Source organism: Streptomyces sp. MUM 2J, from assembly GCF_022414535.1.
GTDB lineage: Bacteria > Actinomycetota > Actinomycetes > Streptomycetales > Streptomycetaceae > Streptomyces.
On sequence record NZ_JADWYM010000008.1, the window covers coordinates 114,425 to 172,095 of the forward strand.

Here is a 57,671-nt window from a genome sequence, read left to right on the forward strand (position 1 = left end):
CCACTGCCGGAGATCCAGTTCGGCGACTACGCCGCCCTGCAGGCGAAGGAGTTCACCGACGAGCGGATCGCGACCGAACTCGCCTACTGGAAGCAGGCGCTGGACGGCGTGCCGACCCGGCTCGCGCTGCCGATCGACCGCCCCTACCCGGCCCGGCCGACCTTCGCGGGCGCCCAGTACCACATCGACCTCTCGCCCGAGCTGAGCGAGGACCTCAAGGTGTTCAGCGAACGCGAGAACGCCTCCCTGTTCATGGTGCTGCTCGCGACCTTCTCCGTGCTGCTCCACCGGTACTCCGGGCAGGACGACCTGGTGGTCGGGTCGGCCATCTCCGGGCGCAACCGGGTGGAGACCGAGCAGCTCATCGGCTGCTTCGCCAACCTGCTGCCGCTGCGGATGCGGCTCGCCGAGAAGCAGACGCTGCGCGAGCTGGTGCACGCCGCCCGGGACACCACCACCGCCGGCTACGACCACCAGGATCTGCCGTTCGAGCGGCTGCTGGAACAGCTGGGCATCGGCCGGGAGGCGGCGCAGACCCCGCTGATCCAGGTGATGATCAACGTACTGACCGCACCGGCGAGCACCCTGGAGGTGCCGGGCCTCACGATCACACCGGAGCCGATGGACATCGGCCCGGTCTCCATCGACCTGACGCTGTTCGCGATGCCGCGCGGCGACAAGGTGTCGCTCCAGTGGCAGTACAGCACCGAGCTGTTCGACACCGAGACGGTGGAGCTGCTGGCCTCGCAGTTCGTCAACGTGCTCCGGCAACTGGTGACGGCACCCGACACGGCGGTCGGCGACGTCGAGTTCATCGTCGCCCCCGCCACGGCGGCCGCCACTCCGGCTCCCGCCGCGGCGGCGGACCACGGCCCGGGCTTCGTCGAACTCTTCCAGCGGCGCGCGGCCCTCGCCCCGCACACCCCAGCGGTGGTCCACGGCGGGACCGCCCTCAGCTACGCGGAGCTGAACCGGAGTGCCAACAGGCTCGCGCACAGGCTGCGCGAGCGGGGCGTCGGCCAGGAGGTGCCCGTCGGCATCCTGCTCGACCGGTCGCCCCGGATGGCCGTAGCGATCCTCGCGGTGCTCAAGGCCGGCGGCTACTACGTGCCCCTCGACCCGTCCTACCCGGCGGAGCGCCTGGCGTTCATGCTGACGGACGCGGACGTGCGGGTGCTGATCACCGAGGAGGAGTCGGCCGCCGCACTCACCGCCGCGGGCGACCGGCCGCCGGGCGAGATCCTCCTCGTGGACGCGTCCCTCGACGGACCCGATCACGACCTGCCCACGCTGCCCCACCCCGCCTCGCCGGCGTACATGGTGTACACGTCGGGTTCGACCGGACGTCCCAAGGGCGCCCAGATCGAGCACCGCTCGCTGGTGACCTTCGCCCGTGAAGTCGTGGAACGTTTCGGGCTCGGCAGCGGGGACCGGTTTCTCCAGTTCGCCTCGCCGAGCTTCGACGTGCTCGTGGAAGAGCTGTTCCCGATCTGGCTGGCCGGTGGCGTGGTGGTCATCCCCGCCGAGCGGCTGCTCGGCGGCAGCGCCGACCTCGCGGAGCTGGTCGAGCGCGAGCGCATCACGGTGATGGAGCTGCCCACCGCCTACTGGCACGAGTGGACGCGCGCGCTGCGGCGCCAGGACCGTGCACTCGCGGAGTCGCTCCGCCTCGTGATCATCGGTGGCGAGCGGGTGCTCCCCGACCGCATCACGATGTGGGAGCCGCTCGGCGTGCCGCTGATGCACGTGTACGGCCTGACGGAGACGACGGTCAGCTCGACCTTCTTCCGGATCGACCCGGTCGACCAGAGCCGGGACTGGCCCAACCTGCCGATCGGCACCCCGCTGCCCTCGGCCGATCTGCGCATCCTCGACAGCCGGCTGCGGCCCGTCCCCGTGGGCAGCCTCGGCGACCTGTACATCGGCGGTGTCGGTCTGGCCCGCGGCTACCACGGCCGACCCGGTCTGACCGCGCAGCGGTTCGTCGCCGACCCCGACCCGGCGCACCCGGGCGGGCGACTGTACCGTACCGGCGACCTGGTACGCCAACGGCCGGACGGCAACCTGGAGTTCGTGTCCCGGGCCGACACCCAGATCAAGATCCGCGGTTTCCGGGTGGAGCCTGCGGAGATCGAGGCGACCCTCAGCCTGCACCCGGAGATCACCGAGTCGGTGGTCGTCGTGCACGAGCCCGAGCCCGGAGACAAACGGCTCGTGGCGTACGTCGTGCCGCGCACTTCCCCCGCGCCCGCCACCGGCGTACTGCGGGAGTTCCTGGAGAAGGAGCTCCCGCCGTACATGGTGCCCGCGGCGTTCGTCGAACTCGACGTGCTGCCGCTCACCCCGAACGGCAAGGTCGACCACGCGGCGCTGCCCGCGCCCACCGCGGAACGCCCCGCCGAGGCGACGGGGTTCGTCGCACCGCGGGATCCCGTCGAGCAGCAGCTCGCACAGATCGTCGCGTCGGTCATCGGTGTCGAGAGCATCGGCGCGCACGACAACTTCTTCGAGCTGGGCGGCGATTCGATCCTCGCGATCCAGGTTGTCGCGCAGGCGCAGGACATCGGCATCCGGATCTCCCCGCTCGACCTCTTCGAGCACCCCACGGTCGCCGCGCTCTCGGCGGTGACATCCGCCGCCCCGGTCATCGATGCCGAGCAGGGCGTGGTCAGCGGACCGTCGCCGCTGACCGCGAACCAGCGCTGGTTCTGCGGCTCGGACCTCGCCGACCCGCATCACTGGAACGTCTCCACGCTGCTCGAACTGCGCGAGTCGTATCCGCCGGACATGCTGCGCGAGGCGGTCGTCCAGCTCCTCGTCCACCATGACGGCCTGCGGCAGCGGTTCCAGCTCAACGGCGTCCAGACGCGCGTCCGGATCGCCCTGCCCGACTCCCGTACGCCTTTCACGGCGCACGACCTGTCCGGCCTGGACCCGCACGCGCAGGATCGCCGGGTCACGGAGGTGACCGCCGAGGCGGCGGCGGGTCTCAAGCCCTCCGTCGGCCCGCTGGTCCGGTTCGAGTTCTTCGGGCTCGGCGGGGGACGCCCCGACCGTCTGGCGGTGATCGCGCATCACCTGGTGGCCGACGTCACCTCCCTGCGCATCCTTGTCGAGGACCTGCGGACCGCGCTGCTCGCGCTGGGTGCGGGCCGGACGGTCGCGCTGCCGGCCAAGACGACGTCGTGGCAGTCCTGGGCCCGCCGCCTCGCCTCGTACGCCGGGACGCAGCCGGTGCAGTCGCAGCGGCCGTACTGGACGGACCTCGTCGGGGAGGCCTCCCACGCGCTGCCCTTCGACACGGCGGAGGACCCGGGGGCCGACACGGCCGCCGACGCCCGCGAGGTCGTCGCCCGGCTCGATGCCGAGGAGACCACCGAGTTGCTCCACACCGTGCCCGCCGCGCACAGCTGCCGGATCGACGACATCCTGCTCACGGCCCTGAGCCGCACGCTCGCCGACTGGACGGGCACGCCGCGGAACCTGGTCGACCTGCGGCGGCACTCCCGCGACCAAGTGTTCGGCGACATCAGCCTGGCACGCACCGTCGGCCGGCTGGACACCGTCCACCCGGTCGGCCTCGTCAGCGAGCCCGACAGCTCCCCCGAGACCACGCTGAAGTCGGTCAAGGAGGCCCTGCGGGCCGTCCCCGAGGGCGGACTCGGCTGGCAGTTGCTGTGCCAGGGCAACGACCCGCTGTCGCCGTCCCCGGCGAGGCTGGTCTTCGAGTACACCGGGCAGCTGGACGAGCCGTCGCCGGCCACGGACGGTTTCACCGTGATCGGTCCCGCCGGTCCGGCGGCGAGCCCGCTCGGCCGGCGTCCGTACCCGCTCGCGGTCCGCGCCGCGATCACCGGCGGCCGGCTCGCCGTCACCTGGGAGTACAGCCACCGGCTGCACAGCCGGGAGACCGTGGAACGGCTCGCGGAGCGTTTCGGTGCGGAACTGCGGGCCCTGACGGGTGACGGCGAGGCCATGCACACCCCGTCGGACTTCCCGCTCGCCCGGGTCGACCAGTCGCAGCTCGACGGACTGCTCGACCGCCTCCACACGGACCGGGAGGCCCCGTGAGCAAGGCCGACGTCGCGGACGTCTACGAACTGTCGCCGCTCCAGCAGGGGATGCTGCTGCACACCCTGTACGGGGGCGACGCGGACACGTACGTCGCGCAGCGCAGCTTCGAGATCGAGGGCGCGCTGGACGCCGACCTCCTGGAGCGGGCCTGGCGGCAGGTCGTGACGGCGCATCCCGCGCTGCGGACCTCCTTCCACTGGGAGGGACTGGACAAGCCGCTTCAGGTGGTGCACCGGAACCCGCCCGGCGCGCTGCGGCGGCACGACTGGTCGGACGCGGACGCCGACGAGCAGGAGGCCAGGTTCGAGCGGCTGCTCGCCGAGGACCGGGCGGTGGGATTCGACCCGGAGCGGCCGCCGCTGCAGCGGCTGCGCCTGATCCGGCTCGGCGACCGCCGCCACGGGTTCGTCTGGACCCACCACATGCTGCTGCTCGACGGCTGGTCGGTGCCGATCGTCCTCGGCGACCTCGTGCGGCGGTACCGCTGTCTCCTCGCGGGAGCTCCGGCACCGGCCGCGCCCGCCCCGTACCGGGACTACATCGCCTGGCTGCAACGCCAGGACATGGAGGCGGCCGAGAGCTGGTGGAGCGGGGCCCTGGCGGGTCCCGCCGGCAGCGGTCGCCTCGGGCCGCTGCTGCGACTCGACCCGCAACGCGGCGCCGGCGCGGTCGAGGAGGTCCGCAGGGACCTTCCGGCCGCACTCGCCGACCGGCTGCGCGCGGTCGCCGCCCGCAACCAGGTCACCCTCAGTACGGTGTTGCAGGCCGCCTGGGCCCTGGTCCTCAGCCGCTTCAGCGGGGACACAGAGGTCACCTACGGCTGCACCAGCTCGGGACGCCCCGCCGAGCTGCGGGGCGTCGACGAGATGGTCGGGTCGTTCATCAACACCCTGCCGATCCGGGTCACCGTGCCCGGGGACGGCGACCTGGCCGGGTGGTTGCGGGAGGTGCAGGCCGTGCACTCCACGGCCCGGCGGTACGAGTACACGCCGCTCGCCCAGATCCGGTCCTGGGCGAACCTGCCCGGGAACCAGCCGCTGTTCGAGAGTGTCGTCGTCCTGGACAACTACCCCCTCACCCTCGGCGGCGGGGAACTGGCCGAGCAGTTCTCGATCCGTTCGGTGAACGACTTCGAGAAGACCAGCGAGGCCCTGACCCTGATCGTGACGCCCGCGCCCGCCTCGGTCGTGCGGTTGGTCTTCCACCGCGACCGGTTCGAGCCGGGCGCGGTCGACGACATGATGGAGTACTTCTACCGCGTCCTGGAGGCTCTCACCGACGCCGGGACGGTCGCCGGCGTGCTCGCGGCCGCCGCCGGGCGCACGGAGAGCCGCCCGGCGGCGGCCGTGACCTACCCGGACGCGGAGCACACCCTCGCCGCACTGATCGAGCGGCAGGCAGCGGCGACCCCCGACGCGCTCGCCGTCCACGCGGACGACGGCACCCTCACCTATGCGCAGTTGCTCAAGCGCTCCCGGCGGGCGGCCGACGCGCTGGCCGCTGCCGGTGCGGGCACCGGCCAGGTCGTCGGAGTCTGCGCCGAACGCTGCCTGGACATGGTCACGGGTGTGCTCGGCGTGCTGCTCACGGGCGCCGCCTATCTGCCCCTGGAGCCCTCCCTGCCGTCCGCGCGTCTTGAGTTCATGGCGGGCGAGGCGGGCATGACCTTGGCCTTCGCCTCGCCGGACTGCGTGGAAACGGCCGTACGGGCCGGGGCGCGGCAGGTCCTGACCTCGGCGGACCGGGCGGAGGTGCCGCTGCCCTCGCACCCGGGCAGCCCCGACGACGCCGCCTACGTCCTGTTCACCTCCGGCTCCACCGGTCGTCCCAAGGGCGTGGTCGTCACCCACCGCGCGATCGTCAACCGGCTGCTGTGGATGCAGGAGACGTTCCCGCTCGGCGCCGCCGACCGGGTGCTGCAGAAGACCCCGCTGAGCTTCGACGTGTCGGTGTGGGAGCTGTTCTGGCCGCTGGTGACCGGGGCCACCATGGTCCTGGCCCGGCCCGGCGGACACCAGGACAGCGCCTATCTGGCCCACGTCCTGGCCGAACAGGACGTCACCGTCGCCCACTTCGTGCCGTCGATGCTCCAGCTCTTCCTCGACGAGCCCGCCGAGGCGCCTGCCCTGCGCCGGGTGATGTGCAGCGGGGAAGCGCTCCCGTACCCGCTGGTGGAACGCTTCCGGGCCGTTCTGCCACAGGTGGAACTGCACAATCTGTACGGACCGACCGAGGCCGCCGTCGACGTCACCTGGTGGGACTGCGCCCGCCCCGCGCCGGCCGGGGTGGTCCCGATCGGGGACGCCGTGGCGAACACCGGGACACACGTCCTGGACGATCGCCTAGCGCCCGTGCCCCTCGGCGTGCCCGGCGAACTCTTCCTGAGCGGCGTCCAGTTGGCGCGCGGCTATGTGAACCGCCCGGCGCTGACAGCCGAGCGGTTCGTCGCACACGACCTCGCGGGGCCCGGCGGGCGGCTGTACCGGACCGGCGACAGGGTGCGCAGGCTGAGGGACGGGTCACTGGAGTTCCTCGGGCGGATCGACCAGCAGGTGAAGATCCACGGCTACCGGATCGAGCTGGGCGAGGTGGAGCAGGTGCTGCTCGCCCAGCCGTCGGTCCGCGAAGCGGTGGTGACCGTCCGGGACGGGGCGCGCCTCGCCGCGTACGTCACCGGCGAACTCCCCGATCCGGACGTCCTGCGCGACGCCCTGCGGGCTGCTCTGCCGCGCTACATGGTTCCGGCCACCGTCACCGTCCTGCCCGCGATGCCGCTGACCCACAGCGGCAAGCTGGACCGGCGCTCCCTGCCCGACCCGGCGCCGGCGGTGGGCGCGGCGGCCGGTGAGGCGCCCCTGTCCGCACGGGAGGAGAGCATCGCCGAGGTCTTCCGGGACCTTCTGGACCTGCCCGCCGTGGACGTCGCCGCGAGCTTCTTCGACCTGGGCGGTGACTCCTTCGCCGCCGTCCGGGCCGTACGCCGGATCGAGGGCGCCACGGTGGGGCTGCTCGCCGCCCGGCCGAGCGCCCGCGAGCTGGCGGCGGCGCTCGAAGCGGCCGAGGAGCCCGGCCTGCTGCTCCGGCTGACCCCGGACGGCCGGACGGCCCCGCACACGCTGGTGTGCATACCGTTCGGCGGCGGCAGCACCGTCAGCTACCAGCCCCTCGCGGGACGCCTCGACCCCTCGCTCGCGCTGCTGGCCGTGGCGTTGCCGGGCCACGAGCTCGGGGGTGATCCGGAGCTGCGGCCACTCGGCGAGGTGGCACAGGACGTCGCCGACGAGATCCTGAAGACGGTGGACGGGCCGGTCTCGGTCTACGGGCACTGCGTCGGGGTGGCGCTCGCCGTCGAGGTGGTGCGCCGTCTGGAAGCGGCGGGACGGGCCGTCGAGCGTCTGTTCCTCGGGGCGTCGTACCCCTTCTACGAGAGCCGGATCCGGCGGCGTCGCCGCGAGGGCCCCGCCGCCGACCGGGCGGAGATGCGCTACCTGCAGTCGCTCGGTGGATTCACCGGGGTGGTCGAGGACGACGAACTCGCCTTCGTCATGAAGGCGTTCCGCCACGACGCAGCGGCCGCCCAGGCATACTTCTCCGAACACTGGCCGCGCCGTGGACGCACCGAGCCGCTGACGGCGCCGATCACCGTGGTCATCGGCACGGACGACCCGGAGACCCCGCGCCACGAGCGCAGGCACCGGGCGTGGGAGCGCTTCGGTTCCTCCCTCGAACTGGCGACCGTGCCCGGCGGAGGACACTACTTCCTGCAGCAGCATCCGGAGGTCCTCGCAGCGATCATCGCTGCGGCGTCCGGGGAGGGGGATCGCGGGCGGCGGACCCCTCGCGATCAGTGATCCGCACGTCGGTGTCGCGGGGGAGTGCGGGAACCGCGCGAGCGGACACGACGGCGCCGCGGTCGACCGATGTCGCACCGCGGCGCTTCGAGCGGAGTGGCTGGTGCGGTGACCGGAGGGGCTTGCCGGACGGCTCACGGCGTCCGGTGCGCCCTTCCGGTCACACCCCTAGTCCGGCAGGTCGCGCGGCTTGTCGCGCAGGGTCACCGAGGTCGGCAGGACGGCGAAGCCGCGCTGGTGCGGCGAGTGCACCCGGCGGGCGTACGTCATGTCGACGGCGTAGTCGGAGATCCGGGCCCCGATCTCCTCCAGGGCGATCTTGATCTCCAGCTTGGCGAGGGCGGCGCCCAGGCAGTAGTGCGGACCGTGCCCGAAGCTGATCAGCTGGCTGGTGTCACGGTCCAGGTCGAAGCGGTCCGGGTCGGGGAAGACGCGGCGGTCGCGGTTGCCGGAAGCGGGCAGGATGGCGACCCGGGCGCCGGCCGGCAGCAGGACGTCGTGCAGCACGGTGTCCTCGGTGACGGTCCGGGCGACCATCTGGCTGGCCGAGTCGTAGCGCAGGGTCTCCATCGTCCAGTCGTCGGGACGGTGGTCGAGGCCGGCCCGTTTCACCTCGGGGTGCAGCCAGCCGTGGTACCAGGCGTTGCCGATGACCTTGCCCGTCGACTCGTTCCCGGCGGTGATCAGCAGGAAGAGGAAGGCGACGATCTCCGAGTCGCTCAGCGCCCGGCCCTTCACCCGCACGTCCAGAAGGTGCGAGGTGAGGTCGTCGCCGGGGCTGCGCCGCAGTTCGGTGACGTGCGCGACGAAGTACGAGGCGAGACGCAGGGCGGCCTGGACGGAGCCGGCGGGGCGGTCCTCCTCGCCGTCGCCCCGCATGTTCAGCATGTCGGTGTCGGCGCGGATGAGGTCCCAGTCGGCGGCGGGGATGCCGACCATGTCGCACACGATGTCGTTCGGCAGGGCCGCCGCGTAGTCACCGGCGAAGTCGAACTCGCCCTCCTCCAGGAGCGGCAGCAGCCGCTCACGGGCCATCTTGCGGATGCGGGCCTCTTGACCGGTGACGTGCCGGGCGGTGAAGCCGCTGGACACCAGGGTGCGCAACTGTCCGTGCTCCGGAGGGTCCATGGCGAGGAAGAAGCTGGTCTTGTACGCCTCGGGTCCCCACAGCTCGGTCTCCAGAGAGATGCCGTTGCGGTTGGAGAACAGCCTGGGGCTGCGCAACGCGGAGAGCACGTCCCCGTGCCGGGAAAGGGCCCAGAAGTCGCGTTCCTCGTTGCGGTAGACCGGCTCGTTCTCCCGCATCCAGGCATAGACCGGGTAGGGGTCCTCGTGCAGTTCCCAGGAGAACGGGTCGTAGACGGGCCGGTCCGCCGCGTCGGTGCCGTTGTCCTGCCGGGCCTGGCTGTCGGTGTGCATCTATACAACTCCAGTGCCGGTACGAACAGGGTCCCCTGTGCCCCTGTCCCAGGAACGTACGACGCGTGCGGCGAACTGTCGTGTCACGCGAACCGGGGGCTACCTGACCGGTCCGTCACGACCTGTGCTGGGTGCTGCCGATCGTCAGGAAACCTCGCCGGCTGCGGCCTGCCTCACCTTCAGGAGCATGCATGACCTCCCTTGCCCTGCCCGCCACGGACGCCCTGCGCGCGCGTGCCCGCGCGTGCCTGGACCGCATCGGTGTGGTGGTGCCGGAGGGCGACGAGCTGTACGCCCGTACGCCCGTCACCGGCGAGGACCTGTTCGGCCTGAAGTGCAGTGGCACGGCGGAGACGGAGGAGGCCGTGGCCGCCGCCCACGAGGCATTCCTCACCTGGCGCTCCACCCCGGCTCCGCGCCGCGGCGAAGTCGTGCGCCGCTTCGGCGATCTGGTGCGCGAGCACCACGACGACCTGGCCGAGCTGATCACCCTGGAGGCGGGCAAGATCGGGGCCGAGGCGTACGGCGAGGTCCAGGAGATGATCGACATCGCGGACTACGCGGTCGGTCTCTCCCGCCAGCTGTACGGACGGGTCATCGCCTCCGAGCGGGCCGACCACCGCATGGTCGAGACCTGGCACCCGCTGGGTGTCGTCGGCGTCATCTCCGCGTTCAACTTCCCCGCAGCCGTGTGGTCCTGGAACACGGCGGTCGCACTCGTCTGTGGTGACACGGTCGTGTGGAAGCCGTCCGAGCAGACGCCGCTGATCTCGCTGGCCTGCGACCGGCTGCTGGCCAGGGCCGCCGAGGAGACGGGTGCCCCGGCCGGCATCCACCACCTGCTGATCGGCGGGCGGGAGACCGGCGAGACGCTCGTGGACGACCCGCGGGTGGCTCTGGTCAGCGCCACCGGTTCGACGCGGATGGGGTGCTCGGTCGGTCCCCGGGTGGCCGCCCGCTTCGGACGCTCGCTCCTGGAACTCGGCGGCAACAACGCGGCCATCGTCACCCCCAGCGCCGACCTCGAACTGACGCTGCCCGCGGTGGTCTTCGCCGTCGCGGGCACCGCAGGCCAGCGCTGCACCTCGCTGCGGCGGCTCATCGTGCACCGGGACGTCGTGGACGAGCTGCTGCCCCGGCTGACCGCCGCCTTCGAGCGGCTGCCCGTCGGCGACCCGTTCGACACGGACACGCTGGTCGGCCCGCTGATCTCCCCGGCTCCGCTCGCGACCATGCGGGACGCGATCGCCCGGGTCACGGACGACGGCGGAAAGCTGCTCGCCGGCGGCGACCGGGTCGAGACGGCCGCGGAGTCCGCCGCGTACGTACGGCCCGCGGTCGTGCGGATCGACGGACACACCCAGGTCGTACGGGAGGAGACGTTCGCGCCGCTGCTGTACGTGCTGACCTACGACACCCTCGAAGAGGCCATCGCCCTGCAGAACGACGTCCCGCAGGGCCTGTCCGCGAGCATCTTCACCCAGGACCACCGGGAGGCCGAGATCTTCATGTCCGCCGTCGGTGCGGACACCGGGATGGTGAACGTCAACCTGGGCACGTCGGGAGCGGAGATAGGCGGCGCCTTCGGCGGCGAGAAGGAGACCGGAGGGGGCCGGGCGTGCGGCTCGGACGCGTGGCACGCGTACATGCGCCGGACGACCAACGTCGTCAACTACTCGGGCGAGGTGGCCCTCGCCCAGAACATCAGCTTCTCCTGACCGGCGACGCCCTGTCCCCAACGCAAGGAATCCCCATGTCTCTTCCCCCCTCGGGCTCCATCGCCCCGGCCCAGGTTCACTCGGCCCTGTCCGCCCACCTGCTGGTCGACGGGTACCCTTTCGTGCTCGATCTGGAGCGCAGTCACGGCAGTTGGCTGGTCGACGAGCTCACCGGGCGTTCGTATCTCGATCTTTTCACCTTCTACGCGTCCAGCCCACTGGGCTTCAACGCGCCGGATGTGGCGGGGGACCCGGAGTTCGGAAAGCTCCTGGCCAAGGTCGGCGCCAACAAACCGTCGAACGCGGACGTGTACACCACGGAACTCGCCGAGTTCGTCTCCACGTTCGCCCGGGTGCTGGGTGACCCCGAACTGCCGCACCTGTTCTTCGTCGAAGGCGGGGCGCTTGCCGTGGAGAATGCGCTGAAGTGCGCTTTCGACTGGAAGAGCCGGCGGAACGAGGCGGCCGGCCGGCCCGCGTCGCTCGGCACGCAGGTGCTGCACCTGAAGGGCGCCTTCCACGGCCGCAGCGGATACACCCTGTCCCTGACCAACACCGAACCGGTCAAGACCGAGCGCTTCCCGGTCTTCGACTGGCCACGCATCGACACGCCCGCCATCCGGTTCCCGCTGACCGACCACCTCGCTCAGGTCGAGGAGGCCGAGCGTGCCGCGCTCGCCCAGGCCGAGGCGGCGTTCCGCGCGCACCCGCACGACATCGCGTGCTTCATCGCCGAGCCCGTCCTGAGCGAGGGCGGTGACAAGCACCTGCGGCCGGAGTTCTTCCAGGCGATGCAGCGGCTGTGCCACGAGCACGACGCGCTGTTCGTGCTCGACGAGGTGCAGACCGGTGTGGGCCTGACCGGGACGCCTTGGGCGTACCAGCAGTTGGGGATCGAACCGGACGTGGTGGCCTTCGGCAAGAAGGCCCAGGTCGGCGGCATCATGGCCGGCCGGCGGGTGGACCTGGTCCGGGACAACATCTTCCGGATCGGCGCCCGCGTGGGTTCGACCTGGGCCGGTGGCCTGGTCGACATGGTCCGTTCGCGGCGTCTGCTCGAAGTCATCGAGCGCGACCGGCTGATCGAGCGGGCCGTGACACTGGGGGACCAGCTGGTCGCGGGCTTCCGTTCGCTGGCCGAACGGTTCCCCGGCCTGGTCTCCAACGCGCGGGGGCGCGGTCTGATGTGCGCCTTCGACCTGCCGTCGACGGAGTTCCGCGACACGTTCGTCGAGGTGCTGCGGGAGGAGGGGGTCCTCGTGCTCCCCGGCGGCGCTTTCACGGTGCGGCTGCGGCCCGCGCTGTCGGTGAGCCCGGAGGAGTTGTCCCTCGCCCTCGACGCGTTCGACCGTGCGCTCAAGCGCTGCGCCGACGGCGCGTAGGAACGCGGTCGCGCTGCCTCTCCGTGGCCGGGGAGGCAGCGGCGTCCCGGGCCATGCGAATCGGAGTTGCGCGGTCAAAGGAAAGGATCCGGCCGATATGTGGCTTGTTCCCGCGTCACCCGAAACAGCTACGGGCCTCCTCATTCCCGACTGATAGCATTCGTGTTCGAATCAACAAGTGCGATCCGGAGCGCAATTCGCCCGGTGACAGGCGCTTGAGGCTTGCCCGGATCGGAAAAGGCGGCTGTGGCAACACAATTGCCGGTAGCCGTTGCTTTGCATCTGAACAAAACATGCAGTGCGACCACGGCTTCAAGACGGGGATGTCATGATCAGAATCGAAATCGTTACGACGTCTCCTATCTACCTGGCCGGGCTCATCCAGGTTCTGGAAGGTTCGGGAATCGATGTGACGGCTCGCTCGTCCCAGCCGAATTCGTCCGGGCACGTCGACGTTCTCCTCCTCGACGCCGAAGCACTGCCCGCCGGCTCCGTGCACCACATCACCGAACTCGCCACCCACACCCCGGTCCTCGTCGTCAACCACGACCCCGCACCCGACTACGACGCCTACCTCCTGGCAGGCGCCTCCGGCGTCGTCCACAAGCGCGGCTCGGCCGAATGCATCGTGCGGGCGGTCAGGGCGATCACCACCGGCTCCAAGCCCACTCCCTGCCGACGTGACGACGCCCAGTCCCCGTGCGGGTGTACCGGCTCCCCGGCCCCGCAGTGGACGGGGGCCTTCGACGGCAACCTCTCCGACCGCGAGACGCAGGTCCTGCGGCAGATATCCCGCGGTCTCACCCACGGCCAGATCGCGACCCGTCTCGGCATCAGCCCGCACACGGTCGACACGTACGTCAAACGCATCCGTGCCAAGCTGGGCGTCGGCAACAAGGCGGAACTCACCCGGGTCGCCTTGCTCGGGCAGCAGTCGGCCGCACACATGCCCGTACAGGCCGCCGGCACCACGCGCGGCAACGAGCGCCTGCTGGAACTCGGCCGTTCCCGCGGGCACCTGGCCCAGCAAGGAGCAGCGCGATGACCCCGCCGAAGGCGACTCTCACGCTCAGCAAGACCGAAGCCCGCCGGCTCGCCCTGACCCGGCAGCACCTGACCGGCTCCCGCCCGGACCCGACGCCGGACGGCCTGCGCACGGTACTGCGCTCGCTGCGCTACCTCCAGCTCGACCCGGTGAACGTCGTGGCACCCAGTCACGAACTGGTCGTCTGGAGCCGTCTGGGCGCCGAGGCCGCGCCACACCTGTCCACGGCGTGGTGGCAGGACCGCTGGCTCTTCGAGTACTGGGCGCACGCGGCGGCCATCGTCCTCACCGAGGACTACCCGCTGCACCGCGCGACGATGGAGGCCTACCCGCCGCCCAACCGGTCCTTCACACAGGTCTGGATGGACGCCAACGAGGTCCTGCTGAAGCACATCATGTCCCGGCTCGCCGCGGGTGCCCCACTGCCCACCGACGCCTTCGACGACTGTGCGGCCATGGACTGGCCGTCCTCCGGCTGGACCGCGGGCAGGAACGTCGAGCGGATGCTGACCTTCCTCTGGCTCCAGGGCAGGGTCATGGTGCAGGCCCGGGAGGCCGGACTGCGTCTGTGGGGCCTGCCGGACGCCTGCCTGCCGGCCGACGCCGACCGGCGTCCGATGTCGGCCGAGGAGAAGGTCACGACGGCCACCGAGCACACGCTGCGCGCACTCGGGGTCGCCCGGCCGCTGGACATCAAGCAGTACTTCCTGCGCGGCCAGTACGACGGCCTGCCCGGCGTGCTGCGCAGCCTCACCGACCGGGGCAGGGTCGTTCCGGTCCGGGTCGAAGGCGGCAAACCCTCCGAGACCTGGTACGTGCACGCGGACGCGGAGGCCGAGCTGACGGCGATCCGCTCGGGCGAGTGGCACGGACGCACCGTCCTGCTCTCCCCCTTCGACAACCTGGTCAGCGACCGGCGGCTGACCCAGCGGCTGTGGGACTTCGACTTCCGCAACGAGATGTACATCCCCAAGGCCAAGCGGGAGTACGGCTACTACCTGCTGCCGATCGTGCACGACGACCGGCTCGTCGGCCGGATCTCCCCGCGCGTGGAGCGCAAACGGGACAGCCTGGTGGTCGAGGGCATCCACCTGGAGCCCGGCGTCAAGCCCACGGCCGCGCTGCGCCGTGCGGTCGTCGGACAGCTGGAGGACCTCGCCGCCTTCCGGGGCGTGCGCGGCATCGAGTACGGGGAGAAGCTCCCGGACGGCTGGCGGACCTCACTCCTCACGTCCTGACCACCGGTCCCACCCCCAGGGGGTGAAAGCTGCTACAGGCGCCTGATCGTCCTCGACCCCGCCGAGACCGCCGACGACCTCGTACGGGACATCACCGAAGTCCTCACCACGATGTGCGCGCGCCTGTATGGGCACCGTGCTGCGAAGAACCGGGCCGCCCGCGCGGTGGCCGTGGCGACCGGCGGGGACGCCGGGTGAAGAAGTTCCAGCCGCAGCCCGGGGTCGTGGTGCAGGCGTTCCGGTTCGCTCTGGACCCGAACGCATCCCAGGAACGCGCGCTGCGTTCGCACTGCGGTGCCGCGCGTGCCGCGTACAACTGGGCACGAGCGGAGACGCTGGTTCGTGTCCTTCCAGGCCGAGGTCAAGCGCGACCTCGAACGCGTGGCGCGCCCGGACGTGGCGGTCGGTATCGACCTCGGGGTGAAGACCCTCGCGGTCATGGCCGACTCGACGGGCGAGATCCGCACCATCGCGAATCCTGGGCACCAGGACGCCGCGCGTAGGCAACTGCACCACACCTCCCGCCGCCGGCTCACCTGCAGGACCAGCCGGCGCCACGCCCCCCGCTCCCGCCGCAAGGCGGAGGCGGGGCGGGCAGGTGGCGCACCCCTGCCGCACCAGCGGCAGACGGAAACGAGAGACCGTACCCGAGCCGAGCCCCTGACGCTCTGGTGACGAGACGGACCCTCCGGGCTGAAATGCCCGGAAGGCCGAGACATGACTACGATCTCGGCAACGGCACGTCCCCTGAAGAGGGGGATGGCGGCTCCGGACGGGGTCCGGGAAGCTCTGTGCGACCAGCTCTTCCGGGGAGGACCGGCGTGCGACTCACTTCCAGGACCCTGGGGCGGACCGACTCGCCCATCGGGGCGACGTACGCGCTGCTCGACGAGCGCGAGGGTGGGGCGGGCGCCGCCCTGCTCGACCTCGCCCAGGCGGCGCCCGCGTACCCGGCGGCGCCGTCGGTCGTGGAACACGTCGTGTCCGTCGTCCGGGACGCCCACGGCGCCGACTACGTCGACCTGGCGGGGCTGCCGAAGCTGCGGACCGCCTTCGCCGACGAGCTGTCCAGGGACTACCGGGGTCGTGTCGGCGCGGAGAACGTCGTCGTCACCGCCGGCTGCAACCAGGCCTTCTGCCTGGTGACCTCGGCTCTCACCGAGCCGGGCGACGAGGTCATCCTGCCGTTGCCGTACTACTTCAACCACGACATGTGGCTGCGGCTCGACGGCGTCACCCCGGTCCATCTGGAGTCCGGCCCGGTGCCGAGCGCCGCGGCGGCCGAGGCCCTGATCACCCCGCGCACCCGGGCGATCGCCCTGGTCACGCCCGGCAACCCGACCGGGGCCACGGTCCCGCCGGAGGAGATCACCGCGTTCGCCCGACTGGCCGAGCGGCACGGCATCGCCCTGGTCCTCGACGAGACGTACCGCTCGTTCCGGGACACGGACGAGCCCGCGCACTCCCTCTTCTCCGACCCGGGCTGGCAGGAGACCGTCGTCAGCCTGCACAGCTTCTCCAAGGACCTCGCGATCCCCGGCTACCGGGTCGGCGCGATCGTCGCCTCGCCCGCCCTGAACAAGGAGATCATGAAGCTGCTCGACTGCGTCACGATCTGCCCACCGCGCGTCGGCCAGGAGGCCGCCTGGGCCGGACTCGTCGGGGCCGGTCGGTGGCGCCGGGACCGGGCGGCGGAAGTCGCCTCGAAGCGGGACGCGTTCGCCCGCGCCATGGCGGAGCGCCCCGGTGGGTTCGAGTTGCTGTCCGTCGGCGGGTTCTTCGGCTGGGTGCGCCACCCGTTCGCCGGACGACCGACCGAGGAGGTGGTACGCGAACTCCTCCTGAAGCACGACGTCCTGGTGCTCCCGGGCACGGCCTTCCACCCGGAGGACCACGGCACGCTGCGGGTCAGCGTCAGCAACGTGGACGAGGCCGCCCTGCACGACTTCGCCGGCCGCCTCGAGGCGGCCGGCGGGATCAGTAGATGACGCGGTCGTCGGCCGCGGGACGCCAGGCCCGGGAACCCCGCAGGTTCCGGGTGATGTTGAGCCGCTTCAGCCAGCGGTCCGACCCGTCGTAGCGGGCCTGGAACGACTTGCGGCCGTGCACCGCACGGAAGTTGTCGATGAAGACCAGGTCGCCGGGCCGCAGCGCGACGTCCCGCATCCCCTTCTCGATCTCCTCGCACAACTGCTCGAACGCCTGCCGGCTGCGGTCCGTCCAGCCCGAGGGGTCCATGTGGTACGGGTCGAGCGCCATGTACGGGTCGCTCCGGTCGCCGTAGAGCAGGGGCCGCTTCCGCGGGTTCTCGTTCCACTCCTGGATGAGCTTGAAGCTCCGCTCGCGCAGGCCGTCGACGCGGGGGTCGCCGGACGACGCCAGCCCCTGCTGCGGCTGGTGCGAGTTGTCGGGCATGACGGTGAACTCGGGTTCGAACAAGGCGTCCACGTCGATGTTCGACCAGTCCATGTCCGGCACCGCCGACACGACCGTCTCCACGGCGTCCGGGTTCTTCAGGCACATCAGCGCCACGTAGTCGCCCCTGCACGGGTGGAAGGCGTCCTCGGTGTGCCAGGAGAGGTGCTGAAGGCTGTTGGAGCCGATCTCGTAGTTCTCGTGCCCCTTGATCGGCAGGACGTCGTGCATGATGCGCCCGTCCTGCTGGGTCGCCCACCCGAAGACGTCGCCGACGGCGGTGGCGCACAGCAGGAAGAAGATCTCCTGCCGGAAGGCGGGCGAGTCGAACTGGCTGTCACGCCAGTGCTCGGGCGTCGGACCGAGCTCGGCCTCGTCCACGTCCAGACCGGAGACCCTGCAGACCGCCGAGGGCTCCTCGAAGCGGAACTGTTCCAGGAACGACAGGAGATGGGTGGGCAGCGCCCTGGCGAGCACGGGAGCCCGGCGGATCAGCTCGGGGTTCTCGATCGTGTCGTACGCGGCGGCGAGCTCGGCGAGCATCGGGGTCAGCACCGCGTTGTCCTCGGATGTGAGCGCCAGGTGGTGCATGGCTTCGTCCTCCCCCTCTCTGCCGCGGGTGATCCCCACCTGCGGTTCGACGTGAACGGACCGGAGTCTAAGCGCGGACCGGAATGGCCCGCGGTCCCCGTTAGATGGGACAGGCGCGGAGGGCCCGTTGCTACCTATATTTTCGGCAACGTGACAGTTTCTGCGGAGCCAATCGCACTTTAGTGACGCCCACATCGGCTCAGTAGCACGGCGAGCAGAAGGCATCCGGGGACTTATTGAAGGGCTGAGGATGACCGAAGTTGTCAATCTGACGACAATGGAAGTTGACGCGCTGGTGGATGCCGACGGTGGGCTCAACCTCACCGATGGACACGCCCGGCTCGTTCTCACACCACAGCAGTCGGACATTGTCGCCCGCATTCCGGAAATGTTCGTCGAGGCCACCCGCCGGCCCTTCCCGGAAATCGAGCTCGCGGCACACAAGGCGTTCTTCGGCGCCGTCGGCCAGCACACCGCGCCGGTCGGCACCGGCCGGATCCTCAGCTGCTACTCGTCGACGCTCGCCACCGACATCGTGGCCCGCGCGCTGCCCGCGGGGGCGACGGTCGCGGTGCTGCACCCGACGTTCGACAACATCGCCGACCTGCTCAGGACCCGCGGTCTGCAGCTCGTCCCGATGTCCGAGGAAGAGCTCCTGGCCAGGGAGTGGCCGGGCGCCCCGGTCGACGCGATCGTGGTGACCCTGCCGAACAACCCGACCGGGCTCATCACCCCCGAGGGGCACCTCAAGTCGCTGGCGGAGCACGCCGCGCGACACCACCAGATCGTCATCATCGACGCCAGCTTCCGCGGTCAGGTCCGCGAGGCCCAGTACGACACCTACGCGGTGCTCGACGCCGCCGGCTGCGCCTGGATCACCATCGAGGACACCGGCAAGCTGTGGCCGACGCACGAGCTGAAGATCGGTCTGCTCGCCTACAGCGAGCGCACCAACCTCCCGATCGAGTACGCCTTCTCCGAGTCGCTGCTCGCGGCCTCCCCGGTCGTCCTGCAGCTCGTCACGGATCTGGCCGGCGACTGGGTCGACGGCGGCTACGAGCGGGCGAGTGAACTCGTCGAGCGCAACCGTGCCGTGGTCAAGGAGACCATCACCCAGGTCGGCCTGAGGCTCGCCGACCCGGACTCGCAGATCAGCGTGGCCCGCATCGAACTCCCCGAGGACGGCCCCGACTCGGCCGTCCTGCACAAGGAGATGCTGGCGCGCGGCGTCCACGTGCTGCCCTGCGCGCCGTTCCACTGGGCGGACCCGGACGGCGGCCTGCGTTTCATCCGCGTCTCGCTGGCCCGGCCGTTCGAGACGGTCCAGAAGGCCGTGCAGACGATGGCCGAGGCGTACCGGGACCTCACTCCCGACCGGTGAAACCCGCTGGCGTGAGGACGTCGGCGACGGGAAGGCGGCACCACCCCTCCACGGGGTGGTGCCGCCTTCGCCTTGCCCCACGCGACCACGCCCGGCGGCACGAAGGCGGTCCGGTCGGCACGTGGTCGTGTCGGCCGGACCGCCTCAGCCGGTTCAGTACTCGAAGGTCCGTACGACGAAGGTCTGCCCCGCGACCGACGGCCAGCCCGCCCAGCTCTGGTCGGCGGCGAGCGTGGGCGCGCCCACCCCGTCGGGAAGGCCGACGCTGCTCGTGACCACCCGCAGGGACAGCGGGCCCTCGCCCCGAGCACGGACGACGACGTCGAGGCCGTCGGCGGGCGGTGCCGCGTAGGTGAACCCCCAGCCCCACCTGCCCCGGCCGTTGTTGCGGCCACCGGTGAGCTCGGCGCCTTCGGCAGAGGCGCCGAGGATCTCGTGGTCGCCGGTGTCGGCGTACACGGCGAGGCTGTAGACGTCGGCGGGGACCTTGAGGCGCAGGCGGACCGTCCGCACACCGCCGTTCGCGGTCGCCGAGGCGTCCTCGGTGCGCGGCACCTCCAACCGGGCTGCCCCGGCCTTGCCGCTGGGCAACGCGACGCCGCCCAGCGGCGGGACCCGGTCGTCGTAGCGGACCGGGTGCCCGGTGAGCAGCCTGTCGATCGTGGGGTCGGAGGCACTGCCGAGGCTGACCCACGTCGCGTCGCCCGCATCGGACTCCAGGACGTACCCGAGGCTGACCGCCTCGGGCTCGTCGGCGCTGTATCCGTCCAGGGCGGCGCCCACGCCGAGCGTGGCCGCACCCGACACCGCCACCGTCACCATCACCGCGGTGGCCACCCGGCTCCGTGGCAACGGCTCCACGACGCACAGGGCCGTGGCCACCACGAACGCGGCGAGGAGCAGCGGGACGGCGACGGCCGACAGGCCCAGTGCGGGCAGCAGCAGGAGTGCGACCGGCAGCACCAGGGCCACGGCCGCCATGGCAGCCACCGCTCCGGCCACGGCCCGCCAGGGAGAGCTTTCGGCCGTGTACCGCAGGATCACGGCGAGGGCGGCGAGGCCGAGCAGGGCGGGCCAGGTGAAGAGGTAGGCGGCCCCGGGCAGCAGCACGGCGCACACCACGGCGAGGAACGCGAACCAGCCGAGCACGGCCACCAGGACGTCGAGCGGCGACGCGTTGCGGCGGGCCCACCGGTACCAGGTGGCGAGCAGCACCACCAGCAGCAGCGCCTCCCCCACCGCGTACCGGCCGAGGTGGTGGACGCTACCGGCGGTGAGCACGAAGTCCGGCCGGAACCAGGCCAGCACCCACCAGGCGGCCAGACCGGTCGCCGCCGCACCGAGCAGCGTCAGGGGGAACGTCGCGGCGGCCCGTCCGACCCCGCGCGGGGCGAGTCCCCGGCGCCGGCCGGACACGAGGAGCACCGGGACGGTCAGGAGCGCCACCGCGGCCAGCGGCAGCACCAGCCACGCCGGGTACGACGCGACCGTGCCGAACAGCGAGAAGTACGTGGCGTCCGAGCCGCCCCGGGCAAGGTCGTCGCCGCCCAGCCGGCGGACCGCACCGAGCGCGCTGTCACCCATGTCCTGCACGGACGACGGGTCGAGCCGCGCGATGTCGTCGTGGGCGGTGTGGTAGTGGGCGGCGCCCTCCATGAAGGCGAAGTTGAGCCCTCGCATGCCGGCCTCGTCGAAGACCGTCAGGTCCGTGTCGTGGGGCAGCAGCCCGTAGACCTCGTCGGCGAGTGACGTGGTGAGCGCCCCCGCCGCCCGTACGGCGGGGGTGAGACCGGTGCCCGCCATCTGGAACATCACGGCCGGCCCGGAGACGCCCCTGGCCTCCAGGTTGATCACGACGGTGCGGTCGGGGGCGGCGGCCCCCTCCGTGCCGTGCTCCGCGTCCACGAAGGCCTGCGCGCCGAGCAGTCCGGGCTCCTCGCCGTCGGTGAGGAGGAGCTCGACGTCGTTCCGGAGCCGAGGTCCGGCCTTGAGCGCACGGGCGATCTCCAGGACCGTCGCGACGTTCGCCCCGTCGTCGGCGGCGCCCGGGCCGATCGGCACCGAGTCGTAGTGGGCGACGAGGAGGACCCGGCCGGTGGGCCGCTCGCCCGGAATCACGGCGTGGACGTCGGAGACCGTACCGACGCCCACCGGAGCGTCGCCGGAGGGTCGGGCGGCGACCCGGGTCAGCACCTCCGGCTCCAGCCCCGCCGCCCGCAACTCGTCCTGGAGGTACCTCCGTACGTCCGCCTGCGCGGCCGAGCCCGTCGGGTGCGGGACCTTCGCGATGTGCTCCAGCCTGTCGACCGCGCGGGTCGCCGAGAAGTCCCTCGCTGCGGCCGAGACCGGCCGAGGGTCGGGGGTGAGGAGCGGCAGGGTGGCCGCGGCGGCGGTGAGGATCAGGAGCAGGAATGCGGCCAGGGCCGGTATCCGTCTCCGCAGAGTGGTCATGACCTGCACGGTTGTACCTCGCGACGGGGATGGGACGGATCAGGTGGCCGACGGCCGGCGGGGCGTCGCGTTGACGGCCACGATCCGCAGTTCGGCGGTGTACCGCTCACCGGCGCGGTCACGCAGCCAGAGCCGGTCGGTGTCGGGGAGCATCTCGGAGAGCGTGAAACCGCCTCCGCCGGTCTCGGCGGTCCGGCGCACCGATTTGGCCAGCAGGTTCACCAGCGCCAGGCTGCGGAAGTCCACGGCCATCGGTTTGCGTTCGACCGGCACCCGGTAGAAGCCGCGCTCGGGCAGGCCGTGCCGGGCCCGCCAGGCGCGCGCGGCCGCGTACCGCCGCCGCTCGTCCTTGACGAACGCCCAGTCGCAGTCCGCCGCCCGGAAGGACCATGCCTCGCGGCTGACGACGAGCCGGTCGATGCCGACCCGGGGGCGGTGACCGGCGCCGCCGAACGGGCTGAAGGCGTTGGCGACGAGGAGCGACAGCGGTTCGCCGATCGCCTCCAGGAACGGGTACTCCCGTTGGTCGGTCCGGTGGCGCACGCGTAGTCCGTCGTCGCCCTGTCGCTCCACCACCAGGTCCGTGACCGAGAGGGTGGTCGCCCCGGGGGGTGCGTCGAAGGAGTCGGAGCCGATCGACAGATAGGTGTACGACGGCAGCCTCAGCTCGGCCGCCCGGGCCATCCGGGACGTGGTCAGGGCGGCGTCCATCCGGGGGATGATGGTCATCCGGCGGTCCATGCCGGAGGCGGCCGCGCCGTCCCGGAGGCGGTCGGGGTCGGGGTGCTGGGAGACGAAGAGCTGGCTCTCCAGGGTGTTGATGGAGCAGTGCATCTCGCCCAGGACGAAGTCCACCTCGCCCCGTTCGGCGGCCTCCGCGCTCCCGGTCATCAGCATGACGTCGGGCGAGTTCCAGCGCGCGGAGCTCCACAGCGGTGCCCCCGTCGCGAACTCCCGGGCCACCCGGTCGGCGATCTGCGCGGCGCTGACCTGGTGGTGGCGCGTGTCGGTGAAGTCCTCCAGGGACAGGCCGAGGACGCGGCGCCAGCGCTCGCGAAACTCGGAGACCACCTCGTCCACCAGCTCCGACTGCAGGTTGTCGGTGGACAGTTGGGCGACCTCCGGCAGGAGCGCGGTGAGCATCTGCAGCAACGGCATCGCCTCGGCCCCACTCCGCTCCAGCTCGCGGTCGAGGATCTGGCGAGCCCGTGCGAGGTAGCGTCCGCCGATGGTGTTGGCCAGCCAGAGCGCGCTGTCGAGAAGCAGCCCGAGGGGCGCGGCGAGCCGGTCGGTCACCTTGCGCCCGATGTGTATGTCGATGTCGCGGACGGTGTCCTCGTAGACCAGTGTCCGCCCGGCGTAGGTGCCGCCCGCACGGCGGGTGGACGAGGACGTGGTGAGGCGTTCGAACTCGGCCGCGAGGTGCCGGCTGGCCGACAGCAGGCGGTCCGGGTCCCCGGCCGAGGCTGCCACCTCGTTCCGGGCGGCGACGAGTTCGTCGAGCGGCTGCAGGGCGCGCTCGCGTACGGCCGGGTCACCGATGCGGGCGATCCGCTCCGCGAGTTCCCGCTCCGGCGCGGCGACGAGCCCGCCCGCGAGGTCGATGCGGATGACCTCGAGATCGCGCAGCCGCAGCAGGGCGGTCACCGTCTCCAGGTCGAACGGGGTGCCCGCGATGTCGCCGACGGTGTGCCGGCCGTCGCACCGTCCGAGTACCCGGACCTCCTGCGCGGTCAGCGTCACCGGCTTGCGGAAGGGCAGCTGGACCGTCCAGCCGGTGAGGGACGCGGAGGGGACGACCCGCGGTGTCAGCCACGGCAGTACCTCACGGCGGGCGCCGACCGTCCGGGCGATTGCCTCGACGGCCCAGCCCTCGAAGTAGGTGGTGCGGCGGTTCACCAGAGCGGGACCGGGCGTGGCGGACAGGCCGGTCTCGTCCTGGCCGAGCCGGGCCCAGCCGACCGGGCCGAAGAAGCCGACCGTGTCGTTCTTCAGGCAGTAGCGCTGGAGGTAGGTGACGATGGTCAGCTCGTGGTACCGGCCGCGCACGTTCCGGGGCTCGCCGGCGGCTGCCTTGTCCAGGCAGTTGTGGACGAGCGCCGGATTCTGCCAGGTGACCGCCTCACGGATGCGCGGGTCGGCGGCGGTGCGGCGGACGACCGCGCTGAGCCGTTCGGTGGCGGCCTCGAACACCTTCGCGTAGTGCTCGCCGGAGTCCGCCTCCCGTTCGTCGAACCGGTCGGCCGCGGAGGCGAGTTCGGCGTCACACAGATCGGTGATCCGCTCGGCGGGGAATCCCGCGCTGCGCAGCGCGGCATCTCCCCACAGGTCCCAGCCCGAGGTACCCAGCGGTGTGCGCCACGGGTGGTCGGCGCTGGCCGGGCCGGTGTGCTTCGTCCTGCTCATCCGCGGTGTCCTCAGCTCCTTCTCGCTGCCGGTCATCGATCGGAGACCGGCTGGGGCGCGGGTTCCGCCGACTCCCGGTCCGTGTCCGTGCCCGCGTCCGTGCCTCCGGACGCGTCCCCGGCCAGGTCATGCGCCGGCTCCTCGCCGGAGTCCTCCGCGGCGGGCTTCGGCGCCCTGTCCGAGAGCCCGCGCAGCGCCGGCGTCAGGTAGCCCGCGACCGCCGTCGCCAGTACCAGCAGCCCGAGCAGCCCGAGCAGCAGGGCCATGCCGCGTCCGGGGCCGGTCCCCAGGACCTCACCGACGCTCCCCGCGAGCGGGCCCTTCTCCGCGAGCAGGGGCTCGAAGACGCGGTCGGCGACCGGTCCGGCGAGGAGGTAGCTGCTGCACAGGACGGTGTTGGTCACCATGTTGAACGTGGCGAACGCCCGGCCCTGCAGGTCGGGTTCCACCTCGGTGCCGATGATGCTCCGCGACGTGCCGTCGATGATCATCGAGCAGAACATGAAGCCGAACGCGGCGGTCGCCACCAGCGCGACGCTGGGACGCAGCGATCCGAGGCAGAGGAACAGGCCGAGCGGGACGGCGAATCCGGCGGTCCCGTGGACACGGCGCCGGGGGCCGCCCCAGGACGCCATGGTGACGCTGCCGAGGACCAGGCCGATACCGCCGATCGTCAGGACCAGGCCCAGGGCGGAGACGGACGCGAAGCTGATCACCATCGGGGTGATGAGGATGTCGACGAAGCCGACGCTGAGGTCGAGCGCCGCGTAGAAGAGGGCGAGGGCGACCAGTGCGCGCTTGCCCGCGAGGGCCCGCCAGCCCTGCCCGATCTCGGCGCGCAGGGACCCCTTGCCCGCGGCTCCCGCCTTCGACGCCTGCGGGGCGGGAATGCGCGTCACGAAGAGCACGACGACGTTGACGAGGAAGGTCGCGCAGTCGATGAACAGGACCCCGTCGAGCCCGACGCCGACCATGAGCGCACCGCCGAGCGCCGGTGCCACGGTCTGGCTGACCGCGTTCGCGACCCCCATCAGGCCGTTGGCCCGGCCGATCTGCTCCCTGGGCGCGAGCAGGACGACGATCGAGTTGAGCGCCGGCACCTGCATGGCCCGCAGCGACGACCGGATCAGGGTGGTGGTGAAGATGTGCCACGGCTCCAGGTGACCGGCCATGTAGAGCAGACCCAGGGTCAGGGTGGTGCCGATGCCCACCGCGTCACTGACGAGCAGGATCACCCGGCGGTCCCAGCGGTCCACGAGCGCGCCGGCCAGCGGTGAGAACAGGATGCCGGGCAGGAAGGCGAGTACGAAGGTCAGGGCGAGCTGGGTGGTCGAGCCCGTTTCGAGATAGACCCACACCCCGAGCGCGAATCCGGTGAGTGCCGTCCCCGTCATCGTCACCAGGCTGCTCGCCCAGATTGCTGTGAACTTGCGCATGCGCGACTGCCCCATCCACGGTTTGTGTCAAGTCGGGAATGGAATCACGTCGCTCAGGACGCAATGCCTTTCCATGTCGGAGGCGTACGGCGCCCAATGGACCGTGCACACAGCCATGTTCACGGATCGGGCCGCATCGAGTGCATCCCCCCTTTATGGGACGCCCGCCCTCTCCGACAGGCGATTACCTTCCTTGGCATGGTGTGGGCTGCCGCCCATATTGCGCCTCGTCGGACAGCGGGCGGGATGTCGCACCGGCCCGGCGCAGGCGACGAACTACTTGACCTCAGGTCCCCGGCAGAGGCGGCGTCGCAAGCCGTGTCCCGCAGCGCACGGGGGCCGTACCCGGCCTGCCCGGAATCCCCGGTCGGGCCGTCGGAACAGCATGCTCGGGAGGGCCCCCTGATGATCGACCGCGCGAACCTTCTGGTCGACATACTCCACTCCCGGGCCGACCGGGAACCGGACGCCACCGCCTACGAGCTCGTCGGCAGGGACGGGCCGACCACCGTGCTGAGCTACGGCTCGCTCGCCGGCCGGGCCTCTGCCCTCGCCCGGCAGCTGGCCGGCTGCGGTGACGGTCCGGTGCTGCTGCTCTATCCGGCCGGCCTGGAGTACGTGGTCGCGGTCTTCGCGGGGTTCCTGGCCGGCCGGCCGGTCATTCCCGCCTACCCGCCGGACCAGTCGTCCCTCCCGGACCGCAGGCGGCTGTCGGGCATCGTCGAGGACGCCCGCCCCTCGGTCGTCCTCGCCCCCGGGCGCCACCCCGGATTCCCGGCGGCGGCCTTCCTGTCCGTCCCCGGCCCGGAGGCCGACGGCACGTCCTGGTACCGCCCGGCGGGCGCCGAGGACCAGCGGGTCGCCATCATCCAGTACACCTCCGGCAGCACCGGGCGCCCCCGCGGTGTCCTGGTTCGCCACGACAGCGTCGCGGCGAACACGGCCGCCATCGCGGAGGCGTTCGGCCTGACCGCCGCCTCGCGCGGCATGACGTGGCTGCCGCCGTACCACGACATGGGTCTCGTCGGCGGGCTGCTCGCGCCGATGTCCGCGGGCATTCCGGTACGGGTCATGCCGCCGGAGGACTTCCTCAAGGCGCCGCTGTCCTGGCTGCGGCAGATCACCGAACACGGCATCACGGTCAGCGGCGGCCCCGACTTCGCGTACCAGTTGTGTGTGCGCCGCGCGCACAACGACGCCGCTCTGGAAGGGCTCGACCTGTCGGGCTGGAGCGTCGCCTTCAGCGGCGGCGAGACGGTCAAACAGCAGACCATGGCCGCGTTCGCGGAGCGCTTCGGGCCGGTCGGTTTCGCCCCCGAGGCGTTCGTGCCCTGCTACGGACTGGCGGAGGCGACGCTGATCGTCAGCGCGGGCCACTGGTCGGGGCCGACGGCCGACGGCACGGTCAGCTGCGGCACTCCGGTGACCGGCCAGCGCGTCACCGTCGTGGACCCGGACACGGGCGCACCGCGCCAGGAGGGCCAGGAGGGCGAGATCTGGATCGCCGGGGAGCACGTCACCGCCGGCTACCACTCCGCGGACTCCACCGGCCTCTTCGGTGAGCTGGACGGCGGGACGTTCCTGCGCACCGGTGACCTCGGTCGCCTGCGGGCGGGCGAGCTGACCGTCACCGGGCGGGCCAAGGACGTCATCGTGTTCCGGGGCGCCAACCACCACGCGTCGGACGTCGAGGCGCCCGCCCTGGAGGTACTCGGCCGCAGGGCCGGCACGGCGGCCGCGTTCCTGGTCGACGGCCCGTCCCCGTGCCCGGTCCTGGTCGCGGAGGTCCGCGGCGAGCGGACCGCGGAACTCGCCTCGCAGGTGCGCGCCGCCGTGCTCGCGGCCACCCGGCTGCCCCTGGGGCTGGTGGTTCTGGTGCAGCCACGTACCGTGCCGCGCACGTCGAGCGGGAAGGTCCGGCGGTCCCGGTGCCGGGAGGAGTTCCTGGCAGGGGTGTACGGCGACGCGGTCGTCGACGATCCGGGCAGGCTCGGCGAACTGTCCTGCGGTCAGCCCTCGTCGGCCGCGGCGGACGAACTGACCACGCTGGTCTGCGGGATCGTCGCCGGAGTCCGGAACATCCCGGAGTGCCGGCCGACGGACGGCCTGGTCGATCTGGGCCTCGACTCGGTGCTGGCCGCCGAGGCGGCGGCGGTCCTGGAGGACGCGCTGGAGCTGCCCGTGCCACTGGCGACGGTGCTCTCGGCGGCGACCCCGCAGGACGTGGCGAACGGGCTGGTGAAGGAATGGCTCGCCGAAGGGCGGGCGGAGGGCGCGGTACTCGACCGCGTCATCTCGGTGCTCAAGGGCGAGGCGGTGGCGTGATGGACCTGACGACTGGACGAAGCCTGGTGGCACGCTGGCGCGAGGCCAGGAGCGCGAGCGGGCCCGCCTCGCTCAGCCCCGCCCAGCAGGGCATCTGGCTGTTCGAGGGGCTCCACCCGCACACCCCGGTGTTCAACCTCGCCTTCGCGGCCCGGCACGCGGGACCACTCGACCACGACAGGTTCGACGCGGCGGTCACCGCCCTGATCGGCCGCCACCCGGCCCTGCGCAGCACCTTCCACGCGGGGTCCGAGGGCCCTGTCCGGACGGTGCACACGGAACCGGCCGGACCGGCGACGGTCTGGACCGACCTGCGCGACGACCCCGGTGCCGCCGATGCCGCCGAGAAGCTCGCCGCGGAGGCCGCCGCCGAGCCGTTCGACCTGGGCCGGGCGCCGCTCGTGCGCGTCCACGGCATCCGGCTCGCCGACGAGGAACACCTCCTGGTCTTCGTCACCCACCACCTGGTGTGCGACGGCGGCTCGCTGCGCGTCCTCTTCGGTGAGCTCGAACACCTCTACGGCGGCGGCACGCTGCCGCTCCCGGCGGCGGACGTCCCCACCCCGGTGGCCGACCCCGACCACCTCTCCTACTGGACGGAACGGCTGGCCGGGCTGCCCGTCCTCGACCTGCCCACCGACCGGCCGCGCACAGCGGACTCCGGCTTCCGCGCCGGTTCGGTCCCGGTGGACCTCCCCGGCGAGCTGGTGGCCGCCGCCGAACGGCTCGCGAAGGAGGAGGGCACCACCCTCTTCACGGTCCTCCTCGCCGCCTACCAGCTGCTCCTCGGCCGCCACACCGGGCAGAGCGACTTCGCCGTGGGTACGGCCGAGGCGGGACGCGCCCGCCCCGGCACCCACGGCATCGTCGGGCTGCTCACCAACCCGCTGGTCCTGCGCGCCGACCTCTCGGGCCGCCCCACCTTCCGCCAGCTGGTACGCCGCGCCGAAGAGACCGGCCTCGCCGCCCTCGCCCACCGCGACGCCCCCTTCGAGGAGGTCGTCGCCGCGCTCGCGACCGGCCGCAGCATGGACCGCTCACCCCTGTTCCGCACCCACTTCGTCTTCCACGGCGAGTTCGGCACCCCCCGGCTCGGCGGCACTGCGCTGCGCCCGGTCCGGCTGCCGCGCCAGGCCACCCAGCACGACGTCGAACTCCACCTGTGGCGCGACGGCGAGCGGCTGTGGGGGACCTGGGACTACAACGCGGACCTCTTCGACGCACCGACCGCGAGCCGTACCGCCGAGCGACTGCACGTGCTGCTCGCCGACGCCCTCGCCGACCCCGACCGACTCGCCGCGCACCTCGACCCGCACACCGACGAGGATCGCGCGTTCCTCGCCCGGTGGGGCACCGGCCCCCGGCCCGGCACCGAGCCCGCCCGCCTCACCGACCTGTTCGCCGAGCAGGTCGCGCGTGTGCCGGACGGGCTCGCCGTCACCGACGCCCGGCAGCGACTCACCTACCGCCAGCTGGACGAGCGCTCCAACCAGCTCGCCCATCTGCTGCGGGCCGGCGGTACGGTGGCCGAGGACGTCGTCGGCATCCAGCTGCGGCGCACCGCCGACCTCGCCGTGGCGATGATCGGCATCCTCAAGGCCGGCGCCGCCTATCTGCCGCTCGATCCGGCCTACCCGGCCGAGCGCATCGAGTTCATGCGCCGGGACAGCGGCGCCCGCACGATCCTCGCCGAGCTGGACCACGAGGCCCTCGACCAGCAGCCGGTGACGCCGGTCGACGACATCGGCACACGACCGGACTCGCTCGCGTACGTCCTCTACACATCGGGCTCGACCGGCAACCCGAAGGCGGTCATGCTCACCCACGCCGGCACCGTCGAGATGGTGCGCTGGGGGCTGCGCGAGTACACCGCCGACCAGCTGTCGCGGGTGCTCGCGTCCACGTCGATCTGTTTCGACGTGTCGGTCTTCGAGTTCTTCGGCCCGCTCAGCGCGGGCGGCACGGTCGTCGTCGTGGACGACCCGCTCGCCCTGCTGGCACCCGACGCCCCCGAGGTCACCCTGATCTGCACGGTGCCCTCCGCCGCACGGGAGCTGGTCGCCGGCGGTGGCCTGCGGGGCGCTCCCAAGGTGATCGGCCTCGGCGGCGAGGCCCTGCCCGGCGCCCTGGTGGAGGACCTGTACGCCACGGGTCACGTCGAGGCCGTGTACAACCTCTACGGCCCGAGCGAGGACACCACCTACTCGACCTGCTCCCGCGTCGCCCGCGGCGAGCAGCAGCCGGCGATCGGGCTGCCGGTCCCGCACGAGCACGCGTACGTCCTGGACACCGAACTGCGCCCGGTGCCGGTGGGTGCCGTCGGCGAGCTGTACCTCAGCGGCGCGGGCCTGGCCCGCGGCTATCTGAACCGCGCCGCCCTGACCGCCTCCCGCTTCGTCCCCGACCCGTTCGCCCCCGGCCGGCGCATGTACCGGACCGGTGACCTGGTCCGTTACCGTCCGGACGGCGAGCTGGTCTACCTCGGGCGCCAGGACTTCCAGGTCAAGGTGCGCGGGCAGCGCATCGAGCTGGGCGAGATCGAGGCGGCCCTGCGCCGCCTCCCCGAGGTGGCCGACGCTGTCGCCACGATGCACGGCGACCGACTGGTCGGATACGTGACCGCCACCACGCCCGGCGCCGTCGACCACGGCGAGCTGCGCGACCATCTGCGGCGGACCCTGACCGATGCGATGGTGCCGTCCGCCTTCGTGGTGCTCGACGCCGTTCCTCGCACCCCCAACGGCAAGGTCGACCGGCGTGCCCTGCCCGCGCCCGTGCAGACGGGCAGCCGGGGCGAGCCACCCCGGGGCGCGGCCGAGGAACTCGTCGCCGAGATCTGGCACGAGGTCCTCGGCGTGGAGACCGTGGGGCGCGACGACGACTTCTTCGATCTGGGCGGGCACTCGCTGCTCGCCGGGCAGGTTCTCAGCCGGCTGCGCGAGCGCGCCGGGGTGGACGCCTCCGTACGCCTGCTCTTCGAGCGGTCGGTGCTGTCCGAGCTGGCGGCGGCGCTGCAGGACTCCGGCACCCGGCCGGTACCGGTCGCCGCGCCGCGCCGGCCCGGCCCGGACGGCACCCAGGTGGCCCCGGTGACCACCGGGCAGCAGCAGCTGTGGTTCCTGTGCCGGATGGACCCCGCCGCCCACCGGGCCTGGCTGATGCAGGGATCGCTGCGGATCAGCGGTGCGGTCCGCCCCGACCTGCTGGACCAGGCGCTGCGCACGGTGGTGCGCCGCCACGAGGCGCTGCGCACCACCTTCCGCGAGGTGGACGGAGAGCTGGAGCAGGTCATCCACCCCGAGCCGCTCGCCGGGCTGGAACGCGCGCGGCTGAGCACGCAGTCGGAGCTGACGGAGCTCGCCGAGGAGGCGGCCGCCGGGCTGGACCCGGGCGCGGGCCCGTTGCTGAGGGTCCACCTGGCCGAGTTCGGCGAGGAGGACCACGTCCTGCTGCTCACCGTGCACCACCTCGTCGCCGACGGCTGGTCCCTCGCCGTCCTGGGCGAGGAGCTCGGCCGGGCGTACGCGGCGCAGCTGGAGGAGCGTGACCCCGGCCTGCCGGAGCTTCCCGTCCAGTACGCCGACTACGCCGCCTGGCAGCGGCAGGCACTGGACAGCGGCGCCCTCGCGCCTCACATCGCCTACTGGCGGGAGCAGTTGGACGGCGTGGCCCCGCTGGAGCTCCGTACCGACCGCCTTCGCCCGGCCCGTCCCAGCTACCGCGGCGCGCTGGTCCGCCGCCGGGTCCCCGCCGACGTCGCACGACGGCTGCGCGCGCACGGGGCGGAGCAGTCGGCCAGCCCGTACATGGTGCTGCTCTCGGCGTTCCTGGTGCTCCTCCACCGGCACAGCGAGCAGACGGACATCGCGGTCGGTTCGCCCGTCGCGGGCCGCAGCCACAGCGACTTCGAGCGCCTCATCGGGTTCTTCCTGCACACCGTCGTGCTGCGCGCCGAAGTCCGCGACGACGCCTCCTTCACCGGGCTGCTCCAGCAGGTCCGCCGGACGGTGCTCGACGCCCTCGACCACCAGGACGCGCCGTTCGAGGCGATCCTGGAGGAGCTCGACCTGCCCGCCCGGGGTCCGAGCCGCACCCCGCTGTTCGATGTGATGTTCAACTACCTGAACCAGCCCGGCTCCGGGTTCACCGCCCCGGGCCTGACCGCCGAGCAGGTCGCGGCGGAGCGGCTGCCCGCCAAGTACGACCTGGAGCTGTACGTGGAGGACCTGCCCGACGGCACGGTCGATCTGCTGCTCAGCTACAGCGTCGACCTGTTCGGCCCTGACACCGCGGAGGCCATGCTCAGCCGGTACGTCACGCTGCTCACCCGGGTCGCGGCCGACCCGCTGAGCCCCGTGGGCGACCTGCGCCTCACCGAGGGCGCCGGCATCCCCCTCACCCCGTCCATCGCCCCGGAGGGCGGCACCGTCGCCGACGGGTTCCTGGAGCGGGTGGCGCTCCACCCCGACCGGCTCGCGCTGTGGACCCCGGACGTCTCCGTCAGCTATGCCGAAGCCGACCACCGCGCACGGGTGCTCGGCGGCGCCCTGCGCGCGCGGGTGGCGGCCGACCGCGGACGGGTCGGGATCCTCTGCGGGCAGGGGGTCGAGGTGCCCCTGGCGATGCTCGGCATCATGGCGAGCGGCCACGCCTACATGCCGCTGGACACCAACGCCCCCGAGGGCCGGCTGTCGCAGCTCGTCGAACTCACCGACGCCGACGCCATCGTCACCGACCGCGCCAACCGGGCACTCGCCGAGCAGATCGCGGGGGGCCGGCCCGTGCTCGACGTGGACGACACCACCGCGCGTCCGCTGGACGCCTGGACCCCGCTCGACCCGGACGCCGTCGCGTACGTCCTGTTCACCTCCGGCTCCACCGGACAGCCCAAGGCGGTCGTGCAGAGCCACCACAACGTGGCACGGCACGTGTACGCCTACGCCGACGTGCTCGGCGTCCGGGAGACCGACCGGCTCACCATGGTCTGCTCCTACACCGCCGACGGCGCCGGTCAGGACCTCTACTCGGCGCTCGTCCACGGGGCCACCGCCTGCCCCATGGACCTGCGCCGGGACGGAGCCGAAGCGGTCCGCGAGACCCTGGCCCGCTCCGGGGCGACCATCTACCACTCCACCCCGACCGCGTTCCGTGAACTCGCCACCGCCGTCGGCGCCGCCGACTGGCCCGACACCCTGCACACCACCGCGTACGGCGGTGAGAAGCTGACCCGCGACGACGTCGTCTTCGTGCAGCGCAAGCTGCCCGACTGCAAGATCGTCAACGTCTACGGGCTCACCGAGTGCAGCGTCGCCCTGATGCACGTCATCGAACCCGGCGAGGCGCTCCCCCGCGCCTCGGTGTCGATCGGCCGCCCGATTCCCGGCGTCGACGTACACCTCCGGGGCACTGACGGCCGCCCCGCCGAACTCTTCGGCGAGATCATCTGCTCGGGGCCGTCCCTGGCACTGGGCTACCTCGACCCCGACCAGACGGCAGCCGCCTTCCACGACGGCCCCGACGGCCGCAGCTACCGCACCGGCGACCTCGCCTGGCTGCTCCCCGACGGTTCCCTGGAGCTCGTCGGCCGCCGCGACGGCCAGGTCAAACTCTGGGGCCACCGGGTCGAGACCGGCGAGGTCGAGGCCCGGTTGCGCGCCCTGCCCGGGGTCACCGACGCGGCGGTGGTCCCCGTCACCGACCCGGCCGGGCGGATCCAGCTCGCCGGATACTTCACCGGAACGGCCGAACAGAGCGCATTGCGGGCCCAGTTGTACGCGATCCTGCCGCACTACATGGTGCCCAGGGTGCTCGTCCCGATGGCGGGCCTGCCGTACACCCGGACCGCGAAGATCAGTCGCACCGAACTGCCCGCACCCGACTGGGACGCACCCGCCCCGTCCGCCCCGCCCCGCACCCCCACCGAACGGGCCGTCGCCGAGGTCATCAGCGAGGTCCTGGAGGTCTCCGCGGTCGGCCGGCAGGACAACTTCTTCGACCTGGGCGGCCAGTCGCTGCAGGCGTCGAAGGTGGTCGGCAGGCTGCGCGAGACCCTCGGCGTCGAGGTGTCCGTCCGCCAGGTCTTCGAACTGGGCACGGTCGAGCGCATCGCCGCCGCCCTGGTACCCGGCCGCCCGGGTGTCGAGCCGCGCCCGGCAGGAGCCGAGGCGGTGCTCTCCTACGACCAGCGGCGGCTGTGGCTGGAGGACCAGCTGCGCTCCTCCGTCGCGTACAACGTGCACGGACGGCAGCGGCTGCTCGGCGATCTCGACGTCGCGGCACTGGAGCGCAGCATCCGGGCCATCATCGCCCGGCACGAGACGCTGCGCACGACCTTCCCCGTGGTGGACGGCCGCACCGTCCAGTCGGTGGCGGAACCCGACGGCACCTGGCGCCTTCCCACCGAGGACCTGAGCGACTTCGCCGGCGACCGCGAGAGCGCCGCGCTGAAGCTCGCGGACGAGCAGGCCACCACCGCCTTCGACCTGGCGGGCGGCCCCCTCTTCAACTGCCTGCTCGTCAAGCTCGCCGACGGCGAGCACCTGCTGAGCATCACGATCCACCACATCGTCTCGGACGCCTGGTCGATCAGGCTGTTCCTCGGGGAGCTGTCGCGGCTGTACGAGGCGGGCGGTGACGTGGACGCCGCCGGGCTCAGGCCGCTCACCGTCCAGTACCGCGACTACGCGGCATGGCAGCGGGAGTGGCTGACCCCGGAGAAGCTCCAAGCGCAGGTCGGCTACTGGCGCCGGCACCTCCAGGGCGCCCCGGCCGCTCTCGACCTGCCGGTCGCACGCCGCCGCTCGCCCGCCCAGGGCGCCGAGGGCGGCCGGGTGTGGGCGGAACTCTCGGCGGAGGAGGCGGCCGCCCTGCACGAGCTGTGCCGGGACCACGGCGTCACCCCGTTCATGCTGCTCCTGACCCTGCTGGCCACGGTGCTGCGCCGCTGGTCCGGCCAGGAAGACCTCGTCATCGGGGCGCCGGTCACCACACGGAACGACGCGGCGACGACGGACCTGATCGGTTTCTTCGTCAACACGCTTCCGCTGCGCATCGACCTCTCCGGCGCCCCGGCTTTCGACACACTGCTCGGGCGGGTGCGCAAGGTCGCCCTCGACGGGTACGCGCACAACGAGGACACACCGTTCGACGTGCTCGTGAACGAGCTGCAGATACCGCGTGACCCCAACCACACCCCGCTGTTCCAGGTCATCCTGAACATGGTGGAGAGCACCTCGGAGGACTGGGAGCTGGCCGGTGTCTCGGTACGTAACGTGGAGCCGCCCGCCCTGCCCAGCAAGTTCGACCTCGCGCTGACCGCCCACATGTCCGACAGCACGGTCAAGTTCGAGCTGGTGCACCACCGGGACCGGTACGACGCCGCGATGATGCGCGCCCTGCTCGAACAGGTGCGTACCCTGCTGGCCGGCGCCGCGGCCGACCCGGCACGCGGCATACTCGACTACCCCCTCCAGACGCCCGCGGAGGACGCCGCGGGCGCCCCGGCTCCCGCGGCGGTCCCCCTCCCGGTGCAGCCCGCACCCGACGCGACCGCGCTGGTGGACAGCACCGGATCATGGACGTACGCGCAGCTGTACGCGGCAGCCGAGCGGGTCGCCCGGAGCGTGACGGAGCGCGGTGAGGGGGACGTGGCCGTGATCAAGCGGCGTACGGCGGGCTTCGCCGTGGCGGCACTCGGCTGCGCCCTGGCGGGCGTTCCCTTCTCGGCCGTCGCGGCCGACCCCGGTCTGGCCCACCACCCGTTCATCACCACGGTCCTCGACCCGGCTCCGGCCGGGGACACCCCCGAGGGGGCGATCGACGTACGGGCCTTGCTGGGGGACACGGTCGACGGAGCCGGGGCGGCGGGGGAAGGGCCCGTGCCCGTCGAGGCGGACTGGACGCTCGGGCGGTACGACCTGGGCCGGCAGGACCGGTTCGCCGTGCTCTCCGGCGGCTCCGGCGCTCTGATGTCCGCGTTCAACGCCTCCCGGGCCGTCGGCGCCGCCCTGGTGATGCCGGACGAGGCGACCGCCGGGGACCCCGGGGCCCTGTGCGACTGGCTGCGGGACACCCCGGTGACCGTCCTCCACCTGACTCCGCCGCAGCTGCGGGACCTCGCGGCGCACGGGGCGCGCCTGCCCTCGCTGCGCCATGTGTTCCTCGACAACGACGGCCGGCTGACGTCCCACGACGTCGAGCTCGCGCGTCGTGTGTCACCGTCCTGCCGGGTCGTCGCCCTGTACCGGGTGGGGGCCACGGGCCGCCCTCTGGCCGCCTTCGACGTGCCGGACGGCTGGTCGCCGGAGACGGCTCCGCTGCGGGTTCCCCTGGGCACGGAGGTCGACGGCTCCCGTGCCGAACTGCTGGGCGCGGGAGGACAGCCGGTCGTGCCCGGCGAGATCGGCGAGATCCGGTCCGGGACCCGGCGTACCGGAGACCTCGGGCGCCGGCTCCCCGACGGAACGCTGGAGTTCGCCGCCGCGGCGGGCACCCGGACCGATCTGGTGGAGGCGGTCGCGGCGCTGCGGGACCTCCCCGCCGTCCGGGACGCCCTGGTGACCGAACTCGCCGGATCCGACGGCCGGGTGAACCTGGTCGCCTTCGTCGCCGCCGAAGAGGGCTCGGTCAGCGCGTCCGAGCTGCGCCGGCACCTCGCCCTCCGGCTCCCCGAGACCCTGATGCCCCAGCAGTTGCTGACGCTCGAACGGCTTCCGCTCACCGCCGACGGCGACTACGACCTGGCCGGCCTGCCCGACCCCACCGGGGACGACGCCGCCGACGGCTACGTCGCACCGCGCACACCGGTGGAACGCCAACTGGTCGAGGTCTTCGAAGAACTGCTCGACGTCAAGGGCGTGGGTGTCCACAACACCTTCTTCGAACTGAACGGCTTCTCGTTGCTCGCGACCCAGTTGGTCTCCCGGATCAGGGAGACGTTCCGGATCGAGCTGGCGCTGCGAGAGGTCTTCGAGTCGCCGACGGTCGAGAGCCTGGCGCAGCTGATCGTCCGTGCACAGGCCGAGCAGGCCGACGCGGCCGTCCTGGAGGCACTGCTCAGCGAACTGGAGTAGTACCGCCGGCCCGAGGGGTGTCGAGTACGCCCCGGCGGATCCGTATCCGCCGGGCGTACTCGGGATCCCGGGCCATCAGCATCCGGTGCGTACGGCGCAGGGCGTGGTGGGGGATGCCGGGCCACAGGTGGTGGACGGTGTGATAGCCGTCGGCGTGCGGGTGGACGAGCACGCGCTGCAGCAGCCCGACGTTGGAGATGGTGGCTTCGAAGACGGTCTCGCAGTCGGAGTAGATGTGCTCGTCCGCCTCGGCGACGAGCCGCAGCACCGGAAGCGCCACGAAGACCGAGACGATCCAGAGCCCTTCGGCGGCGACGGCGCCGGGGGGCCCCGCTACCAGTGCGGCGGGCAGGGCCACGAGCACTGCGCTCCACAGCAGCGTGGCGGCGGTCACCGGCAGGTCCGACCTGACCTCCCGCAGCCAGCCGATCTGGTACCGCGCGACCCGGGTGAGCACGGACGCGGCGAAGGCCACGACCGACGAGCGCCGCATCCCTTCCAGGTCGAGTTCGACGTATCGCCGCAGGTCGGGATCATCGGCGGTGCCGAACCTGCCGTGGTGCCGCAGATGGCTCTCCCGGTAGGCGGCCAGGCGCCCGCCGGTCGGCAGTCCGGCGAGCAGGAATCCCAGGACGTCGTTCCAGCGGCGGTGACGACGCGCCCAGTTGTGGTGCGACGCCTCGTGCGTGAGGTTCTCCAGCGCCCGCAGTTGCCGGGCGACGAGGACGCATCCGGCCAGGGCGAGGGGCAGAGCCACCCCCGGGCTCGCAGAGACCAGGGCCCATCCGCAGGCCACGGCCACGAGGACCGCGACCAGCACGTCGAAGGCCGCGTACGACGTCGTGAGCACGGGACGGGTCCGATGCGCGGCGGCGATCTCGGCGCGCAGCGCCGGAACCGTTCGGTAGCCCTTCCGGTACGGCTTCTCTTCCTCCGGTCGGGCACCAGGGCGTGTCTGGCGCGTCTTCATCGGTTCCCCCCGGCAGGCAATGGAACAACGTCCGTCTATTGCTGGGGGGGAGCACACGAATGCATCACAACGCCGTCGGCGTACTTGCCGTGAATGCGGAGCGTCGGACACGTTCATTCACCGCAACGGGAACTCGGTGGAGCCCCACCGAAGGCGCTGTCGACATTCGCCATCACGGCGATCAGTACCGTCTGTCAGCTCGCCAATTTCTCGCCTCAGCCAGCCCCTTGCGCATTCGCGACGACAATGCCGCGAAGACCCCGCAGCGCTTCCCTATCGCGAGTGATGCTATAGACCGGTGCCATTCACTTCCTGTCCCCTTAACCGGGGACCGCGATCACGCCTTCGGTATGTCCTCTCAGGTCCGGCCGAAAGCCGTGCACACACAGACCCGGTTGCCGTCGGGATCGGCGAGGACGGTGTACGACGGGGCGTGACTGTCCTCGAACACCGTGCCCCCGGCGGCGAGCGCGGCCGCGATGCGGCCGTCCGCTGCTTCCGGTGCCAACCAGAGGTCGACGTGCCAGCGCTGACGGGGCGCCGGCTGGATCTCGGTGCGCTGGAACCACGTGCTGGGGACCCGGTTCGTCGGATCGAAGATCGTGTCCAGCACGGGGGTGTTGCCGGGGTCCCCGGTGAGCAGCGCGGCCCAGAACGGCCCCGATGCCGCCACCGAGGGTGCGTCGAGGACCAGCTCGATCTGGGTGACCTCGCCGGGAACAGCGCGCAGACCGTACTCCTTCGCGAGTGCGCTGATGGCGCGTGCCCGGTCCAGTTCCTCATCCGTCACCTGCCGCCGCCCGCTCTCGGCGTGCACGGTGTAGAGGGTCACGTCGACGCACCCGGGCCCCAGCCGGATGTCCGGTATCTCGTACCGGAAAGCAGCCGCTTCGCGTGTGACGGCGGCCGCGAACTCCGCGGCGCTGACGGCGTCCGCGCTCCGAAAGCGAGCCACAAGGGGCTGGGCGAGCTTCCGCCAGTCGGAAAGCCCGCTCTCGATGGCCGCGAGGACGTCCTGAACTCCCAGTGCAGACATGCCCGCCATGATGCCCGAGCCGGGCCCTCCCTTCGCACCGCGTGAGGCGGAGAGCCTGCCGCCGGGCGGCCCGTTGGTCCCCGCACGGTGCCGCCGACCGGCTCCTGCTCCGGCGCCGCCGTCGCCCCCTGGCTGATCCGTCTGGATCAGACGCCGTCGGGCGGGGGCGCGGGCCGTCCGGTCACCGGCAGGAGAGCGCCTCCTCGACCGCCATCCCGACCTCGGTCGGGGCCCGTACCGCTACTGTTCATACGCGCGCACGCAGTGGGAGGCGCCTCCCCGCCGCCGTGATCACCGCCCCTGCCCTGTCGTCCACCACCCTCCTCGCCCCTCACCCACCCCCAAGGAGCCGGGCCACACACCTGTCGAGCACCGCACCACCGGCACCGTCCGTCCCACCGCGGGTGGCCCGCGTGCCGACCTGCCTGCCGCACGCCAGTAGGGCGACCAGCTCGTCTGCCGCTGGAAGCCACCCCCTCCCTCCGTAGGAAACCCACCTCCCATGACCGTCTTCCGCATCGCCCCCGCCGTCGCCGACGCCTTCCCCGGCACTCTCATCGCCCTGGTCACCGCCACCGGCCTGCGCGGCCACGAGCCCTGGCCCGCCACCGCCCACGCGCTGGAGGACCTGGAGCGGCAGCTCGCCGACGGCTCCTGGAGTCCCGCCGACGAGAGCGATCCCCGCATCGAGGCATGGCACACCGCGTACCGTTCCTTCGGCACCAACCCCCGTCGCGTCCGCCCCAGCGTCGACGCGCTCGGCCGCCGTATGGCCAAGAAGGGCACCTTGCCCCGCATCAACCCGGCCGTCGACTCCTACAACAGCGTCTCCGTCCGTCACGGACTGCCCGCCGGCGCCTTCGACTTGGACCAGGTCAAAGGCGACGTGGACATCCGGTACGCGGACGGCGGCGAGGAGTTCACCCCGCTCGGCGAACCGGACACCGTGGAGAACCCCAAGCCCGGCGAGGTCGTCTACGCCGACACCGCCAGCATCCTGACCCGGCACTGGAACCACCGCGACGCCCACCGCACCCGCGTCACCGAGGACTCCACCCACGTCGCCTTCATCCTCGAGACCCTGCAGGAGCCCAGCCACGGGCATCTGCTCAGGACGGCGGCGAAGGAGCTGCAGAGTCTGCTCGCCCCGCACGCGGAACAGACCGCGGTGCACTACCTCACCCCGGCCGGGCCCGGGGTCGCCGCATGAGACCTCACCACTCGTACCCGCGGCGCTCGCGGTGCCCACTCGGAAGAGCGGCCGCCTGACCCTGGGACCAGGCGTCCTTGACCCCGTCCGGCCGCTCGCCGCACACGTCCGCGGCGATGCCCACCGGTCGACGGGGGTGTCCGCGTGCCGAAGGAGGAGCGGGGACGTGGCCCGCGCGAGTCGACGGGGCATGCCCCCGTCCTCGCGCACCGGCCCCCGCCCCGCCCCCGCGCCACGGACAGGCGCGCGTACACGGCGGAGGGGTGGCTCTGGCCTGCTCGGGCATGCGGATGCGGGCGGCCGGCACCGTCGTGTTCCCGGCCGGCGGACGCCGGAGAAGAGGGTGGGGGTGGTGCGGGGCCGCGACGCGGGCGGCCCGTGGGGTGTCGGCCGCCGGTCCGCGGCCACGGCACAGCGCCCGGCCGGTCCGTGGGACCGGCCGGGCGGGCGGGGTGCCGCTGTGCCGGCCCTCAGCCCTTCTGCGGCTCGACCCGGCCGGAGGGATCGCCCTCCTGGCCGGCGGCCGGGGCCTTGGCGCCGGGGCTCTCCTTGAAGTCGACCTTGCCCATGTGCTTGTTCATGGACTTCATCAGCCCCCACACCGCCAGGGCCATCACCGCGAAGACGATGAAGCCGAGGACGCCGGGGGTGACCTTGTTCTCGTCGACCTCCTTGGCGAGGGGGACGAGGTGCGTCACTGCCAGGCTCACGCTTGCGCTCATGTCAGGCATTGTCGCGGATGCCCGCAAAGAGGTCGTCCTCGGGGAGGGAAGTGTCCACGAGCGACTTCGCGAGCTCATACTCCTCCGTCGGCCAGACCTCCTTCTGGATCTCCATCGGCACGTGGAACCAGCCCCCGTCGGGGTCGATCTGGGTGGCGTGCGCGATCAGGGCCTTGTCCCGGATCTCGTAGAAGTCGGCACACGGGACGTGGGTGGTCAGCGTCCGCTCGGGGCGGTCGGAGTCGTCCCAGCGCTTGAGCCAGTCGCCGTAGGGGGACTCCATGCCGCGCTCCAGCAGGGCCCGGTGCAGAGCCTCGGTGCGTGGACGGTTGAAGCCCTGGTTGTAGTAGAGCTTCTGCGGCTGGAACGCCGGCCCGAACTCGTCCTCGGGGTACTTCCCGGCGTCCGCCGCGCCCTCGAACGCCACCATCGAGATCTTGTGGGTCATGATGTGGTCGGGGTGCGGGTAGCCGCCGTTCTCGTCGTAGGTGGTGACCACGTGCGGACGGAAGGAGCGGATCTGCCGCACCAGCTCGCCGGCGGCCACGTCGACGTCCTCCAGCGCGAAGCAGCCCTCCGGCAGGGGCGGCAGCGGGTCCCCCTCGGGCAGGCCGGAGTCGACGAAGCCGAGCCACTCCTGCCTCACGCCGAGGATCTCGCGGGCCTCGTCCATCTCCTTGCGGCGGACCTCGTGGATGTGCTCCTCGATATAGCTGTCACCCTGGAGCTTGGGATTGAGGATGGAGCCGCGCTCCCCACCCGTGCAGGTCACCACCAGCACGTCCACCCCCTCGGACACGTACTTCGCCATGGTGGCCGCGCCCTTGCTCGACTCGTCGTCGGGGTGGGCGTGGACGGCCATCAGTCGCAGCTGGTCAGTCAAGACTCAATCCTCATCAAGTCGGCGCCCCGGTGTCGGCTGGGGCGATCGGCGGCTTCTATAGTGACCGAATCGGGCGGCGATTAATTCCGGGCTCCCGGCCCGGGCGCCCGCTTTCGGACCTTTGCCCGCCCCTGTGAGGGCCCCTCCGAGAGGACGATCATGAGTACGGTGAGCACGCGCGTGCCGGAGGGCCGCTACGGCCGCTCCTCGGACGAGCGCTCCGACCGCACGCTCAGGGTCGTCGGCGTGGGCCTGGGCGCCGTGTTGATCGCGGTGGTCGGCTGGTTCGGCTACCACTACGTCGCCGGCACCTCCATCAGCGCCCAGGTGATCACTTTCCAGGCCACCTCGGACAAGGCGGTCCGGGTGCACCTGGAGGTCCACAAGGACGCCGGGGCGAGCGGCTACTGCACGGTGCGGTCCCAGTCCGCGGACGGTGCGGAGGTGGGCCGGGCCGACTTCCGCTTCTCCGGTGCGGACACACGGATCGACAAGGTCGTCACGCTGCGTACGACGGCCCGGGGCACCACGGCGGAGCTGCTGGGCTGTCACGGCGACTGATCGGGGTACGTCGTACGCCGGGGGGTCCGGGGGTCCGGTGCACGCAGTGGTCCACCGCCGCACGGGGCACCACGCGGTCCGCAATACGTACGTGCTGACCTGCACCGACGTAATTCTTAGGGCTTATGTCCTCCCCCTTCGGCCCCTGAATTGTTAGGCTCGTGGTTTCGCCCACCCGAGAGGGAACATTCTTCTGGGTAGGGCGATGCTTTGTATTCCCAGTACCGACGAGGAGCACCTGTGACCCAGACCAGCGAGAACGTCACCTGGCTGACTCAGGAGGCGTACAACAAGCTCAGGAACGAGCTTGAGTACCTTACTGGTCCCGCGCGCTCGGAGATCGCCGCCAAGATCGCGGCCGCGCGCGAGGAGGGCGACCTGCGCGAGAACGGTGGGTACCACGCCGCCAAGGAGGAGCAGGGCAAGCAGGAGCTCCGTGTGCGCCAGCTCACCCAGCTCCTGGAGAACGCCCAGGTCGGCGAGGCTCCCACGTCCACGGACGGTGCGGTCGCGCCCGGCATGGTCGTGACGATCGCCTTCGACGGCGACGAGGACGACACGCTGACCTTCCTGCTCGCCTCCCGCGAGTACGCCAGTGCCGATATCGAGACGTACTCACCGCAGTCCCCGCTGGGCGCCGGCGTGATCGGCCACAAGGTCGGCGAGGACGCGGAGTACGAGCTGCCGAACGGCAGGAAGGCCTCGGTGAAGATCCTCCAGGCCGATCCGTACAACGGCTGACCCGCTGAGGGACCCGTCAGGTCCCCGGGCCAGGACCCGACGAAGCCCCCGGAACCGGGGGCTTCGTCATGGGCTGGTCAGCCGGTGGCGGAGCGGTACTTGCGGACCGCCAGCGTCCGGAACACCACGATGATCAGCAGGGACCACAGCACGGACGCCCACACCGCGTGCTGCATGGGCCAGGCGTCCGGCACCGGATAGCCCGGCGGGAGGTTGCCGAACAGCTCGCGGCAGGCCTGCACGGTGGCGCTGAACGGGTTCCAGTTGGCGATGGTCTGGAGGAACGTGGGCATGTTCTCCGACGGCACGAACGCGTTCGAGATGAACGTCAGCGGGAACAGCCAGATCAGCCCTCCGGAGGTGGCCGCCTCCGGGGTGCGCACGGAGAGGCCGATGAGCGCGCCGATCCAGGAGAACGCGTAGCCCAGCAGGAGCAGCAGACCGAATCCGGCGAGCACCTCGCCGACGTTCTCGTGCGTACGCCAGCCGACGAGGACGGCGACGGCGGCGAGGACCACCAGGGTCAGGGTCGTCTGCACCAGGTCGGCGAGGGTGCGGCCGGTGAGGACCGCGCCTCGTGCCATGGGCAGCGAGCGGAACCGGTCGATGAGGCCCTTGTGCATGTCGTCGGCGATGCCTGCGCCCGCTCCGGCGGTGGCGAACGTGACGGTCTGCGCGAAGATGCCCGCCATCAGGAACTCGCGGTACCCCGAGGGGCTGAGCCCCGCACCGGGGACGTTGATCGAGCCGCCGAAGACGTAGCTGAACAGCACCACGAACATGATGGGCTGGACCAGCCCGAAGACGACCACTTCGGGGATCCGGGTCATGCGGATCAGGTTCCGCTTGGCGATCACCAGGGCGTCGCGGACGGACTGCACGACCGGGTTGCCGGGCGAGGCGGTCGGTACGGTGTCGGTGACGGCGCTCACTTGGCGGCCTCCTTGGTGTGTTGCTCGACGGCGTCGCCGGCGGTCTCCTGGCCGGCCTCCGCGCCGTCCGCCTCGGCGACATGTCCCGTCAGGGACAGGAAGACGTCGTCGAGGGTGGGCCGGCGCAACCCGATGTCGTCGATCTCGATGCCGCGGGAGTCGAGCTCCCGGATGACCTCGGCCAGCAGCTTGGCGCCGCCCGTGACGGGCACGACCAGCTTGCGCATGTGTTCCTCGACGGTGGTCTCGCCCTTGCCGAAGCCGGTCAGCACCTCGGAGGCGGCCGGGATGTCCTCGCGTTCGTGGACGACCACCTCGACCCGCTCGCCGCCCGTGCGGGCCTTGAGCTCGTCGGAGGTTCCGCGGGCGATGACGCGGCCGTGGTCGACGACGGCGATCTCGTGCGCCAGGTGGTCGGCCTCCTCGAGGTACTGGGTGGTGAGCAGCAGAGTGGTGCCGCCGGAGACGAGCTGCTTGATGACCTCCCACAGCAGCTGCCGGTTGCGCGGGTCGAGGCCGGTCGTCGGTTCGTCCATGAACATCACGGGCGGGGAGACGACCAGTGCCGCCGCGAGGTCCAGGCGGCGCCGCATGCCGCCGGAGTAGGTCTTCGCCGGCCGGTCCGCGGCGTCCGCGAGGTCGAACTGCTCCAGCAGGTCGGTGGCCCGGGCCTTCGCGGCCCTGGCCCGCATCTGGTAGAGCTCGCCGACCATCTGGAGGTTCTCCCGGCCGGTCAGGTACTCGTCGACCGCGGCGAACTGGCCGGACAGGCCGATCGAGCGCCGCACCTCGTTGGGATGCTTGAGGACGTCCAGGCCCGCGACGACCGCCCGGCCCCGGTCGGGGCGCAGCAGGGTGGTCAGGCAGCGGACCGTGGTGGTCTTGCCCGCGCCGTTGGGCCCGAGCAGGCCCAGGACGGTGCCCTCGGGCACGTCGAGGTCGACGCCGTCCAGAGCCCTGACGTCGCCGAAGGTCTTGACCAGGCCTTCGGCGTAGATGGCGCCTGGCATATGTGTCTCCACGTCGTCGGAGGATGCTTCGGAAAGCCTAGATTCGGGCGGTTCGGTCCGCCCGGCGGTCCGGCGGACGGTCCTGGTGGCGGTCCGGCGGTCGGCCTGTGGGGTGGTCCGGGGGAAGGCATGGCGGACAGGACCGGACGCCTTCTCGTGACCCAGACCATAACGCGATGTATCGCGTCTCTCAACGGATTTTCCCGATCGGTGACGCGCTCCTTCGCGCCTCTGTGCCGCCCGGCGTCCCGGCGCCTCAGACGATGACCGTGTACCCCGCCTCGCGCAGGGCCTGGCCGACCTCGGCGCAGTGCTCCGGGCCCTTGGTCTCCAGGTGCAGCTCGACCTCCGCCTCCGTGAGCCCGAGCCGTGGGTCGGTCCGTACGTGGCTCACGTCGAGGACGTTAGCGTCCACCACTGACAACACCCCGAGCAGCGCCGCCAGCGCCCCCGGCCGGTCCGTCAGCCGCACCCGGACCGCCAGGTAGCGGCCCTGCGCCGCCAGGCCGTGCCGCAGGATGCGCTGCAGCAGCAGCGGGTCGACGTTGCCGCCGGACAGCACCGCCACCACCGGCCCCTCGAAGGCCCCGGGGTCGCCGAGCAGCGCCGCCACCGGGCTCGCCCCGGCGGGCTCCACGACCAGCTTGGCCCGCTCCAGGCACAGCAGCAGCGCGGTCGACAGCTGGTCCTCGGTCACCGTACGGACCTCGTCCACCAGGTCCGCGACGATCCCGAACGGCACGTCGCCGGGCCGGCCGACCTTGATGCCGTCCGCCATCGTCACCGGATGCGCGATCGCCACCGGGTGCCCGGCTGCCAGCGACGGCGGGTACGCGGCGGCGCCCTCCGCCTGCACGCCGACGATCCGCACGTCGGGCCGCAGCGACTTCACCGCGACCGCGATACCGGCCGCGAGCCCGCCACCACCGATACCGACGACGATCGTGCCCACCTCGGGGCACTGCTCCAGGATCTCCAGGCCCACGGTGCCCTGGCCCGCGATGATGTCGGGGTGGTCGAAGGGGTGGATGAAGACCGCGCCCGTCGACGCCGCGTACTCCTGGGCGGCGGCCAGCGTCTCGTCGACGACCTGGCCGTGCAGACGCACCTCGGCGCCGTACTCCCGGGTCGCGCTGATCTTCGGCAGCGGGGCGCCCTTCGGCATGAACACCGTCGCGTGCACTCCGAGCAGCGACGACGCCAGGGCGACGCCCTGCGCGTGGTTGCCGGCGCTCGCCGCGACGACGCCGGCCGCCCGCTGCTCGGGCAGCAGACCGGCGATCATGACGTAGGCGCCGCGCAGTTTGAACGACCCCGTGCGCTGGAGGTTCTCGCACTTGAAGTGGACCGGCGAGCCCACCAGCTGCGACAGCCGCCGACTGCCTTCCACGGCGGTCACGCGTGCGACGCCGCTGAGCATCTTCTGGGCCCCGCGCACGTCGTCGAGGGTGACGGGCGGGAGGGATGCGGCCCTACGGAGATTCATGATGCAAGTCTCGCAGTTCACACCCGCCCGGACCGGCTGTGACCGACCGGCGAGACGGGTTCGCGCACCCTCGGTACGGGCGGCGCCCCGTCCGCGTACCCTGTCCCCCAACCAGCAGCCTTCCACGAAGTGAGCCCCCGGCCATGCCCACAACCCCCGACATGTCGACGGACGTGACGACCGTCGGTGACACCGGTCTTCTGGACACCCTCCAGCACGAGGTGGCGGTGTTCGCCCGCCGCGCCGAACAGACCCGGCTGGGCGGTGTCGGACAGGTGCGCAACTCCATGGACCGCGCCGCGTACCTGCTGCTCAACCGGCTCGACAAAGAGGGCCCCATGGGCGTCAAGGCGCTCGCCGCGAGCATGGGCATCGACTCCTCTACGGTGACCCGGCAGGTGGCGCCGCTGGTGGACACCGGCCTGGTGAAGCGGACCTCCCACCCGGAGGACGGGCGCGCGGTCGTCCTCCAGCTCTCCCCGCGCGGCCGGGCGCGCCTGGAAGAGGTGCGGTCCTCCCGGCGCCAGCTGATGGCCGAGCTGACCCACGACTGGGCACCTCAGGACCGCGAGACGTTCTGCGCGCTCCTCACCCGCTTCAACGACGCCCTGTCGGCGCGGCAGGCGGCCCATGGCGTGACGGGCCCGGAGCCGGCGGCCAGCACCTCGTGAGCCGCCCGGCGGCAGGGCCGGCACTCGGCCGCGTGCGCGGCTCTTGACCGAAAGGGCACCCCTGGCCTCATATGAGACCGGGCCCTCGTCCCATCCGGGATCGAACACCCGCGCGTGCCGTACTGCCGTGTGCGGCGCCGCTCGACGGTTCGGCCTCCGGGCGCGGCAGGGTCCCTGACGTCTTGGTCGCCCTGAGGGGGAGGCGCGGTGTGCGAACGGCATGCGTCCCAGGGTGCCCGGCGGGCCCGGGAGTTCGAGTCGTTCGTCGCGGGCGCGGCCGGGCGGCTGCTGCACTCCGCGACGCTGCTCACCGGCGAGGCGCCGGACGACAACCCGCGCGCGCGTCGTCTGCTGACGCTCGCTCTGGCCCACACGTACGCCGTGTGGGACCGGTTGCGCGGCGAGGACCCCTACGACCGTGCCCGCGAGTATCTGGCCACCCGCTTCGCCCGTGGCGCCTGGCACCACCGCGGGGGCCTGCTCTCCCGCGCCCGGGTCCACCCCGCCAGTCCGCTCGCCCATCTCGGCCCGCGGGAGCGGCTGATCATCGTGCTGCGGCTGTTCGAGGGCGTCGGCGAGGAGCAGGTGGCGGCCCTGCTCGGAATTCCCCAGGAACGCGTCCACGCCCTGTGCGACCGCGCGACCGCGACCGTACTGCACCCTCCGCGCAGGCCCGCGGCGGTGGAGGCGGGGGCGGCGCCGTCATGAGGCAGCGTGCGGCGGGGCGCCGACAGCGGGGCGCCGGCGGCGGGAGGCGGTCGTGAGCCGGGCGGAACGCGAGGCGGCGGCGCGGCGGATCATGGAACGGATGCCGCCCGTCACACCGCCGGACCTGTACCCGGCGGCCGTCCGCCGGGGCACCCGGATGCTGCGGCACCGGGTGGTCGCGCGACGCCTGCTGTGGGTGTCGCTGGTCGCCGCGGCCGTCGCGCTCACCGTCTGGGCGGTGGCCGTCCAGCCGTGGGGAACTCCGCCCTCGGAGACGACGCCGCCCCTGTCGGACTGGTGACCTGGCGGATCGGTCGCCCGGCGGATCGGTGACGAGCCTCAGTGGCACCTGCCGGATCGGTGGCCTGCCGAGTGATCTGCCGGACGCCGAGCCACCGGACGGCGACCCTGCCGGAGCGGGGACCCGCCGCAGTGGTGACCTGCGGGGCGGCGGCCGGTGGCCGCCGGACCGCTCGCCGGGCCCCGCCGTGCCCTGCGGGACTACGGGTGGGTCACCCGAGGGCCTGCTGGAGGTCCTCCAGCAGGTCGTCGGCGTTCTCGATGCCGACGGACAGCCGTACGAGATCGCCGGGGACCTCCAGGGCGGAGCCCGCGGCGGAGGCGTGGGTCATCCGGCCCGGGTGCTCGATCAGGGACTCCACACCGCCGAGGGACTCGCCCAGGGTGAACAGCTTCGCGCGGTTGCAGACCGCCACGGCCGCCTCCTCGCCGCCCTCGACGCGGAAGGACACCATGCCGCCGAACGCCTTCATCTGCTTGGCGGCGACCTCATGACCGGGGTGGTCCCCCAGGCCGGGGTACAGCACCCGCGTCACCCGCGCGTGCCGGGTCAGCATGTCGGCGACCTTCGCGGCGTTCTCGCTGTGCCGGTCCATGCGCACCGACAGCGTCTTGGTGCCGCGCAGCACCAGCCAGGAGTCGAACGGCCCGGCCACGGCGCCCATGGCGTTCTGGTGGTAGGCGAGTTCCTCGCCCAGTTCCTGGTCGTTCACGATCAGCGCGCCGCCAACGACGTCCGAGTGCCCGCCCATGTACTTGGTGAGGGAGTGCACGACGACGTCCGCGCCAAGCGACAACGGCTGCTGGAGGTAGGGCGTGGCGAAGGTGTTGTCGACGACGAGCCGGGCGCCGGCGTCCCGGGCGATCTGGGCGACGGCGGCGATGTCGGTGACGCCGAGCAGCGGGTTGGAGGGGGTCTCCACCCACACGGCCTTCGTCCGCGGGGTGATCGCGGCCCGTACGGCGGAGGGGCTGCTGGTGTCGGCGACCGACCACTCCACGCCCCACCGGGAGACGACCTTGGCGAAGAGGCGGAAGGTGCCGCCGTAGGCGTCGTTCGGGATGACGACGTGGTCGCCCGGGCTGAGCAGCGTACGCAGCAGGCAGTCCTCGGCCGCCAGTCCGGACGCGAACGCGAGCCCCCGGCGTCCGCCCTCCAGGGCGGCGAGGTTCTCCTCCAGGGCGGTGCGGGTCGGGTTGGCGCTGCGGCTGTACTCGTAGCCGCCGCGCAGGCCGCCGACGCCGTCCTGCTTGTAGGTCGAGACCTGGTAGATCGGCGGGACGACCGCGCCGGTGAGGGGATCGGCGGTGTTGCCCGCGTGGATCGCGAGGGTCTCGAAGTGCTGACTGATGTGCCTGTCGCTCATGGGCCCGAGCGTAGTGTGCGCGGTGGCCGAACGGCGCCCCGGCGCCGTACCCGGCCGCCGGCTCCGCCAGGTTTTCCACAGGCCCGCCGACCGGGTTGGCCATGTGCCGTCGGCGTCTGGTTCGCTTGAGGCATGAAGATTCTCTGGGTCCTGATCGCGATGGTCATGATCGGCTTCGTGCTGCTCCCGCTGGTACGGCGCAGGCGGGCCATGATCGAGCAGGTCCCCGCGGGCCACCCGGACGCGGCCGATCCCGCGACCTACGGCTTCGTCCGCGAGGAGCAGCTGGACGTCCGCATGCCCGGCCCCGACCAGGATCTGACGGACGTCCTGGAGCTGGTGGAGCGCACCGGGGACTACAGGGCCGCCGCCCAGCTGCTGGCCGGCACCGAGACCGAGGGCGAGTACCGCTGGCAGCGCGTGCAGGCGTTCGCCGGGGCGGCGGCGCTGGAGCTGCAGCGGCGGCCCGGCGGAGTCGGGGAGATACCGGGCGGGCAGTGGCTGCGGGTGTGGCGCGCGGAGGCGCCCAAGGACGCGGGCGGCGCCGCGGTGCACGCCGAGTTCCTGGTGCAGCAGGCGTGGCGGACGGCGGCACCGGGCTCCGAAGCGTTCCGGATCATCATGGAGGAGGCGAGGTCGGCCGTGGCCGACGCTGCCCTGCTGGCCCCCGGCGACCCGGTGCCATACATCGTGGAACTGTCCGTGGCCCGGGGCCTGGGCTACTCCCAGAAGGAGTTCGAGCAGCTCTGGCTGAAGACCCTCGACCGCGCCCCTCACCACATGGGCGCACACCTGGCGGCGCTGCAGTACTGGTGCGAGAAGTGGCACGGCTCGCGCGAGCTGGCGTACCGGTTCGCCGAGACCGCGGCGGCCCGCGCTCCGCAGGGCTCGCTGCTGGCCGGACTGCCCCTCTTCGCGGTCTTCGAGCACCTGCCCGAACTCAACCTGGTGCAGGGGTTCTACCGCAGTGAGGTCGTCACCCGGGCGGTCCACGGCGCCCTCCACGCGGTGCACACGGCGGACCCGGACGACCCGATGCTCGCGCACGTGCGGCATCTGCTGCTGTTCTTCCTGGTCCGGGCCGAGCGCTGGGCCGAGGCCATGGACCAGCTGGCCCACGTCGACGGCCATGTCGGCGCCCTGCCGTGGACCCTGTTCGACGACCCGGCGGCGGAGTTCGCGGTCTTCCGGGCGCTGGCGGTCGCGGGCTACGAGGCCAACGGGGGCAGCCCCGCCACGATGCCGCACTGACCTCCGGCTCATGGGAGGCGCCGTGGACCGCCCGGGTGCGGCCGGTGAGTCGTTCGGGCGCCCCGCCGACGGTGGACCGGCCGACCTGAGGCGGTGTCAGCCGCCGCTGCCGTAGGGTCTCGTCAGGAGTTCCAGGCGGTGGCCGTTGGGGTCGTCGAAGTACACGCCCCGGCCGCCGTCGTTGTGGTTGATCTCGCCGGGGTGCCGGTGGAGCGGATCCGCCCAGTAGGTCAGTCCGGCCTCGCGGACCCGCCCGAAGATGGCGTCGAAGTCGTCCTCGGAGACCAGGAAGGCGTAGTGCTGCGGGGCGATGCGGCCTTCGGTGGCCATGTAGTCGAGGGTGACGCCGTTGGGGACGGCGACCGGGATGAAGGGGCCGTACGGCGGGCTCACCTCCAGACCGAGGATGTCGGCGAGGAAGCGCGCCGAGGCCTGGCGGTCGTGTGCGGCGACGATGGTGTGGTTCAGCCGGACGGTCATCACCGAATCTCCCCTCGCGGGCGTTCCCCGTCGCGGGTGTCCGCTCTCACGTCGCGGGCGCTCCGCCCGGGCCTCCTCGCACACCTCTCGCGGACCTTCCCTCCCGCCCACGCTACTCCGCGGCCGTGCCCCGGCGGGTCGGCCGCGGCCCGGACAGCCGCGGGCGAGCGTGGGGCGGCCCGCCCCCGAGGCAGAGGTGCCTGCGGGGACGGGCGGAGCGCCGGAGGCCGGGACGTCCAGACGTCCAGACGTCAGGAGGTCAGGAGGTCAGGAGGTCAGATCGTCGCGGTGTCGATCACGAAGCGGTAGCGGACGTCGCTGTCGACGACCCGCTCGTACGCCTCGTTGATCCGGTCGGCGCCGATCAGCTCGATCTCTGCGCCGAAGCCGTGCTCGGCGCAGAAGTCCAGCATCTCCTGGGTCTCGGCGATGCCGCCGATCATGGAGCCGGCGAGGGTCTTGCCGCCGCCGATCACGGAGAAGAGGTTCAGTGCGACGGGCTCCTCGGGGGCGCCCACGTTGACCAGGGCTCCGCGGGTCTTCAGCAGGGTCAGGTAGGCGTTGAAGTCCAGCGGTGCCGAGACCGTCGAGACGATCAGGTCGAAGCTGCCGGTCAGCTCTTGGAAGGTCTTCGGGTCGCTGGTGGCGTAGTAGTGGTCGGCGCCCAGGCGCAGGCCGTCGTCCTTCTTGCGCAGGGACTGCGACAGCACGGTCACCTCGGCACCCAGCGCGTGCGCGATCTTCACGCCCATGTGGCCGAGGCCGCCCATGCCGAGGATCGCGACCTTCTTGCCGGGGCCCGCACCCCAGTGCTTGAGGGGTGAGTACAGGGTGACGCCGGCACACAGCAGCGGTGCGGCGACGTCGAGGGAGAGGCCGTCGGGAATGCCGACGACGTAGTTCTCGTCGACCACGATCTTCTGCGAGTAGCCGCCGTAGGTCGGCTCGCCGTCCTTGCCGATCGCGTTGTAGGTGCCGGTCATCCCGCTGGTGCAGTACTGCTCCAGGCCGGCCTTGCAGTTGTCGCACTCACGGCAGGAGTCGACCATGCAGCCGACGCCGACCCGGTCTCCGACGGCGAACCGGGTCACGCCCGGGCCGGCCTCGGCGACCACACCGGCGATCTCGTGGCCGGGGACCATCGGGAAGATGGCCTCGCCCCAGCCCTCCTGCGCCTGGTGGATGTCGGAGTGGCAGATACCGGCGTACTTGATGTCGATCAGGACGTCGAACTCACCGACCGGGCGGCGTTCGATCGTCGTGCGCTCCAGCGGAGCCTTGGGCGCGGGTGCGGCGTACGCGGCAACAGTGGTCATGTCGGGGGTCTCTCCTGTGGGGGCGGATCCGTGCCCGTCCCGTCTTCCGGCCGGGCACGGTGTCCAGCCTGCAACGGCCGCGGGCATCCACCCAGACCACGGTTCGGCGTACGTCTGCCGTGCCTACCACTGGCCGGGTCAGGCTCATGGACGTACGACCAGGAATACTGGACATATGGATGAACGCGCCGCGCCCGCTCCGGAGACCGGCGCCGGTCTGGACCGGCGCGCCGAGCTCAGCAAGTTCCTGCGGACCCGGCGTGCCCGGCTGAAGCCGCAGGACGTCGGGCTGCCGGACTTCGGCCGGCACCGCAGGGTGCCGGGACTGCGCCGGGAGGAGCTGGCGCAACTGGCCGGGGTGTCGGTGGCGTACTACACGCGGCTGGAGCAGGGCAACGGGCGCAACGTGTCGGCGGAGGTACTGGACGCCATCGCCCGCGCGCTGAGGCTGACGGACGCCGAACACGCGCATCTGACGCACCTGGCGAAGCCGAAGCAGCACAAGAAGAAGCCGGCGGCCCGGCAGCAGCACGTGCGTTCCGCGCTGCCGCAGTTGCTGGACGCGATGGACGGCGTCCCGGCGTACGTCGTGGGGCGGCGCACGGAGATCCTGGCGTGGAACCGGATGGCGGCGGCGGTCTTCGGCGACTGGTCGCAGCTTCCGGTGGAGGAGCGGAACTGGGCGCGGCTGGTGTTCCTGCGACCCGAGTACCGGGACCTGTTCGTGAACTGGGAGCAGAAGGCCATCGACATCGTGGCCGTGCTGCGCATGGACGCCGGCTGCTACCCGGACGACCCGCGGCTGTCCGCCCTCGTGGGCGAGCTGTCGGTGAAGAGCGAGGACTTCCGCCGGCTGTGGGCGACGCACGACGTCAAGGACAAGAACCACGGTCTCAAGCGCCTGCGTCACCCGCTGGTCGGCGAGGTGGACCTGCATTTCGAGTCGCTCAGGCTGACGGACGGCTCCGACCAGAGCCTCGTCACCTACCACGCCGAGCCGGGCTCCGCCTCGGCCGAGGCGCTGCGGCTGCTGGCGAGCTGGGGCGCGGACGCGACCCGCGCCGGGAGCACGGCACCGTAGACCGCCGACGCGGTGAAGGCCCGGGGCCGGCCGGGTCCGCCGGTGCCGGGGCGTTCCGCCCGCCTCGGTGCCGCGTCGCCCCCGGGTACCGGGGCCTTCCGGCGCGCAGTGCGCCTCGGGTGGCGACGGTGGTGCGTCGCCCCCTCGGTTCCGGGGCACCTGCCCGACTCGGTGCCGCGGTCCGCTACGGCGCGGCGTTCTCGCGAACCGTGATGCTCCCCTTGCGGATGGTCGCGAGCCGCGGGGCCTTCCGGGCGATCGCGGAGTCGTGGGTGACCATGACGAACGTCAGGCCCAGTTCCTTCCACATGCGTTCGAGCACGTCCATGATCTCGTCGCGCATGCCCTCGTCGAGGTTGCCCGTGGGCTCGTCGGCGAGCAGCACCTTCGGCTGCTTCACGAGCGCACGGGCGATGGCGACGCGCTGCTGCTGCCCGCCGGACATCTCGCCGGGCAGGTGCCCGAGCCGCTCGCCCAGACCGACCGACCCCAGTGCCTCGGCGGCCCGTTCACGGCGCTCCTTCGCCTTGATGCCGAGGGGTACGAGCGCGGTCTCGACGTTCTCCTGCGCGGTGAGGGTGGGGATGAGGTTGAAGGACTGGAAGACGAAGCCGATGTTCTCGCTGCGCACCCTGGTGAGCCGGGCCTCGGGCAGCCTGGCCAGGTCGGTGCCGTCGAGGACGACTTCACCGGAGGTGGGCCGGTCCAGGCCGCCGAGCATCTGCAGCAGCGTGGACTTGCCGCCGCCGGTGGGGCCCTGGATGACGAGGCGGTCGCCGTCGGCGATGGTCAGGTCGACGCCGTTCAGGGCGTGCACGGCTTCCTTGCCGCGGGTGTAGAGCTTGGTGACGTTTCTGAGTTCGTACACGGGTGGGTCAACTCCATTGCCGGTAGGGGTGGTCGGGGTGTCCGGGGCGGTCTACCCGACCCGGCGAAGGGCGTCGGCCGGACGCAGCCGGGACGCCCGCCAGCCGCCGAAGGCGCCGGCGACGAGTCCGCCCGCCACCGCGAGTCCCACCGCGAGGACCACCGTGGCCGGGCTCACGGGCGCGGTCAGCGCGACGTCGAGGGTCCGGCTCGCCGCCCCTCGGCCCGGTCCGCCGAAGCCGCCGCGCCCGCCGAAGCCACCGCCGGCGCCGCCACCGCCGAGCCGGGCCTGGAGCGTGGGGCTGGCGGCCGTCACCGCGTAGGCGCCCGCGAGGCCGAGGGCGATGCCGAGGACGCCGCCGAGCAGCCCGTTGACGATCGCTTCACCGACGACCTGCCGGGTCACCCGGCCGGACTTCCAGCCCAGCGCCTTGAGCGTGCCGAACTCGCGGACGCGCCGGGACACGGCCGAGGAGGTCAGCAGACCGGCGACCAGGAACGCGGCGACCAGCACCACGATCGACAGCCACGTGCCGACGGTGGTGGCGAGGGAGGAGGCGGTCGACAGTGACCCGGAGACGGTGTCGGCGAGATCGGCGGAGGTCGTCACGGTCGTCCCCGAGACGTTCTTCTGGATCGCCGACTTCACGCTGTCGATCTTCTGGGAGTCGGTCGCCTTGACGTAGATGGTGGTGACCTTGTCCGCGGAGTCGGCGAGTGTCTGTGCCTGCTTGAGCGGGATGTAGACGTTGGCCGCGGCGTCGCCGCTGTCCGCGGTGGCGATGCCGATCACCGAGAACGCGGTGCCCTTGATGGTGACGGTGGAGCCGGCCTTGAGGCTCTTCTCCTTGGCGTAGGCGGAGTCGACGACGGCGACCTTGCCGTCGGTCTCCGACGTCGTGAACGTGCGACCGCTGGTGATCTCGGAACTGGTCAGCGGGCCGAGGGCGGGCTTGGTGACGTCGGTGCCGAAGACGGAGTAGTTGTTGACGTCGAACTCGGCGCCGCCGCCCTTCACTTCACCGCTGGGCTGCCCGCCGCCCCGGCCCCGGCCGGTGTCGCCGCTGCCGTTCTGCTCGAACCGGCCGCGCGTGAACTGCCCGCTGACCTTGACGACCTGGAGGTTCAGCCCGCCGGCCGCGTCCGCGACGCCCTTCTGGTCGCCGACGTCGGTCACGGTGGCGGCGGACAGGGTCTGGAAGCCGCGCACCATGACGCGGTCGCTGCTCTGCTCCTCGTCCGAGTCGTCGTCCCGGGCGTCGAACTGGAAGCGGGGCCGCTGCGAGCCGTCCGCCGTCGGAGAGGCGGCCTTGGTGACCGTCATGTCCGTGCCCAGGCCGTACAACGACTGCAGAACCCTGTCCTGCGCCTTCCCCATGCCTGAGGACACGGAGTCGACCACGATGACCAGCGCGATGCCCAGGGCGAGTCCGGAGGCGACGACGAGGGCCGCCTTTCTGCGGCGGCGCAGTTCGCGCCTCAGGTAGGTGAAGAACATGCGCGGCAAGCTAGGGAGGGCGCGTGACGAAGGAATAAGGCCGACATAAGAGAACGATGAGAAAGGCTCACGAGCCGTCGGCGGGAGGCGTCGGACGAGGGCCGCGCCGGCCCCAGGACTCCGGCGGAACCCGTCGTGCGGCACCGGAGACCACCGTCGGTCGGGCACCACGGGCACCTGCCCGGCAGCACGGGGCCACCCGTCGTCGGCCCCCGTCACCGCCTGCCCCCGCGCCGGCCGGGCGGCCGCGCCGCGGCTCCTCATGAACCGCCCTCCGCGTCGGACGGCGCCCCCTCCGTCGCGGAGGGCCCGCGTCCTCCCCCTCGGTGACGACGGCGGCACTGGTCCACCTGTTCGCCACACCAATGCCCCATTTCTCCAAAAACGTCCCTAGCCTGGAGGGATGGGCGAGGACAGGCGGCTGGCGTCGGTCGTGGCGTTGGCGCAGGGGATGGCCGCGGCGCACACTCCGCGGGAGTCATGGCGGGCGGCGGCCCTCGGGGCGTGCCGGGCGCTGACGGGGAGCTTCGCCGCGCTGTCGGTGTGGGAGCGGGAGCTGGGACGGCTGCGGGTCCTGGTCAACGTGGGCGACCGGGCGCCCCACGAGGAGGAGTTCCCGGAGGACGAGGCCTATCCGGTCCACCAGTTCCCCGAGATCACCGAGTTCCTGCACGAGCGGTGGGTCGGCGGGGGCGGCCCCGGCGCCTGGGTCGAGACGGCGGAGGGACCTGCCGCGGGGCAGCCCGGCTACTGCCACCAGCGGGTCGCGGCCCTGCGGCGGCGCGGGCGCGGCTGCTGCGTCGTCGCGCCGATCGTGCTGCACGGCCGCGCCTGGGGCGAGCTGTACGTGGCGCGCTCGGTCGGCGCGTCCGTGTTCGACCGCCACGACGCCGACTTCGCCACCGTCCTGGCCGCCGTCGTGGCCGCCGGTCTCGCCCAGACCGAGCGCCTGGAGGAGGCCCGTCGGCTGGCCTTCACGGACGCGCTCACCGGGCTCGCCAACCGCCGCGCCGTCGATGTGCGTCTGGAGGAGGCGGTCGAGCGGCACCGGCGCGACGGCAGCGTGATCAGCCTGGTGGTCTGCGACCTCAACGGGCTCAAGCGGGTCAACGACACCCTCGGGCACGCCGTCGGCGACCGGCTGCTGGAACGGTTCGGCTCGGTGCTGTCGCTGTGCGGGGCCATGCTGCCCGGTGCGCTGGCCGCACGCCTCGGCGGCGACGAGTTCTGCCTGCTCGTGGTCGGACCACCCGCCGGTGACGTGGTCAAGACCGCCGAGGAGCTGTGCCGGCGGGCCGGTGAGCTGGCCCTCGGGGACGGTGTGGCGTGCGGAGTCGCCTCCACCGACGAGGCCGTCGGGCCGGTGCGCAGCGCCCGCCGGCTGTTCCGGCTCGCGGACGCCGCCCAGTACCAGGCCAAGGCCCGGCGGGCCGACCGTCCCGTCGTCGCCGGGCGGGAAGGGCCGGACGACCCCGTGGTACGGCTCGCCGACGCGCCGTCCGAGCCACAGACACCCGAGCGGCGCCGCTTCCGCGGACGCCGCGGGGACGAGGACGCCGGCCCTCCCGCGTGACCTGCCCGGCCAGGTGACCTGCCCGCGCCACACGGGCGCCCGAGCGGCGCGGGCGCCCGTGTGACCTACCTGTAAGGGGCGGACCCGGCCGCCACTGGTGACATCTTCATCTTCACTGCGTACGCTCCTGAATATGGATATGCACACTGTGGTGGTGGGGACGTCCGGGGTGACCGCGTCCGACGTTCTCGCGGTGGCGCGCGAC

Annotated in this window: 38 protein-coding genes and 2 pseudogenes (2 of these 40 running past the window's edge); 23 read left to right on the top strand and 17 right to left on the bottom strand. The window is 72.1% G+C overall.

All coding sequences use genetic code 11. The annotated features are described in order from the left end of the window. Positions 1 to 4,071, top strand: the 3' portion of a protein-coding gene (locus I3F54_RS10625; protein ID WP_240118426.1) for a non-ribosomal peptide synthetase. It extends 624 nt beyond the left edge of the window; 4,071 of the gene's 4,695 nt are visible here — the last part of the coding sequence; the start codon falls outside the window, past its left edge; its stop codon occupies positions 4,069 to 4,071. Then, entirely contained in the window at positions 4,068 to 7,925 is a 3,858-nt protein-coding gene (locus tag I3F54_RS10630) for an amino acid adenylation domain-containing protein (protein ID WP_240118427.1), read from the top strand. The genes I3F54_RS10625 and I3F54_RS10630 overlap by 4 nt, the downstream gene beginning before the upstream one ends. 168 nt (positions 7,926 to 8,093) lie before the next feature. Here I3F54_RS10630 and I3F54_RS10635 read toward each other — a convergent pair whose 3' ends face one another. Further along, a complete protein-coding gene (locus I3F54_RS10635; protein ID WP_240118428.1) occupies positions 8,094 to 9,344 on the bottom strand; it encodes a cytochrome P450 in 1,251 nt (416 codons plus the stop codon). A gap of 191 nt (positions 9,345 to 9,535) precedes the next feature. Between I3F54_RS10635 and I3F54_RS10640 the strand changes: the two genes are divergently transcribed. The 8 genes and pseudogenes from I3F54_RS10640 (at position 9,536) to I3F54_RS10675 (ending at position 16,715) form a co-directional block, all read left to right on the top strand. After that, a complete protein-coding gene (locus tag I3F54_RS10640; RefSeq protein ID WP_240118429.1) occupies positions 9,536 to 11,062 on the top strand; it encodes an aldehyde dehydrogenase family protein in 1,527 nt (508 codons plus the stop codon). Positions 11,063 to 11,097: 35 nt separating this feature from the next. Next, positions 11,098 to 12,444 carry an L-lysine 6-transaminase gene (lat, locus tag I3F54_RS10645; protein ID WP_240118430.1) on the top strand — a complete coding sequence of 449 codons (1,347 nt, stop codon included), beginning with the start codon at positions 11,098 to 11,100 and terminating at the stop codon, positions 12,442 to 12,444. Between the two features lie 328 nt (positions 12,445 to 12,772). Further along, a complete protein-coding gene (locus I3F54_RS10650; protein ID WP_240118431.1) occupies positions 12,773 to 13,489 on the top strand; it encodes a response regulator transcription factor in 717 nt (238 codons plus the stop codon). Next, complete coding sequence (locus I3F54_RS10655) at positions 13,486 to 14,727, top strand: winged helix-turn-helix domain-containing protein (RefSeq protein WP_240118432.1); 1,242 nt, start codon at positions 13,486 to 13,488, stop codon at positions 14,725 to 14,727. Before I3F54_RS10650 ends, I3F54_RS10655 begins: the two co-directional genes overlap by 4 nt. A gap of 36 nt (positions 14,728 to 14,763) precedes the next feature. After that, positions 14,764 to 14,925, top strand: a pseudogene (locus I3F54_RS10660) (IS607 family transposase); the annotation flags it as partial. A gap of 29 nt (positions 14,926 to 14,954) precedes the next feature. Beyond that, positions 14,955 to 15,008: pseudogene (locus tag I3F54_RS32355) on the top strand (hypothetical protein); the annotation flags it as partial. 22 nt (positions 15,009 to 15,030) lie between these two features. Next, on the top strand, positions 15,031 to 15,402 hold the full coding sequence (locus I3F54_RS10670) for a transposase (protein ID WP_240118433.1): 372 nt from the start codon (positions 15,031 to 15,033) through the stop codon (positions 15,400 to 15,402). Between the two features lie 146 nt (positions 15,403 to 15,548). After that, the gene (locus I3F54_RS10675) at positions 15,549 to 16,715 is read left to right on the top strand and encodes an aminotransferase (RefSeq protein ID WP_240118434.1); all 1,167 of its coding nucleotides are present in this window, start codon (positions 15,549 to 15,551) and stop codon (positions 16,713 to 16,715) included. Here I3F54_RS10675 and vioC read toward each other — a convergent pair. Beyond that, the gene (gene vioC / locus I3F54_RS10680; protein WP_240118435.1) at positions 16,705 to 17,733 is read right to left on the bottom strand and encodes an arginine beta-hydroxylase, Fe(II)/alpha-ketoglutarate-dependent; all 1,029 of its coding nucleotides are present in this window, start codon (positions 17,731 to 17,733) and stop codon (positions 16,705 to 16,707) included. The two genes, I3F54_RS10675 and vioC, sit on opposite strands and share 11 nt — an antisense overlap. Positions 17,734 to 17,983: 250 nt before the next feature. On the opposite strand from vioC, the gene I3F54_RS10685 reads away from it, so the two are divergent. After that, positions 17,984 to 19,114, top strand: coding sequence for an aminotransferase class I/II-fold pyridoxal phosphate-dependent enzyme (locus tag I3F54_RS10685; RefSeq protein ID WP_240118436.1), 1,131 nt, complete (start codon positions 17,984 to 17,986; stop codon positions 19,112 to 19,114). Between the two features lie 153 nt (positions 19,115 to 19,267). On the opposite strand, the gene I3F54_RS10690 is transcribed toward I3F54_RS10685, so the two are convergent. From I3F54_RS10690 to I3F54_RS10700, 3 genes are read right to left on the bottom strand one after another with little or no spacing between them, the layout of a single operon-like run. Next, entirely contained in the window at positions 19,268 to 21,565 is a 2,298-nt protein-coding gene (locus tag I3F54_RS10690) for a M20/M25/M40 family metallo-hydrolase (protein WP_240118437.1), read from the bottom strand. 39 nt (positions 21,566 to 21,604) lie between these two features. Beyond that, a complete protein-coding gene (locus I3F54_RS10695; RefSeq protein WP_240118438.1) occupies positions 21,605 to 23,971 on the bottom strand; it encodes a lantibiotic dehydratase in 2,367 nt (788 codons plus the stop codon). 32 nt (positions 23,972 to 24,003) lie between these two features. Then, a complete protein-coding gene (locus tag I3F54_RS10700; RefSeq protein WP_240118439.1) occupies positions 24,004 to 25,422 on the bottom strand; it encodes an MFS transporter in 1,419 nt (472 codons plus the stop codon). A gap of 390 nt (positions 25,423 to 25,812) precedes the next feature. On the opposite strand from I3F54_RS10700, the gene I3F54_RS10705 reads away from it, so the two are divergent. Together I3F54_RS10705 and I3F54_RS10710 are read left to right on the top strand one after the other, a co-directional pair. Continuing rightward, the gene (locus tag I3F54_RS10705) at positions 25,813 to 27,732 is read left to right on the top strand and encodes a fatty acyl-AMP ligase (protein ID WP_240118440.1); all 1,920 of its coding nucleotides are present in this window, start codon (positions 25,813 to 25,815) and stop codon (positions 27,730 to 27,732) included. Further along, positions 27,732 to 36,803 carry a non-ribosomal peptide synthetase gene (locus tag I3F54_RS10710; RefSeq protein ID WP_240118441.1) on the top strand — a complete coding sequence of 3,024 codons (9,072 nt, stop codon included), beginning with the start codon at positions 27,732 to 27,734 and terminating at the stop codon, positions 36,801 to 36,803. Before I3F54_RS10705 ends, I3F54_RS10710 begins: the two co-directional genes overlap by 1 nt. Here I3F54_RS10710 and I3F54_RS10715 read toward each other — a convergent pair. Next, a complete protein-coding gene (locus I3F54_RS10715) occupies positions 36,787 to 37,773 on the bottom strand; it encodes a fatty acid desaturase family protein (protein ID WP_240118442.1) in 987 nt (328 codons plus the stop codon). The two genes, I3F54_RS10710 and I3F54_RS10715, sit on opposite strands and share 17 nt — an antisense overlap. 358 nt (positions 37,774 to 38,131) lie before the next feature. Continuing rightward, entirely contained in the window at positions 38,132 to 38,809 is a 678-nt protein-coding gene (locus I3F54_RS10720) for a VOC family protein (RefSeq protein WP_240118443.1), read from the bottom strand. A 502-nt stretch (positions 38,810 to 39,311) separates the two neighbouring features. Here I3F54_RS10720 and I3F54_RS10725 point away from each other — a divergent pair. Next, on the top strand, positions 39,312 to 40,019 hold the full coding sequence (locus I3F54_RS10725) for a B3/4 domain-containing protein (protein ID WP_240118444.1): 708 nt from the start codon (positions 39,312 to 39,314) through the stop codon (positions 40,017 to 40,019). A 470-nt stretch (positions 40,020 to 40,489) separates the two neighbouring features. Here I3F54_RS10725 and I3F54_RS10730 read toward each other — a convergent pair whose 3' ends face one another. Together I3F54_RS10730 and mca are read right to left on the bottom strand one after the other, a co-directional pair. Further along, positions 40,490 to 40,750, bottom strand: a complete 261-nt coding sequence (locus I3F54_RS10730; RefSeq protein ID WP_240118445.1) for a hypothetical protein — start codon at positions 40,748 to 40,750, stop codon at positions 40,490 to 40,492. Beyond that, complete coding sequence (gene mca, locus I3F54_RS10735) at positions 40,743 to 41,624, bottom strand: mycothiol conjugate amidase Mca (protein ID WP_240118446.1); 882 nt, start codon at positions 41,622 to 41,624, stop codon at positions 40,743 to 40,745. Before mca ends, I3F54_RS10730 begins: the two co-directional genes overlap by 8 nt. A gap of 159 nt (positions 41,625 to 41,783) precedes the next feature. Between mca and I3F54_RS10740 the strand changes: the two genes are divergently transcribed. Further along, positions 41,784 to 42,185, top strand: coding sequence for a DUF4307 domain-containing protein (locus tag I3F54_RS10740; RefSeq protein WP_240118447.1), 402 nt, complete (start codon positions 41,784 to 41,786; stop codon positions 42,183 to 42,185). 240 nt (positions 42,186 to 42,425) lie between these two features. Further along, a complete protein-coding gene (gene greA / locus I3F54_RS10745; protein ID WP_240118448.1) occupies positions 42,426 to 42,926 on the top strand; it encodes a transcription elongation factor GreA in 501 nt (166 codons plus the stop codon). A gap of 77 nt (positions 42,927 to 43,003) precedes the next feature. Here the strand turns inward: greA and I3F54_RS10750 are convergent, their stop codons facing one another. From I3F54_RS10750 to ilvA, 3 genes are all read right to left on the bottom strand, one after another. Further along, positions 43,004 to 43,858 (bottom strand): ABC transporter permease, encoded by an 855-nt coding sequence (locus tag I3F54_RS10750; protein WP_240118449.1) that lies wholly within the window; start codon positions 43,856 to 43,858, stop codon positions 43,004 to 43,006. Further along, positions 43,855 to 44,868 carry an ATP-binding cassette domain-containing protein gene (locus tag I3F54_RS10755; RefSeq protein ID WP_240118450.1) on the bottom strand — a complete coding sequence of 338 codons (1,014 nt, stop codon included), beginning with the start codon at positions 44,866 to 44,868 and terminating at the stop codon, positions 43,855 to 43,857. Before I3F54_RS10755 ends, I3F54_RS10750 begins: the two co-directional genes overlap by 4 nt. Positions 44,869 to 45,124: 256 nt before the next feature. After that, positions 45,125 to 46,354, bottom strand: a complete 1,230-nt coding sequence (gene ilvA / locus I3F54_RS10760) for a threonine ammonia-lyase (protein ID WP_240118451.1) — start codon at positions 46,352 to 46,354, stop codon at positions 45,125 to 45,127. Between the two features lie 161 nt (positions 46,355 to 46,515). Between ilvA and I3F54_RS10765 the strand changes: the two genes are divergently transcribed. The 3 genes from I3F54_RS10765 to I3F54_RS10775 all read left to right on the top strand — a co-directional run bounded on the left by I3F54_RS10765 (position 46,516) and on the right by I3F54_RS10775 (position 48,034). After that, entirely contained in the window at positions 46,516 to 47,025 is a 510-nt protein-coding gene (locus I3F54_RS10765) for a MarR family winged helix-turn-helix transcriptional regulator (protein ID WP_240118478.1), read from the top strand. A 207-nt stretch (positions 47,026 to 47,232) separates the two neighbouring features. After that, entirely contained in the window at positions 47,233 to 47,733 is a 501-nt protein-coding gene (locus I3F54_RS10770) for a sigma factor-like helix-turn-helix DNA-binding protein (protein WP_240118452.1), read from the top strand. Between the two features lie 52 nt (positions 47,734 to 47,785). Then, the gene (locus tag I3F54_RS10775; RefSeq protein ID WP_240118453.1) at positions 47,786 to 48,034 is read left to right on the top strand and encodes a hypothetical protein; all 249 of its coding nucleotides are present in this window, start codon (positions 47,786 to 47,788) and stop codon (positions 48,032 to 48,034) included. Positions 48,035 to 48,245: 211 nt separating this feature from the next. On the opposite strand, the gene I3F54_RS10780 is transcribed toward I3F54_RS10775, so the two are convergent. Continuing rightward, positions 48,246 to 49,400, bottom strand: coding sequence for a cystathionine gamma-synthase (locus tag I3F54_RS10780; protein WP_240118454.1), 1,155 nt, complete (start codon positions 49,398 to 49,400; stop codon positions 48,246 to 48,248). 132 nt (positions 49,401 to 49,532) lie between these two features. Here I3F54_RS10780 and I3F54_RS10785 point away from each other — a divergent pair, with 132 nt between their 5' ends. Further along, complete coding sequence (locus I3F54_RS10785) at positions 49,533 to 50,651, top strand: hypothetical protein (protein WP_240118455.1); 1,119 nt, start codon at positions 49,533 to 49,535, stop codon at positions 50,649 to 50,651. A 96-nt stretch (positions 50,652 to 50,747) separates the two neighbouring features. Here I3F54_RS10785 and I3F54_RS10790 read toward each other — a convergent pair whose 3' ends face one another. Beyond that, positions 50,748 to 51,131, bottom strand: a complete 384-nt coding sequence (locus I3F54_RS10790) for a VOC family protein (RefSeq protein WP_240118456.1) — start codon at positions 51,129 to 51,131, stop codon at positions 50,748 to 50,750. Between the two features lie 275 nt (positions 51,132 to 51,406). Continuing rightward, on the bottom strand, positions 51,407 to 52,447 hold the full coding sequence (locus I3F54_RS10795) for an NAD(P)-dependent alcohol dehydrogenase (protein WP_240118457.1): 1,041 nt from the start codon (positions 52,445 to 52,447) through the stop codon (positions 51,407 to 51,409). 175 nt (positions 52,448 to 52,622) lie between these two features. Here I3F54_RS10795 and I3F54_RS10800 point away from each other — a divergent pair, with 175 nt between their 5' ends. After that, positions 52,623 to 53,528: a helix-turn-helix transcriptional regulator gene (locus I3F54_RS10800; RefSeq protein ID WP_240118458.1), complete on the top strand. Its 906-nt coding sequence runs from the start codon at positions 52,623 to 52,625 to the stop codon at positions 53,526 to 53,528. 184 nt (positions 53,529 to 53,712) lie between these two features. Here the strand turns inward: I3F54_RS10800 and I3F54_RS10805 are convergent, their stop codons facing one another. Further along, complete coding sequence (locus I3F54_RS10805) at positions 53,713 to 54,396, bottom strand: ABC transporter ATP-binding protein (protein WP_240118459.1); 684 nt, start codon at positions 54,394 to 54,396, stop codon at positions 53,713 to 53,715. A 51-nt stretch (positions 54,397 to 54,447) separates the two neighbouring features. Beyond that, positions 54,448 to 55,893 (bottom strand): ABC transporter permease, encoded by a 1,446-nt coding sequence (locus tag I3F54_RS10810; RefSeq protein WP_240118460.1) that lies wholly within the window; start codon positions 55,891 to 55,893, stop codon positions 54,448 to 54,450. A gap of 403 nt (positions 55,894 to 56,296) precedes the next feature. On the opposite strand from I3F54_RS10810, the gene I3F54_RS10815 reads away from it, so the two are divergent. Both I3F54_RS10815 and hutH read left to right on the top strand, forming a co-directional pair. Continuing rightward, positions 56,297 to 57,466, top strand: a complete 1,170-nt coding sequence (locus tag I3F54_RS10815; RefSeq protein WP_240118461.1) for a GGDEF domain-containing protein — start codon at positions 56,297 to 56,299, stop codon at positions 57,464 to 57,466. A gap of 139 nt (positions 57,467 to 57,605) precedes the next feature. Next, positions 57,606 to 57,671: the 5' end (the start) of a histidine ammonia-lyase gene (gene hutH, locus I3F54_RS10820; protein WP_240118479.1), read on the top strand. It continues 1,473 nt past the right edge of the window; the window shows 66 of its 1,539 coding nt (coding positions 1–66); its start codon is at positions 57,606 to 57,608; its stop codon lies off the right edge, out of view.

Coding starts and splice junctions, on each gene's coding strand:
- I3F54_RS10780 (WP_240118454.1), bottom strand. CDS start 49,400: ATGAGCGACAGGCACATCAGTCAGCACTTCGAGACCCTCGCGATCCAC.
- I3F54_RS10785 (WP_240118455.1), top strand. CDS start 49,533: ATGAAGATTCTCTGGGTCCTGATCGCGATGGTCATGATCGGCTTCGTG.
- I3F54_RS10710 (WP_240118441.1), top strand. CDS start 27,732: ATGGACCTGACGACTGGACGAAGCCTGGTGGCACGCTGGCGCGAGGCC.
- I3F54_RS10690 (WP_240118437.1), bottom strand. CDS start 21,565: ATGACCACTCTGCGGAGACGGATACCGGCCCTGGCCGCATTCCTGCTC.
- I3F54_RS10640 (WP_240118429.1), top strand. CDS start 9,536: ATGACCTCCCTTGCCCTGCCCGCCACGGACGCCCTGCGCGCGCGTGCC.
- I3F54_RS10685 (WP_240118436.1), top strand. CDS start 17,984: ATGACCGAAGTTGTCAATCTGACGACAATGGAAGTTGACGCGCTGGTG.
- lat (WP_240118430.1), top strand. CDS start 11,098: ATGTCTCTTCCCCCCTCGGGCTCCATCGCCCCGGCCCAGGTTCACTCG.
- I3F54_RS10720 (WP_240118443.1), bottom strand. CDS start 38,809: ATGTCTGCACTGGGAGTTCAGGACGTCCTCGCGGCCATCGAGAGCGGG.
- I3F54_RS10800 (WP_240118458.1), top strand. CDS start 52,623: ATGGATGAACGCGCCGCGCCCGCTCCGGAGACCGGCGCCGGTCTGGAC.
- I3F54_RS10810 (WP_240118460.1), bottom strand. CDS start 55,893: ATGTTCTTCACCTACCTGAGGCGCGAACTGCGCCGCCGCAGAAAGGCG.
- I3F54_RS10730 (WP_240118445.1), bottom strand. CDS start 40,750: ATGCCTGACATGAGCGCAAGCGTGAGCCTGGCAGTGACGCACCTCGTC.
- I3F54_RS10815 (WP_240118461.1), top strand. CDS start 56,297: ATGGGCGAGGACAGGCGGCTGGCGTCGGTCGTGGCGTTGGCGCAGGGG.
- I3F54_RS10725 (WP_240118444.1), top strand. CDS start 39,312: ATGACCGTCTTCCGCATCGCCCCCGCCGTCGCCGACGCCTTCCCCGGC.
- I3F54_RS10790 (WP_240118456.1), bottom strand. CDS start 51,131: ATGACCGTCCGGCTGAACCACACCATCGTCGCCGCACACGACCGCCAG.
- I3F54_RS10650 (WP_240118431.1), top strand. CDS start 12,773: ATGATCAGAATCGAAATCGTTACGACGTCTCCTATCTACCTGGCCGGG.
- I3F54_RS10700 (WP_240118439.1), bottom strand. CDS start 25,422: ATGGGGCAGTCGCGCATGCGCAAGTTCACAGCAATCTGGGCGAGCAGC.
- I3F54_RS10795 (WP_240118457.1), bottom strand. CDS start 52,447: ATGACCACTGTTGCCGCGTACGCCGCACCCGCGCCCAAGGCTCCGCTG.
- I3F54_RS10715 (WP_240118442.1), bottom strand. CDS start 37,773: ATGAAGACGCGCCAGACACGCCCTGGTGCCCGACCGGAGGAAGAGAAG.
- I3F54_RS10655 (WP_240118432.1), top strand. CDS start 13,486: ATGACCCCGCCGAAGGCGACTCTCACGCTCAGCAAGACCGAAGCCCGC.
- I3F54_RS10635 (WP_240118428.1), bottom strand. CDS start 9,344: ATGCACACCGACAGCCAGGCCCGGCAGGACAACGGCACCGACGCGGCG.
- vioC (WP_240118435.1), bottom strand. CDS start 17,733: ATGCACCACCTGGCGCTCACATCCGAGGACAACGCGGTGCTGACCCCG.
- I3F54_RS10740 (WP_240118447.1), top strand. CDS start 41,784: ATGAGTACGGTGAGCACGCGCGTGCCGGAGGGCCGCTACGGCCGCTCC.
- I3F54_RS10705 (WP_240118440.1), top strand. CDS start 25,813: ATGATCGACCGCGCGAACCTTCTGGTCGACATACTCCACTCCCGGGCC.
- ilvA (WP_240118451.1), bottom strand. CDS start 46,354: ATGAATCTCCGTAGGGCCGCATCCCTCCCGCCCGTCACCCTCGACGAC.
- I3F54_RS10765 (WP_240118478.1), top strand. CDS start 46,516: ATGTCGACGGACGTGACGACCGTCGGTGACACCGGTCTTCTGGACACC.
- I3F54_RS10755 (WP_240118450.1), bottom strand. CDS start 44,868: ATGCCAGGCGCCATCTACGCCGAAGGCCTGGTCAAGACCTTCGGCGAC.
- I3F54_RS10695 (WP_240118438.1), bottom strand. CDS start 23,971: ATGAGCAGGACGAAGCACACCGGCCCGGCCAGCGCCGACCACCCGTGG.